At 39.9% G+C, this 57,671-nt stretch carries 52 protein-coding genes and 1 riboswitch (1 of these 53 running past the window's edge); of the genes, 31 read left to right on the top strand and 21 right to left on the bottom strand.

Going from position 1 to position 57,671, the window contains the following annotated elements:
• From DPV95_RS08645 to cysZ, 5 genes are all read right to left on the bottom strand, one after another.
• Positions 1-725, bottom strand: the 5' portion of a protein-coding gene (locus DPV95_RS08645) for an amino acid ABC transporter ATP-binding protein (protein WP_070592545.1). Its footprint begins 46 nt before the window's first position; 725 of the gene's 771 nt are visible here — the first part of the coding sequence; it begins with the start codon at positions 723-725; the stop codon falls past the left edge of the window.
• A gap of 9 nt (positions 726-734) precedes the next feature.
• Positions 735-1,451: an amino acid ABC transporter permease gene (locus tag DPV95_RS08640; RefSeq protein WP_005697396.1), complete on the bottom strand. Its 717-nt coding sequence runs from the start codon at positions 1,449-1,451 to the stop codon at positions 735-737.
• Positions 1,435-2,208, bottom strand: a complete 774-nt coding sequence (locus DPV95_RS08635) for an amino acid ABC transporter substrate-binding protein (RefSeq protein ID WP_005694744.1) — start codon at positions 2,206-2,208, stop codon at positions 1,435-1,437. The genes DPV95_RS08640 and DPV95_RS08635 overlap by 17 nt, the downstream gene beginning before the upstream one ends.
• 183 nt (positions 2,209-2,391) lie before the next feature.
• Positions 2,392-3,342, bottom strand: a complete 951-nt coding sequence (gene cysK, locus DPV95_RS08630) for a cysteine synthase A (protein WP_005694743.1) — start codon at positions 3,340-3,342, stop codon at positions 2,392-2,394.
• 99 nt (positions 3,343-3,441) lie between these two features.
• Positions 3,442-4,287 (bottom strand): sulfate transporter CysZ, encoded by an 846-nt coding sequence (cysZ, locus tag DPV95_RS08625; RefSeq protein WP_111406955.1) that lies wholly within the window; start codon positions 4,285-4,287, stop codon positions 3,442-3,444.
• Positions 4,288-4,456: 169 nt separating this feature from the next.
• Here cysZ and zipA point away from each other — a divergent pair, with 169 nt between their 5' ends.
• Positions 4,457-5,491, top strand: coding sequence for a cell division protein ZipA (gene zipA, locus DPV95_RS08620; protein ID WP_111406954.1), 1,035 nt, complete (start codon positions 4,457-4,459; stop codon positions 5,489-5,491).
• 82 nt (positions 5,492-5,573) lie between these two features.
• A complete protein-coding gene (gene ligA, locus DPV95_RS08615; RefSeq protein ID WP_207974268.1) occupies positions 5,574-7,583 on the top strand; it encodes an NAD-dependent DNA ligase LigA in 2,010 nt (669 codons plus the stop codon).
• Positions 7,584-7,666: 83 nt separating this feature from the next.
• On the opposite strand, the gene DPV95_RS08610 is transcribed toward ligA, so the two are convergent.
• Genes DPV95_RS08610 through tsaD form a run of 4 tightly spaced genes read right to left on the bottom strand, consistent with a single transcriptional unit; the run spans position 7,667 to position 10,779 of the window.
• Positions 7,667-8,887 (bottom strand): aromatic amino acid transport family protein, encoded by a 1,221-nt coding sequence (locus DPV95_RS08610; RefSeq protein ID WP_111406953.1) that lies wholly within the window; start codon positions 8,885-8,887, stop codon positions 7,667-7,669.
• A 36-nt stretch (positions 8,888-8,923) separates the two neighbouring features.
• Positions 8,924-9,505, bottom strand: a complete 582-nt coding sequence (locus DPV95_RS08605; RefSeq protein ID WP_111406952.1) for a thymidine kinase — start codon at positions 9,503-9,505, stop codon at positions 8,924-8,926.
• The gene (locus DPV95_RS08600) at positions 9,505-9,741 is read right to left on the bottom strand and encodes a hypothetical protein (RefSeq protein WP_111406951.1); all 237 of its coding nucleotides are present in this window, start codon (positions 9,739-9,741) and stop codon (positions 9,505-9,507) included. The genes DPV95_RS08605 and DPV95_RS08600 overlap by 1 nt, the downstream gene beginning before the upstream one ends.
• Before the next feature lie 9 nt (positions 9,742-9,750).
• Positions 9,751-10,779, bottom strand: a complete 1,029-nt coding sequence (gene tsaD, locus DPV95_RS08595; RefSeq protein WP_049367576.1) for a tRNA (adenosine(37)-N6)-threonylcarbamoyltransferase complex transferase subunit TsaD — start codon at positions 10,777-10,779, stop codon at positions 9,751-9,753.
• A gap of 218 nt (positions 10,780-10,997) precedes the next feature.
• On the opposite strand from tsaD, the gene rpsU reads away from it, so the two are divergent.
• The 4 genes from rpsU (at position 10,998) to psiE (ending at position 15,642) form a co-directional block, all read left to right on the top strand.
• Complete coding sequence (gene rpsU, locus DPV95_RS08590) at positions 10,998-11,213, top strand: 30S ribosomal protein S21 (protein WP_005694732.1); 216 nt, start codon at positions 10,998-11,000, stop codon at positions 11,211-11,213.
• 136 nt (positions 11,214-11,349) lie between these two features.
• A complete protein-coding gene (gene dnaG, locus DPV95_RS08585; protein ID WP_049367575.1) occupies positions 11,350-13,134 on the top strand; it encodes a DNA primase in 1,785 nt (594 codons plus the stop codon).
• A 69-nt stretch (positions 13,135-13,203) separates the two neighbouring features.
• A complete protein-coding gene (gene rpoD / locus DPV95_RS08580; RefSeq protein WP_049367574.1) occupies positions 13,204-15,093 on the top strand; it encodes an RNA polymerase sigma factor RpoD in 1,890 nt (629 codons plus the stop codon).
• Positions 15,094-15,225: 132 nt separating this feature from the next.
• On the top strand, positions 15,226-15,642 hold the full coding sequence (gene psiE, locus DPV95_RS08575) for a phosphate-starvation-inducible protein PsiE (protein WP_005694726.1): 417 nt from the start codon (positions 15,226-15,228) through the stop codon (positions 15,640-15,642).
• Between the two features lie 35 nt (positions 15,643-15,677).
• On the opposite strand, the gene DPV95_RS08570 is transcribed toward psiE, so the two are convergent.
• Positions 15,678-16,523, bottom strand: coding sequence for a 23S rRNA (adenine(2030)-N(6))-methyltransferase RlmJ (locus DPV95_RS08570; protein ID WP_049367573.1), 846 nt, complete (start codon positions 16,521-16,523; stop codon positions 15,678-15,680).
• A 417-nt stretch (positions 16,524-16,940) separates the two neighbouring features.
• Positions 16,941-17,032: riboswitch (TPP riboswitch) on the top strand.
• A gap of 74 nt (positions 17,033-17,106) precedes the next feature.
• Between DPV95_RS08570 and DPV95_RS08565 the strand changes: the two genes are divergently transcribed.
• The 8 genes from DPV95_RS08565 to DPV95_RS08530 are packed head-to-tail and all read left to right on the top strand — an operon-like array spanning position 17,107 to position 23,793.
• Entirely contained in the window at positions 17,107-17,832 is a 726-nt protein-coding gene (locus DPV95_RS08565) for an ABC transporter ATP-binding protein (RefSeq protein ID WP_049367572.1), read from the top strand.
• Entirely contained in the window at positions 17,829-18,566 is a 738-nt protein-coding gene (locus DPV95_RS08560) for an ABC transporter permease (protein ID WP_049367571.1), read from the top strand. Before DPV95_RS08565 ends, DPV95_RS08560 begins: the two co-directional genes overlap by 4 nt.
• A 25-nt stretch (positions 18,567-18,591) precedes the next feature.
• Positions 18,592-19,536 (top strand): ABC transporter substrate-binding protein, encoded by a 945-nt coding sequence (locus DPV95_RS08555; protein WP_049367570.1) that lies wholly within the window; start codon positions 18,592-18,594, stop codon positions 19,534-19,536.
• Between the two features lie 9 nt (positions 19,537-19,545).
• A complete protein-coding gene (gene tenA, locus DPV95_RS08550) occupies positions 19,546-20,193 on the top strand; it encodes a thiaminase II (protein WP_049367569.1) in 648 nt (215 codons plus the stop codon).
• Positions 20,194-20,208: 15 nt separating this feature from the next.
• Positions 20,209-21,003: a hydroxyethylthiazole kinase gene (gene thiM / locus DPV95_RS08545; protein ID WP_049367568.1), complete on the top strand. Its 795-nt coding sequence runs from the start codon at positions 20,209-20,211 to the stop codon at positions 21,001-21,003.
• Positions 20,996-21,805, top strand: a complete 810-nt coding sequence (thiD, locus tag DPV95_RS08540; protein ID WP_049367567.1) for a bifunctional hydroxymethylpyrimidine kinase/phosphomethylpyrimidine kinase — start codon at positions 20,996-20,998, stop codon at positions 21,803-21,805. Before thiM ends, thiD begins: the two co-directional genes overlap by 8 nt.
• A 10-nt stretch (positions 21,806-21,815) precedes the next feature.
• Positions 21,816-22,496 carry a thiamine phosphate synthase gene (thiE, locus tag DPV95_RS08535; protein ID WP_049367566.1) on the top strand — a complete coding sequence of 227 codons (681 nt, stop codon included), beginning with the start codon at positions 21,816-21,818 and terminating at the stop codon, positions 22,494-22,496.
• Positions 22,480-23,793, top strand: a complete 1,314-nt coding sequence (locus DPV95_RS08530) for an MFS transporter (protein ID WP_049367565.1) — start codon at positions 22,480-22,482, stop codon at positions 23,791-23,793. Before thiE ends, DPV95_RS08530 begins: the two co-directional genes overlap by 17 nt.
• Before the next feature lie 124 nt (positions 23,794-23,917).
• Here the strand turns inward: DPV95_RS08530 and DPV95_RS08525 are convergent, their stop codons facing one another.
• Positions 23,918-26,530, bottom strand: coding sequence for a penicillin-binding protein 1A (locus DPV95_RS08525; RefSeq protein WP_111406950.1), 2,613 nt, complete (start codon positions 26,528-26,530; stop codon positions 23,918-23,920).
• 99 nt (positions 26,531-26,629) lie between these two features.
• On the opposite strand from DPV95_RS08525, the gene DPV95_RS08520 reads away from it, so the two are divergent.
• The 7 genes from DPV95_RS08520 to nfuA all read left to right on the top strand — a co-directional run bounded on the left by DPV95_RS08520 (position 26,630) and on the right by nfuA (position 31,692).
• Complete coding sequence (locus tag DPV95_RS08520; RefSeq protein ID WP_111406949.1) at positions 26,630-27,478, top strand: type IV pilus biogenesis protein PilM; 849 nt, start codon at positions 26,630-26,632, stop codon at positions 27,476-27,478.
• Entirely contained in the window at positions 27,465-27,977 is a 513-nt protein-coding gene (locus tag DPV95_RS08515) for a PilN family protein (protein WP_111406948.1), read from the top strand. Before DPV95_RS08520 ends, DPV95_RS08515 begins: the two co-directional genes overlap by 14 nt.
• Positions 27,974-28,516, top strand: a complete 543-nt coding sequence (locus tag DPV95_RS08510) for a competence protein ComC (RefSeq protein WP_111406947.1) — start codon at positions 27,974-27,976, stop codon at positions 28,514-28,516. The genes DPV95_RS08515 and DPV95_RS08510 overlap by 4 nt, the downstream gene beginning before the upstream one ends.
• On the top strand, positions 28,516-28,899 hold the full coding sequence (locus DPV95_RS08505) for a pilus assembly protein PilP (RefSeq protein ID WP_111406946.1): 384 nt from the start codon (positions 28,516-28,518) through the stop codon (positions 28,897-28,899). The genes DPV95_RS08510 and DPV95_RS08505 overlap by 1 nt, the downstream gene beginning before the upstream one ends.
• A 1-nt stretch (position 28,900) precedes the next feature.
• Positions 28,901-30,283 carry a type IV pilus secretin PilQ gene (pilQ, locus tag DPV95_RS08500; RefSeq protein WP_111406945.1) on the top strand — a complete coding sequence of 461 codons (1,383 nt, stop codon included), beginning with the start codon at positions 28,901-28,903 and terminating at the stop codon, positions 30,281-30,283.
• Positions 30,284-30,302: 19 nt separating this feature from the next.
• Positions 30,303-30,992, top strand: a complete 690-nt coding sequence (locus tag DPV95_RS08495) for a ComF family protein (protein ID WP_049367616.1) — start codon at positions 30,303-30,305, stop codon at positions 30,990-30,992.
• Positions 30,993-31,107: 115 nt separating this feature from the next.
• A complete protein-coding gene (nfuA, locus tag DPV95_RS08490) occupies positions 31,108-31,692 on the top strand; it encodes a Fe-S biogenesis protein NfuA (protein ID WP_005694707.1) in 585 nt (194 codons plus the stop codon).
• A gap of 42 nt (positions 31,693-31,734) precedes the next feature.
• On the opposite strand, the gene DPV95_RS08485 is transcribed toward nfuA, so the two are convergent.
• Positions 31,735-33,264: a YifB family Mg chelatase-like AAA ATPase gene (locus DPV95_RS08485; RefSeq protein ID WP_049367561.1), complete on the bottom strand. Its 1,530-nt coding sequence runs from the start codon at positions 33,262-33,264 to the stop codon at positions 31,735-31,737.
• Between the two features lie 129 nt (positions 33,265-33,393).
• Complete coding sequence (gene yihA, locus DPV95_RS08480) at positions 33,394-34,008, bottom strand: ribosome biogenesis GTP-binding protein YihA/YsxC (RefSeq protein WP_049367560.1); 615 nt, start codon at positions 34,006-34,008, stop codon at positions 33,394-33,396.
• A 109-nt stretch (positions 34,009-34,117) separates the two neighbouring features.
• On the opposite strand from yihA, the gene DPV95_RS08475 reads away from it, so the two are divergent.
• Positions 34,118-34,987, top strand: coding sequence for a VirK/YbjX family protein (locus DPV95_RS08475; RefSeq protein WP_111406944.1), 870 nt, complete (start codon positions 34,118-34,120; stop codon positions 34,985-34,987).
• 39 nt (positions 34,988-35,026) lie between these two features.
• Here DPV95_RS08475 and oppF read toward each other — a convergent pair whose 3' ends face one another.
• The 5 genes from oppF to DPV95_RS08450 form a co-directional block, all read right to left on the bottom strand.
• Complete coding sequence (gene oppF / locus DPV95_RS08470) at positions 35,027-36,025, bottom strand: murein tripeptide/oligopeptide ABC transporter ATP binding protein OppF (protein WP_111406943.1); 999 nt, start codon at positions 36,023-36,025, stop codon at positions 35,027-35,029.
• A complete protein-coding gene (locus DPV95_RS08465; RefSeq protein ID WP_111406942.1) occupies positions 36,022-36,993 on the bottom strand; it encodes an ABC transporter ATP-binding protein in 972 nt (323 codons plus the stop codon). Before DPV95_RS08465 ends, oppF begins: the two co-directional genes overlap by 4 nt.
• Positions 36,994-37,002: 9 nt before the next feature.
• Positions 37,003-37,938, bottom strand: a complete 936-nt coding sequence (gene oppC, locus DPV95_RS08460; protein WP_049367557.1) for an oligopeptide ABC transporter permease OppC — start codon at positions 37,936-37,938, stop codon at positions 37,003-37,005.
• 9 nt (positions 37,939-37,947) lie between these two features.
• Positions 37,948-38,868 carry an oligopeptide ABC transporter permease OppB gene (oppB, locus tag DPV95_RS08455; RefSeq protein ID WP_005700169.1) on the bottom strand — a complete coding sequence of 307 codons (921 nt, stop codon included), beginning with the start codon at positions 38,866-38,868 and terminating at the stop codon, positions 37,948-37,950.
• Positions 38,869-38,948: 80 nt separating this feature from the next.
• Positions 38,949-40,574 carry an ABC transporter substrate-binding protein gene (locus DPV95_RS08450; RefSeq protein ID WP_005694698.1) on the bottom strand — a complete coding sequence of 542 codons (1,626 nt, stop codon included), beginning with the start codon at positions 40,572-40,574 and terminating at the stop codon, positions 38,949-38,951.
• A 292-nt stretch (positions 40,575-40,866) separates the two neighbouring features.
• Here DPV95_RS08450 and tal point away from each other — a divergent pair, with 292 nt between their 5' ends.
• From tal to rpoC, 8 genes are all read left to right on the top strand, one after another.
• Positions 40,867-41,820, top strand: coding sequence for a transaldolase (gene tal / locus DPV95_RS08445; RefSeq protein ID WP_005694697.1), 954 nt, complete (start codon positions 40,867-40,869; stop codon positions 41,818-41,820).
• A 198-nt stretch (positions 41,821-42,018) separates the two neighbouring features.
• Positions 42,019-42,642, top strand: a complete 624-nt coding sequence (locus DPV95_RS08440) for a YagU family protein (protein ID WP_005697423.1) — start codon at positions 42,019-42,021, stop codon at positions 42,640-42,642.
• 199 nt (positions 42,643-42,841) lie between these two features.
• Positions 42,842-43,588, top strand: a complete 747-nt coding sequence (locus DPV95_RS08435; RefSeq protein WP_049367556.1) for an MlaA family lipoprotein — start codon at positions 42,842-42,844, stop codon at positions 43,586-43,588.
• Between the two features lie 80 nt (positions 43,589-43,668).
• The gene (locus tag DPV95_RS08430) at positions 43,669-44,058 is read left to right on the top strand and encodes a RidA family protein (RefSeq protein ID WP_049367555.1); all 390 of its coding nucleotides are present in this window, start codon (positions 43,669-43,671) and stop codon (positions 44,056-44,058) included.
• A 312-nt stretch (positions 44,059-44,370) separates the two neighbouring features.
• The gene (gene rplJ, locus DPV95_RS08425) at positions 44,371-44,862 is read left to right on the top strand and encodes a 50S ribosomal protein L10 (protein ID WP_005694693.1); all 492 of its coding nucleotides are present in this window, start codon (positions 44,371-44,373) and stop codon (positions 44,860-44,862) included.
• Positions 44,863-44,916: 54 nt separating this feature from the next.
• A complete protein-coding gene (gene rplL, locus DPV95_RS08420) occupies positions 44,917-45,288 on the top strand; it encodes a 50S ribosomal protein L7/L12 (RefSeq protein ID WP_005697375.1) in 372 nt (123 codons plus the stop codon).
• A 297-nt stretch (positions 45,289-45,585) separates the two neighbouring features.
• On the top strand, positions 45,586-49,614 hold the full coding sequence (gene rpoB, locus DPV95_RS08415; protein WP_111406941.1) for a DNA-directed RNA polymerase subunit beta: 4,029 nt from the start codon (positions 45,586-45,588) through the stop codon (positions 49,612-49,614).
• Positions 49,615-49,738: 124 nt separating this feature from the next.
• Entirely contained in the window at positions 49,739-53,989 is a 4,251-nt protein-coding gene (gene rpoC, locus DPV95_RS08410; RefSeq protein WP_111406940.1) for a DNA-directed RNA polymerase subunit beta', read from the top strand.
• Between the two features lie 186 nt (positions 53,990-54,175).
• Here rpoC and DPV95_RS08405 read toward each other — a convergent pair whose 3' ends face one another.
• From DPV95_RS08405 to metN, 3 genes are read right to left on the bottom strand one after another with little or no spacing between them, the layout of a single operon-like run.
• On the bottom strand, positions 54,176-55,006 hold the full coding sequence (locus DPV95_RS08405) for a MetQ/NlpA family lipoprotein (protein ID WP_049375805.1): 831 nt from the start codon (positions 55,004-55,006) through the stop codon (positions 54,176-54,178).
• A gap of 39 nt (positions 55,007-55,045) precedes the next feature.
• Positions 55,046-55,738, bottom strand: a complete 693-nt coding sequence (locus tag DPV95_RS08400; RefSeq protein WP_111406939.1) for a methionine ABC transporter permease — start codon at positions 55,736-55,738, stop codon at positions 55,046-55,048.
• Complete coding sequence (gene metN / locus DPV95_RS08395; RefSeq protein WP_005694681.1) at positions 55,728-56,765, bottom strand: methionine ABC transporter ATP-binding protein MetN; 1,038 nt, start codon at positions 56,763-56,765, stop codon at positions 55,728-55,730. The genes DPV95_RS08400 and metN overlap by 11 nt, the downstream gene beginning before the upstream one ends.
• A 174-nt stretch (positions 56,766-56,939) precedes the next feature.
• On the opposite strand from metN, the gene gmhB reads away from it, so the two are divergent.
• Positions 56,940-57,494 (top strand): D-glycero-beta-D-manno-heptose 1,7-bisphosphate 7-phosphatase, encoded by a 555-nt coding sequence (gene gmhB / locus DPV95_RS08390; protein ID WP_111406938.1) that lies wholly within the window; start codon positions 56,940-56,942, stop codon positions 57,492-57,494.
• Positions 57,495-57,671: the final 177 nt, after the last annotated feature.

Below are 57,671 nucleotides of genomic sequence, written 5' to 3'. Positions count from 1 at the left end.
AGGAATTGTTTGGTGCGCTCTTGCTGTGGATGACTGAAGAATTCAGACGCGGTATTTTGTTCAACAACTTGACCATTTTCCATGAGAATCACGCGATCTGCCACATCTTTGGCAAAATTCAATTCATGGGTGACGATAATCATTGTCCAGCCTTCTTGCGCGAGCATTTTGAGCGCTTGTAACACTTCACCGACGAGTTCAGGGTCAAGAGCGGAAGTAGGCTCATCTAACAAGATAATATCGGGTTTAACTGCTAAAGCGCGGGCGATCCCGACACGTTGCTGTTGACCTCCAGAGAGTTGAGAGGGATATAAATCCGCTTTTGCTTTTAAACCAACTTTTTCCAATAATGCTAAGGCTTTTTCACGCGCAATCTCTTTCGCTTGTTTTTGTACAACTACCATGCCTTCCATCACATTTTCGAGTGCGGTGCGATGGGGAAATAGATTGTATTGTTGGAATACCATTGAAGAACGACGACGTAGTTTTAGTTCATCGGCTTTGCTGATTTTTTTACTGAAATCAATGGTTAAGCTTCCATCAGTAAATGCTAATACCCCTTTTTCTGGGCGTTCGAGCAAATTTAAACAGCGTAAAAAAGTGGTTTTGCCTGAACCTGATGGACCCAGAATAGCAACCACTTCACCTTTATTAATTTCAAAATCAATGCCTTTTAGTACATGGTGGCCATTAAAACTTTTCTGAATATTCGTGACTTTTAACATAACCAGTCCTTATAAATGGCGAGAAAGGCGTTTTTCTAAACGGGTTTGTCCCATCGATAGCACAAAACAGAATACCCAATAAATAAGGGCCGCTTCACTATAAATTAAAATAAATTCGTAGTTTTCAGCTGTGATGTTTTGCGCCACACGAAATAGTTCCGCAATCCAAACGAGTGAAGCAAGGGATGTATCTTTCACTGTGCTAATGAAGGTATTTGATAGCGAAGGGACGGAAATACGTAAAGCTTGCGGCATAATGGTACGCACGAAAGCTTGAGTGTAATTCATGCCTATCGCATAAGAGGCTTCCCATTGACCTTTAGGAATCGCAAGAATGGAGGCCCTCACTGTTTCTGCCGCATAAGCACCAATGTTAATGGAGAACGCAATAATTGCAGTTGGGAAAGGCTCAAGTTTGATACCAACTTCAGGTAAACCGTAGAAGATAATGAAGATCTGCACCAACATTGGCGTGCCGCGAATAATTGAAATATAGGTGCGACAAATGCCCTGCAGAATTTTGGTCATTAAATTGGGATGTGGCAATGTGCAAATCACAGCCACGATAACTGCAATGAATAAACCGCAAAAGAAGGAAATGACCGCAAGGGGGATCGTATATAAAATTGCCCCTTCCATCATAGGCCAAAACGAGCTGATTACATAATCAGCTCGTTCTGCGGTCATAAATGGAAGGCTGGCTAACCAATTATTGAGTAATGTCATCGCCAAACCATTTGATTGAAAGTTGTTTTAAAGTTCCGTCTTTGCGTAGTTCTTCAAGTGCTTGGTTCACTTTTGCAATAAGCGGTTCTTCACCTTTCAAGAAAGCAAAACCGGTTGGGATTTTCTTATCACTTTCTACAGCAATTTTTAAGCCTGCATTAGGTTGTTTTTTGAAGTAATCTAACACCGCAAGCTTATCGTTTACTGTTGCATCAACACGACCTTGTTTTACCGCTTCAAGGTTTTGCGCCAAGCTATCTACAGTCACGATAATTGCACCATTATCACGCGCATCTTTGCTCCAGTTACTGGTTGCAGATTGTGCAGATTTTTTACCTTTTAAATCTGGGAATGATTTAATGCTATCGTTATCGGCTTTCGTCACGATTACGCCGGCAGAGTAGTTATAAGGTGCGCTGTAATCATATTTTTTTAAACGTTCTGGGCTTGGATTGGTTTGGTTCGCAATAACATCAAAGCGTTTTGCATTTAAACCTGCATACATGCCGTCCCAAGCGGTTTCTTTAAATTCAACTTTCCAACCTAATTTTTGTGCAACTTTTTCGATAATTTCCACATCGAAACCTGTTAACTTGCCATCTTTGTCGTGGAAAGTAAATGGTGCGTAGGTTCCCTCAGTACCGACTAATAAGGTTTTAGTTTGTTCAACGCGATCAGCAATTTCACCGGCGTTAGCAAAAGTAGAAAGGGCTAATCCTGCCGCTAAAAGTGCGGTGCTAAAAAATGATTTTTTCATAAGTATTCCTTTTTTAGATAAATAACGAAAGTGAAATGAATTATAAGAAGCGAAAAAGAAAAGAAAAGTATTATTTATTTATGAATTATTTCCTTTAGTTATATTAAATAAAATTTGTTTAATTAATAAACAAAAAAAGGTCTGTAAAAACAGACCTTAGATAGAATGAATGAAATCAATAGATTAAGCTTCAATACCTTCGAATAACGCCGTACTTAAATAACGTTCTGATGCAGAAGGTAAGATTGCGACGATTAATTTATCTTGGAATTCTGGTAGTTTTGCTAAGCGGTCAGCTGCTGCCACAGCGGCTCCAGAGGAAATACCTGCAAGAATCCCTTCTTCAGCCATTAAGCGGCGAGCTGTAGCAATCGCAGTATCGCTATCTACAGTTTCCACGCGATCAATTAATGATAAATCTAAGTTTTTCGGAATGAAGCCCGCACCGATACCTTGAATTTTGTGTGGACCCGGTTTCACTTCTTGACCAGCAAGAGTTTGGCTAATAACGGGTGATTCTGTTGGTTCAACTGCCACAGAGGTAATTTTTTTACCGTGATCTAGTTTGATCGCACGAGAAATACCAGTAATTGTACCACCAGTACCCACACCGGCAACTACGACATCAACTTTACCTTCAGTGTCTTTCCAGATTTCTTCACCGGTAGTTTGACGGTGAATGTCTGGGTTAGCCGGGTTCTCAAATTGTTTTAGCATCACATAATGATTTGGGTTAGATGCCACGATTTCTTCAGCTTTGGCAATCGCACCTTTCATCCCTTTTGAGCCTTCAGTAAGCACAAGATTTACCCCTAAACCACGTAATAAACGTTTACGTTCAAGACTCATGGTTTCAGGCATAGTTAAGGTGATTTTGTAACCGCGCGCTGCTGCTACATAAGCTAAAGCAATACCGGTGTTACCGCTGGTTGCATCTACAATTTCTTTACCCGCTGTTAAAATGCCGTCTTTTTCTGCTTGCCAAATCATATTGGCACCAATACGGCATTTCACGCTGAAGCTTGGGTTACGACCTTCAATTTTTACAACAACGTTACCATTGTGTCCGAAGTGTTTTAAACGAACTAATGGCGTATTACCAATTGAGTATGAGTTATCTGCATAAATTGTCATTTTACTGTCCTTTTATATTTGGAATGAGTTGATGCAGTAGTTATAACACCGGTTTTTATATAAAAAAAATAGTTAATAGCTATATTTTATAACTAAATGCTATTTATTCACGATACCATTTCCTGAAGGCTTAATTTCAGTACTACTAGAACGTGTCACAATTTGTGTTGAACCTGAGGTGCGGTCAAAATTCATATCAAATTTTAATTGTGAGCGATAGTTTTCCACCCACATCACGGTTGCACCACAGACCGCCACAGGAATAATGACTAAGTTCACGATCGGTAATGTCGTACAAAGGGTAATTAAAGCCCCGAATGTCAGGCTTTGTGTGCGTCTTTCGCCTAATGCATTTTTCATGATGCCAAAGGAAATCTTGTGGTTATCAAACGGATAGTCACAATATTGAATTGCCATCATCCAACAGGTAAATAAGAATGTCAGCACAGGAATAATGGTTTGTCCGATAACAGGGATAAAACTCAATAAGAACAAGCCTACAAATTTCGGTAAGCTGTACCATAGTTTTTGCCATTCACGATTTAGCATACGTGGCACATCTTTCATAATTTCGGCAAAACCATCATCATTAACTGCTTCACCAGTTAGCATTTTTTCGACTTTTTCTGCTAATAATCCATTAAACGGCGCGGCAATAAAGCCTGAAAGTGTCGTAAAGGCAAAATAGAAAAATAAGAGAATTGAGCCAATAGACAGCACGAGTAAAATCACACTTAAAAAGTTTAACCAATCAGGAATAAAGCTCATTACCCAGTCGATCATTGTGGAGATTTGAGAAACAAATAACCAAAATAAGCCTGTAAGCAGGACGATATTCAGTAGAATTGGCATAATCACAAAACGTCGGAGACCTTTTTGCGTAATGAAATGCCAACCCATCACGAAATGATTGAAAGCAGATTTTATTTCATTTTGATCGATCATCATTGTTCCTTTAAATTGAAAAGTAAAAATACAAAACGTCACAGAAAGACAATATTTTTTGAGGAAAATTCCATCTCATCCCTTTTAATATCTTGTTTGCTTTTCTATTTTTTCACCTGTCGAAATGTGATAGGATCAGCAGAAATCATTGCGTTAAGGAGCAACAAGCATGGACTTAAATACCATTTTGATTATTTTAGGGGTAATGGCTTTAATTGCCTTAGTGGTACACGGATTATGGTCAAATCGTCGTGAGAAATCAAAATATTTTAAAAGCGCGAATACATTTAACCGCACTTCTAAAAACGGTGAGGTCAATCCTTTTTCGCAAGCCGCTGATCCTAATGCGGATATTCGTTTAACACATCGTGCTCAAGCGGCGCAGCCTGTACAACAACATGTTCAACCTAAAGTGGCATCACAGGCGACAAGCCAACAGCAATTTAATTTTGATGAGCAGCGCGTTCAAGTGGATGCGCGTCAAATAGAAAAAAGCGTGGACGATATTAAAATCTCCTTACCAAATCAGCCGGTTTATGAGATGAATACAACGCAACCTGCTCCTGCGCCACAGCCTGAACCTGTGGTTTATCCTGAAACGAATGTACAACCGAAACCACGTGTGGCAGAAATGACAATCGAAGAATTAGAAGCACAAAGCAGTGATTTTGATGGTGTGAATTCTTCTTCACCTGAATTGCGTGAGCAGTTAGCCGAGATGTCATTAAATCCAACTCAAGAGCCTACTCATGAGAACGTGCATTTTAACTATCACGAACCGGTAGAAGTTGAAAAAACAAAACAAACCACCGGTTTTGTTCAATTTTATGTGATTTCAAATCAAAATCGTGAATTCTATGGTCCACAATTATCTCAATCTTTAGAAAACTTGGGATTCATTTTTGGCGAGCGTCAAATGTATCACCGCCACTTTGATTTAAGTGTGGCAAGTCCTGTGCTATTTAGCGTGGCAAATATTGAACAACCCGGTACGTTTGATTATTACAATATGGCAGAGTTTTCAACCATGGGCGTGGTACTCTTTATGCAGTTGCCATCACCAGGTAATAATTTGGCTAACTTACGCATGATGATTCGCGCAGCGAAAACCATCGCAGAAGATTTAGGTGGCGTGGTGTTGACTGATCAGCAAGAGATTTTTGATGATGTAGCTGAGCAGGATTATTTATCTCGCATCGCATAAAACGCACGAAAAAATAACCGCACTTTGGGCGAGCCGATGGTTCGCCCATTTTAATTCAATGAGTAAACCGTTAGAGAACATTATGAGCCTTCAGCAACAAATTGATACATTACGTCAGGATCTTCGTCGTTATGAATATGAATATCACGTGTTGGATAATCCAACCATTCCGGATGCAGAATATGACCGTTTATTTCACCAACTTAAAGCCTTAGAAGCCGCTCATCCGGAGCTCATTACGGCAGATTCACCTACTCAACGTGTGGGCGCAAAACCGCTTTCAGGTTTTGCCCAGATTCGTCATGAAATTCCGATGCTCTCTTTGGATAATGCTTTCTCAGACGAGGAATTTTATGCATTCGTAAAGCGTATTGAAGATCGTCTTATTCGTTTGCCAGAACCACTCACTTTCTGCTGTGAACCTAAGTTAGATGGTTTAGCGGTGAGTATTTTGTATGTGAATGGCGTACTGACTCAAGCTGCAACCCGTGGTGATGGGACGACAGGGGAAGATATTACTGCCAATATTCGCACGATTCGAAATATTCCGTTGCAGCTTTTAATGGACAATCCACCCGCTCGTTTAGAGGTGCGCGGTGAAGTATTTATGCCACACGCAGGCTTTGAGCGTTTAAATCAACTGGCGTTAGAGAAAGGTGAGAAAACTTTTGCTAACCCGCGTAATGCTGCAGCGGGATCGTTGCGCCAGCTCGATCCGAAAATTACGAGTAAACGTCCATTGGTCTTGAATGCTTATAGTATTGGTATTGCTGAAGGGGTAGATTTACCGAATACACATTATGATCGTTTGCAATGGTTGAAGTCTATTGGGATTCCGGTGAATCCAGAAATCCGTTTATGTAACGGCACCGATGAAGTGTTGGATTTTTATTGTGATATTCAAAATAAACGCAGTTCTCTTGGCTACGATATTGATGGCACTGTATTGAAAATCAATGATATTGCGTTACAAGAAAAATTAGGTTTTATCTCCAAGGCGCCACGTTGGGCAATTGCTTATAAATTCCCTGCGCAAGAAGAATTAACTCGCTTAAATGATGTGGAATTCCAAGTGGGCAGAACAGGGGCGATTACCCCAGTGGCTAAATTGGAACCGGTATTTGTGGCAGGGGTAACGGTAAGTAACGCCACATTACATAACGGCGATGAAATTGAACGCTTAGATATTGCGATTGGCGATACGGTGGTTATTCGTCGTGCGGGGGATGTGATCCCACAAATTATTGGTGTATTGCACGACCGTCGCCCAGCAGATGCGAGACCGATCATTTTCCCTAAAACTTGTCCTGTATGTGATTCGGCTATTGTTCGCATTGAAGGTGAAGCCGTGGCACGCTGTACGGGTGGTTTGTTCTGTGCAGCACAGCGTAAAGAAGCGCTTAAACATTTTGTTTCTCGCAAAGCCATGGATATTGATGGCGTAGGGGGGAAATTAATCGAGCAGTTGGTGGATCGTGAATTAGTTCATACACCGGCCGATTTATTTAAGTTAGATTTAACTACGCTAACCCGTTTGGAAAGAATGGGCACAAAATCAGCCGAAAATGCCTTAGCGAGCCTTGAAAAAGCAAAAAATACGACGTTGGCTCGTTTTATTTTTGCTTTAGGAATCCGTGAAGTGGGTGAAGCAACGGCATTGAATTTAGCCAATCATTTTAAAACCCTGGAAGCCTTGCAAAATGCAGATTTAGAAGCCTTACAGCAAGTGCCTGACGTGGGTGAAGTGGTGGCAAATCGTATTTTGGCGTTTTGGCATGAACCACATAATGTCGCGGTGGTGAATGATTTAATCGCTCAAGGCGTACATTGGGAAACCGTGGAAACCAAAGAAGTGACAGAAAACCGCTTTAAAGGCAAAACGGTGGTGTTAACCGGAACCTTAACTCAAATGGGACGTAATGAAGCTAAAGCCTTATTACAAGACATGGGCGCGAAAGTGAGCGGCTCGGTTTCAGCAAAAACAGATTTTGTGATTGCCGGTGATGCAGCGGGTTCTAAGCTCACAAAGGCACAAGAATTAGGCGTTACTGTTCTCACGGAAGAAGAGTTCCTTGCTGAAATTCAGTCATAATTAAACGGTTAGAAAACAAAATGGGGCGTAGATGAATACGCCCCATTTTTTATCTTAAAAACACGCTCTAAATTGACCGCACTTTAACCTGCTACAGCCGGTAGGTAACCCGCTTGAATTAAGAATGGCACGATCATAATCGCTACACCAATAACGAATGCAATCACTAAAGTCACATTACCGCCGATTACACGATAAGGCAGATTTGGATTCGCTTGACGTGTTTTCCATGCGAGACCGATAGGTAAAATTAAGCAATAGAACGCACAGAGTAAGCCTGCATAGCTTAATGCGGCAATAAAGCCTTCAGGATAATACAAAGCAAATGCAAGTGGTGGAGTAAAGGCTGCAATGGTAAGTGTTAAACGGTTATGTGGCAATTTGTAACGTTTGAATAAATCGCCTAAACCTTCAAATACCCCTAGCATCACACCAAGGAAAGAGGTGATTAATGCAAGTGCAGAGAACACACGTACGATTTCACCCATGATGTGGGAGTTTGTGATTTGACGTGTTGCATTGACCAAGCCGTTAAGGGTTGGATCTGCTTGTAACACTTGCACAAATTCATTTTGGCTTAATACACCGTGAGTCGCTAATTGCCACACTAAATAAGCCACAAGTGGAATCGCTGTACCAATTAAAATCGCTTTACGGAATTGAGTAACACTACCATCTAAATAGCTGTTTACGCTGCCCATGATGATGTGGAAGCCAAAGGAGGTAAAGAAAATTGGTGCCGCAGAGATCACGAAAGCATAATTTAAAGGTAAGGCCATCAGGTTATCGACAGACACTTTTGGTAACATCATGAATAACACGAAAGCAAAGGCAATTAATTTACCGATGAACAGAATACGAGTGGCACCATCAACGCCTCTTGTACCTACAACCACAAAGGCACCGAGTACGACAGTAAATATAATAATTGAAAGTTCGGAGGAAAGACTTTCAAAACCAAAAGCGGTTGGTAAACCCGATAATAATGAACCGCCCCCGGTGATGTAGGCCGCAGAAAGAGCATAAAGTAAAATGAGCAAACTAAAGGTGGCTAAGACACGTCCAGTGATGCCGAAGTATTTTTCAGCGAGAGTCGCCACGCCATCATTTAATCGATCGGCCGTTTGATAGACTTCAACAAAAAGTAAACCGCTGTAAACCAAAAGCGCCCATAAGCCGACTAATAAGAAAACGGTGTAACCAAAACCAATACCGGCAGAGGTTAATGGCATCGCGAGCATTCCCGCCCCGATGGTCGTGCCGGCAATGATTAAGGCACTGCCGAATGTTTTGTTTTTTAGCATAAAATTGTTCTCCGAGTATAAAATTGAAAAACGAGGTTAAAGCTGACCGCACTTTTCTTTGTAATGATAGCGGCAAACCGAAAGATAAGAGTCATTTCCACCAATTTGGATTTGTTCCCCTTCCTTAATGACTTGACCTTGTTCATTTAAACGTAAAACGAAATTGGCTTTACGTCCACAATAACAGATTGTTTTTAATTCTTCTAGTTGATCTGCCCAAGCAAGTAGATACTTACTACCTTCAAATAGCTCTGCTTGGAAGTCGGTACGCAAGCCATAACAAAGCACAGGAATCTTCAGTTTATCCACGACATCGCTTAATTGATATACTTGTTGTTTCGTTAAAAACTGGGCTTCGTCAACTAAAACACAATGAATTTTTTCTTGTTGTAAACGTTGACTCACTTCGGCAAAAAGGTCACTCGTTGACGTAAATAAATTGGCGTCTTCATGAATACCAATACGCGACGTGACTTTGCCTAATCCAAAGCGGTCATCAATGGCTGCCGTATAAACCATGGTGTTCATATTGCGTTCACGATAGTTATAGGAAGACTGCAACAACGTGGTTGATTTACCCGCATTCATCGTAGAGTAGTAAAAATAGAGTTTTGCCATTATTTAATCACCCATTTCCAGAAATGATAGGCAATGAATCCTGCAACAGGTGGACAGGCTGCGAGCATAAAGGTCCCGTAAGTGGCACCACCACCCACCATTTTTCCTGCTTCAGCAAGAGCGTCAACAATATCACTGCTTGGCGTGGTAAAAATCCATGCACCAATAATCGCGAGCACTAAAAAACAAGCGACACCGGCTACACGCATAGCTCTTACTTTAATTATATTTTCCATATTTTTTCCTTAAATTGCAGGGAGTTCGTCCATCGCCCAACGAGGTTTTACATCAATAGCGAGATCGCTATGCTGACCTTGTTTTAAGCGTAAAAAGCCCGTATAGGCAATCATGGCACCGTTATCGGTACAAAATTGAGGCTGTGGATAAAATACTTCACCACCAAGATTTTTCATCATTGTGCCAAGGGTTTCACGTAATTTTTTGTTTGCACTTACGCCGCCAGCAATGACTAAACGCTTATAACCGGTTTCTTTTAAGGCACGTTTGCATTTAATTGCAAGTGTATCCACGACAGAATCTTGGAAGGCAAAGGCAATATCAGCTTTGGTTTGTTCGGTTAATTCACCTTCTTGTTTGAACGCCTGATTAATGGTGTTTGCTGCTGAGGTTTTTAAACCTGAAAAGCTAAAATCAAGACCAGGGCGATCCGTCATTGGCCGCGGGAACACAAAACGATCCGGCGATCCTTTTTCGGCTAAACGTGAAAGTGCGGCACCACCAGGATAATCTAGCCCTAATAATTTCGCGGTTTTATCAAAGGCTTCACCTGCTGCATCATCAATGGATTCGCCAATGACTTCATATTTCCCTACTCCATCAACGCGCACTAATTGTGTGTGTCCACCTGAAACTAAGAGGGCAATAAATGGAAAGTGCGGTCGATTTTCATCAAGCATTGGCGCAAGTAGATGACCTTCCATGTGATGTACGCCAATAGCGGGCACATTCCAAGCATAAGCCAGTGAACGTGCGATCGTTGCACCCACTAATAATGCGCCGACTAAACCAGGACCACTTGTATAGGCGATACCATCAATTTGATCTGCGGTTAAATTGGCTTCCTCTAATGCAGCTTTAATTAATGGCGCCGTTTTGCGAATGTGATCGCGGGAAGCCAGCTCTGGCACCACACCGCCGTAATCCGCATGCAAGGCAATTTGCGTGTAGAGCTGATTGGCAATTAAGCCCTTATCTTCATCATAAATCGCGACACCTGTTTCATCACAGGAGGTTTCGATTCCTAAAATACGCATTTTATTCTCATTTTATTAAAAAAATTGGCAAAGATTTTACCTTGTTTAGCCCGCTTAAACCAGTTCAAACGCCAAATTTTCAGCAAATAGGCGATCTTTCCTTTGCTTTTGCAGGGAAGATCGATTAGAATTGCGTCCTTTATTGAATTTGCCGTTCATTCGGCAGTAATAAAAATTTAAAATTGCAATTAAATTAAACTCATTGAGGTGATTGGCTTATGCCTGTAATTAAAGTACGTGAAAACGAATCATTTGACGTAGCTTTACGTCGTTTCAAACGCTCTTGCGAAAAAGCTGGTATTTTAGCAGAAGTTCGCGCTCGTGAATTCTATGAAAAACCAACTACAATCCGTAAACGTGAAAAAGCAACACTTGCTAAACGTCACGCGAAACGTAACGCTCGCGAAAACGCGCGCAATACCCGTTTATACTAATTTGTAGTATTTTCTAACTCGAGTTAAGACAAACCGTGAAACCTTTTGGGTATCACGGTTTTGTTGCTTTAAACTCATCGAAAAAAGTCACGCAAAATCAACCGCACTTTCGCATCGTATTCAAGGAGGCAAGGCAATGAAAGGCTCAATTCCACGCCAATTTATTGATGATCTGCTCACAAAATCGAATATTGTCGATGTGATTAATGCGCGCGTGAAACTCAAAAAAGCGGGACGGGATTATCAAGCTTGTTGTCCGTTTCATCACGAAAAAACACCATCCTTCACAGTAAGTGAAAAAAAACAATTCTATTATTGCTTCGGCTGTGGCGCGAAAGGCAATGCGATTTCATTTTTAATGGATTATGACAAATTAGAATTTGTTGAAGCCGTTGAAGAACTTGCCGCTTCGGTAGGGCTTGAAGTGCCTTATGAAAAACGCCCAAATCAATTCGGCAATAAACCGGATGTGAGCTATCAGATAAAACGTAATTTATACGATTTGATGCAAGAGATTGCGTCATTTTATCAATCGCAACTTCCGCTAAATATTCCTGCTCAAAGCTATCTTCAGCAACGTGGTTTATCGCCAGAAATTATCGAGCGTTTTCAAATCGGTTATGTACCCAATGCGATGGATACGGTGTTGCGTCAATTCGGCAAAAATCGAGAAGAACAGAAAAAGCTGTTTGATTTAGGTATGCTTTCTCGTAACGATCGTGGCAATGTGTACGATAAATTTCGTAATCGCATTATGTTTCCGATTCGAGATAAACGTGGTCGTACGGTCGCCTTTGGTGGACGTGTTTTAACGGATGAAAAACCCAAGTATTTGAACTCCCCAGAAACTATTACGTACCATAAAGGTAATGAACTTTATGGCTTGTATGAAGCCTCACAAATCAATGATGAGCCAGAAAAATTACTAGTAGTTGAAGGCTACATGGATGTGGTGGCATTGGCGCAATTTGGTGTCAATTATGCGGTGGCTTCTCTTGGGACATCGACAACCTCGGAACAAATTCAATTATTGTTCCGTTCAACAGAGCAAGTCATTTGCTGCTACGATGGCGATAGAGCAGGGCGTGATGCCGCTTGGCGCGCACTTGAAAACGCTTTACCTTATCTGGAAGACGGACGACAAATCAAGTTTATTTTCCTACCAGACGGAGAAGATCCGGATACTTATATTCGTCAATATGGTAAAGAAAAGTTTGAAGAGTATATTGATCAAGCTCAGTCTCTCACAGAATTCTTATTCGCGCATTTAAGTCCACAAGTAGATTTCTCGACGCAAGAAGGACGAGGCAAATTAGTGGCACTCGCGGCGCCTTTAATTCGTCAAATCCCTGGTGATATGCTACGTCTTTCATTGCGGAATATGTTGGCGCAAAAGCTTGGGATCTTTGATCAATCACAGCTTGAAAGCTTAATACCAAATCAAATAGATAAGGCTGAACCCAAACCTAAAACGCCACAAAAAACCATTAAGAAAACACCAATGCGCGTGGTGATTTCGCTGTTATTACAGAATTCACAATTAGTGAATCGTATTTCGGATATCGGTTTACAAGCCTTAAAGCATGAAGCGGGTTACGAATTGCTCGAAAAATTGACCGCACTTTGCCGTGAACGAGAAGGCATTACAACAGGGCAAATCTTAGAATATTTTCGTGATACAGAATTCAGCAAGCCCCTTGAAATATTAGCCTCTTGGGATCATCTATTAGATGACTTAGAAATCATTAATGCATTCTCTCAAAACTATCGTCGATTGAATATTCAAGCGATTGAGCGTGACATTGAAATGCTGATTGCAAAAGAAAGGACGGAAGGATTAACTGATCAAGAGCGCGCAATTTTAGTGAATTTGCTCAAGGGAAAAGAAGAGCAGAAAAAACAGTTAGTTAATCCGTCATAACAATGGTAAAATCTCCTGTTCAAAACAAGGGCTTTTATCTTCCAAAAATAACGCAAAACGGGAATAAAAATGGAACAAAATCAACAATCTACCGCAGAGCAATATTCAGAACAAATTGAACAGCTTATGGAATTGGGTCGTACGCAAGGTTATTTAACCTATGCGGAGATTAATGACTTACTTCCGGAAGATGTGATCGATCCGGAATATTACGATAAGTTGTTGCAGACTTTACAGCATGATGCGGGTATTCCGGTTCTTGATGAAGCGCCGGAAAGTGACGAAATGATGTTGAATGACACGATTCCGGATGAAGATGCAGTGGAAGAAGCAACACAGATTTTATCCAATGTGGAATCTGAAATCGGTCGTACAACCGATCCTGTGCGTATGTATATGCGTGAAATGGGAACGGTTGATCTTCTTACCCGTGAAGATGAAATCAGCATTGCAAAACGTATTGAAGAAGGGATTGATGAAGTTCAAACTGCTATTGCTGCATATCCAGAAGCGTTAACTGAATTATTAAATAATTATGATCAAGTAGAAGCGGGTAATTATCGTTTAGCTGATTTAATTACTGGTTTTGTAGATCCAAATGTTGTTGAAGAGGAAGCTGCGAATGTTGATGAGCATTTCACTGATGAAGATGAGAGTACTCAATCAGTTGCAGATGTTGATGATGAGAGTGATGAGGAAGATGAAAGCGATAGCAGCTCAAGTTCGGATGACAGCGACTCTGACAATAGCATAGATCCTGAAGTTGCTCGTGAAAGATTTGCGGCCTTAAGAGAGCAACACACCAAAACATTGGCGACTATAGTAAAACATGGACGTAGTGGTAAACGTGCAAAAGATCAAATTGCTCAACTCGCAGATATTTTTAAACAATTCCGTTTAGTGCCAAAACAATTTGATGTGCTTGTTTTATCAATGAAAAATATGATAAAACGAGTACGTGCAGAAGAGCGTCAACTGCAGAAAGTATTAGTTGATATTGCGGGTATGCCAAAAGATGAATTTGAGGCACTTATTATTGCTAATGGCAGCAATGATGCATGGGTAGCAAAAGCATTAAAATCCACTAAAGCTTGGGCAAAACGCTTACCAAAATATGAAGAGCGTATCCGTTTATCTTTAGATAATTTAGCGAATATTGAACAGCATACTAATCTGACCATCCAACAAATGCGTGAGATTTGCGATGCGGTATCTCGTGGTGAACAAAAAGCTCGTCGTGCGAAAAAAGAAATGGTTGAAGCTAACTTACGTTTGGTCATTTCTATTGCGAAAAAATATACCAACCGTGGTTTGCAATTCTTGGATTTAATTCAAGAAGGGAATATTGGTTTGATGAAAGCAGTAGATAAATTTGAATACCGTCGTGGTTATAAATTTTCAACTTATGCAACTTGGTGGATTCGTCAGGCTATTACTCGTTCCATTGCTGACCAAGCACGTACAATTCGTATTCCTGTTCATATGATTGAAACGATTAATAAATTAAATCGTATTTCTCGTCAAATGTTACAAGAAATGGGGCGTGAAGCGACACCAGAAGAGCTTGCTGACCGCATGGGTATGCCAGAAGATAAAATTCGTAAAGTGCTTAAGATTGCGAAAGAGCCAATTTCAATGGAAACTCCAATCGGTGATGACGATGATTCACATTTAGGTGATTTTATCGAGGATTCAACCCTTGAATTGCCATTAGATTCGGCAACCGCACAAAGCTTAAAAGTAGCGACTCATGAAGTGTTAGAAGGCTTAACACCTCGTGAAGCGAAAGTATTACGTATGCGTTTTGGTATTGATATGAATACCGACCATACACTCGAAGAAGTGGGTAAACAATTTGACGTAACTCGTGAGCGTATTCGTCAGATTGAAGCGAAAGCATTGCGTAAATTACGTCATCCTAGCCGTTCTGAGACATTAAGAAGTTTCTTGGATGAGTAATTATTTATATAAAAAAAAAGAAAAGGCAGAGATCTCTGCCTTTTTTATTTGATTAAATTTGGTTATTTACCGCGAAATCACATTCCTTTAAAATACGCGCCTTTCTTCATTTAAAAACAAAAAAGGAACTTTATGGAAGAATCTCAAGAACTCGAAAAACTGCCTCGCGTGGTTACAGGTGTATTAAAAGTGGTATTAAGTTTTTCACTTATTGCTTTAGCTGTAGTATTGATTATTGCATTAGCTAAAATTACATATACGTTAGCGATCATGGTATTTAATACATCAAGTGTAGTGCCTTATGATGTTGCGGAACAAGCTGTGATGTTTTTCTTATATTTCGGTTTTATTGGTCTTATTGTGCAATATTTTAAAAGTGGCTATCACTTTCCTTTGCGATATTTTATTTATGCGGGGATTACCGCCATGTTGCGCCTGATCATTGTGAATCATGAAAGCTCAGTTGATACCATCTTATTCGCAGGCGCGATTTTAATTATGGTTATTGCACTTTGTTTAGTGTTGTATTCCAATAAAATTAAAATTTAAAAGCGTGGTCGTTTTGACCGAGATTTTGGAATGGATTATTCCGGCACAATCCATTCCACTGTCCAACTTCCCGTACCTTCAGGGACAAGAGTTTGGGTCAAATAAGGCAAAATAGCTTTCATTTGCTGTTCTAATTGCCAAGGCGGGTTAATCACCACCATTCCACTTGCGGTCATACCACGTTGATCGCTATCAGGGCGAACTGCCAATTCAATTTTCAATATTTTACGAATTCCCGTCGCTTCTAATCCTTTAAATATGCGTTTTGTTTGTTGGCGTAGTACTACTGGATACCAAATTGTATAAGTGCCTGTCGCAAAGCGTTTATAACCTTCTTCTATCGCTTTCACCACCAAATCATAATCTTCTTTTAATTCATAAGGTGGATCAATAAGCACTAAACCACGGCGCTCTTTTGGTGGAAGCGTGGCTTTGAGTTGTTGGAAACCATTTTCTGATTTTGTGGTGATATTCTTAAATTCTTTGAAATTATTGCGCAATAATGGAAAATCGCTCGGATGTAATTCGGTGAGCAAAGCACGATCTTGTGAACGCAATAATTGGGCGGCAATCATTGGCGACCCAGCATAATAGCGTAATTCTTTGCCGCCATAATTGAGCTTCTTAATAATTTCCACATAGCGAGTAATTTCTTCGGGTAAATCTGTTCTTTCCCAAAGTCTGCCTATTCCTTCTTTATATTCGCCCGTCTTTTCTGATTCGTTAGAACTTAAACGATAACGACCGACTCCTGAATGGGTATCAAGATAGTAGAAGCCTTTTTCTTTTAGTGAAAGATTTTCTAGAATCAGCATTAATACAATGTGTTTAAGCACATCTGCGTGGTTGCCAGCATGAAAACTGTGACGATAACTTAACATAGTTTCTCCTTTATGATGAGAAAAGTACGCTCAAGATTGATGATGGTATAACTTTTCTGTAGAAAAAAATATTATCACTTGAAACACTAAAACCTTTGAAGGGCTTTGAATTCAAGGGGATATTCGTGATGACAGAGTTTTTTATAATCCGGCAACTTATGGGAAAGCAAATTGAAAGGTTAATAATATATTATATGCTTATAGAGAATCTAGTTTTTTATTATAAATACTTTTGTTGTCTTACTTTACAAGATAAGGTGTAATTTCTAGAACTTTGAATATAACACTTGAAAAGTGAGTATATGATTTAACTTATTATTTTTATTGCTTAAATTGACTCTCGAGGACTAAACAAAAAAACTAAAGTTAATGTCATTTCCTATTGTTTTATTTTTAATTGCGATATAAAATTCTTTCAAATTTTAGTCGGGGTGCCACAAGGTGGCTGAGATGATACCCGTGAACCTGAAACAGTTAGCACTGACGTAGGAAACTAATATGCCAAAATACTTTCTCATTCTTCATACCTATTTTCATTCCTTTTCTACCGTTACCTTTAGTAGTTAATCATTAGGTTAATGCTATGGTGCATATTCAGGATCTTAGTCTTGCTTTTGGAGAGCAGGTACTATTTAAACACCTTGACTTAACGCTTTTGCCTAATGAGTGGGTCAGTTTGCTTGGCTGTTCTGGTGTAGGTAAATCAACGCTTTTAAGATTAATTGCAGGGCTTGAAATACAAGGGAAAATCCAAGGCAATATCATCTTTCATCCTAATATTCGAGTGGCATGGCTACCACAAAAAGATACTCTTTATCCCTGGCTTTCAATTATTGACAACGTCCAATTAGAAAACGTACTATTCGGGAATAAATCTGCAAAAACAACTCTTCAAGCAAAAGCACTACTTGAACAAGTAGGCATGTCAGAACATCTTCATAAAAGCTGTGCTCAATTATCTGGAGGACAGAAACAAAGAGTGGCTCTCGCTCGAGTATTAATGCAAAACGCTGATTTAGTTTTACTTGATGAACCTTTCTCTGCCCTTGACACGATTAGTCGTTATCAATTACAAAACTTGGCTTATGAACTATTAAAAGATAAATCCGTGTTATTGGTTACACATGATCCTCAAGAAGCATTGCGCTTAAGCCAGCGTATTTTTGTATTACGCTCACCGCAGCCTAATCAACCAGCATTATCTGATGTCATAAAACCTGAAGGTAAAGCACCACGAGAACTTAACCAAGAAAATTTGTGGATGCTCCAACAGCAATTATTAAATGGGTTATTAGAGGGAAAAAGATGAAACTTAGCCTTCTTAAACCGCTCTTTATTGGAATTATATTGCTGTGTCTCTGGCAACTTATTAGCGTATTTGGTGATTTTCCCCATTACATATTTCCTTCTCCGCAAGCTGTATGGCTGCAATTGACTTCCCATATAGAACTACTTTGGCTGCATACACAAATTACCTTAATTGAAATTGGCTTAGGATTACTACTGGGTTTTATTTTCGGATTGTCATCAGCCCTGTTACTCTCTTTTTCACCTAAAACATCATCATTACTGTTACCCGTTTTAGTGATTTCTCAAGCAATTCCTGTTTTTGCTATCGCCCCAATACTCGTACTTTGGCTGGGTTATGGCATGCCATCAAAAATTCTGATGGCCATATTCATCATCTATTTTCCTGTAACAGCAGCTTGTTACGATGGATTACGCAATACACCTCAAGCTTGGCTCGACCTCGCCAAAACGTTAAAACCTTCCCCTTTGCGTTTATTACTCAAAGTGCGATTACCTGCTGCATTGCCTGCATTTGCATCGGGCTTTCGTATTGCCGTTTCAGTTGCCCCAATTGGCGCTGTAATCGGAGAATGGGTGGGGTCATCAGAAGGGCTTGGCTATTTAATGATCCACGCCAACGCCCGTATGCAGGTAGATTTAATGTTTGCCTCATTGCTGATATTAGTGGCAATTTCGCTTTGTTTATATTTCAGCATTGATTGGCTACTACGCCGTTTTATTTGGCACGTTTAACTCTTCATGACACAAGGAGACAAAAATGAAGAAAATCATCCGTTATTTCAGTCTTTTAATTGGACTCACCGCCAGTTTTACCAGCTTAGCAAAAGAGAAAATCAGCTTAATGCTTGATTGGTATGTGAATCCTGACCACGCAGCAATCATCGTTGCTCAACAAAAAGGCTTTTTTGAAAAAAATAACTTAGAGGTCGAAATTATCGAACCGGCTGATCCATCGTTACCGCCTAAATTGGTTGCTGCAGAAAAAGTGGATTTAGCCATTAATTATCAACCTCAACTTTATCAACAAGTTGCAGAAGGATTACCTTTAGTTCGAGTAGGTTCACTCATTTCTAGTCCATTAAATAGTGTTGTGGTGCTTAAAAATAGCAACATCAAAACACTTGCCGACCTGAAAGGAAAAAAAGTGGGCTATTCAGTTAGTGGTTTTGAAGACGTGTTACTTGACACGATGCTTCGCTCTATTGGACTCAGTAATCAAGACGTAAAATTAGTAAACGTGAATTGGTCGCTTTCCCCTTCTCTTTTAACAGGACAAGTCGATGCGGTCATCGGGGCTTTCCGCAATTTTGAACTCAATCAAATCTATTTAGAAAAACAAGAAGGTGTAGCATTTTTCCCTGAAGAATATGGTGTGCCGGCTTATGATGAATTGATTGTAGTGGCTAACAAAAACAGTCTTGCTTCTAAAAAACTTTCCGATTTTTTGACCGCACTTGAACAAGCTACAACCTACCTACAAAACAACCCAAATGACGCATGGCAAGCATTTGTGAGCTATAAGTCAAAAGAACTCAATACAGAATTAAATCAATTAGCGTGGAAAGATACCCTACCTTTATTAGCAACAAAACCCCGTCAATTGGATGTCAAACGTTATCAACAAATGGGGAAATTTATGCATCAAAAAGGCTTGATTCCAAAAGCACTTGAATTGAAAGATTATGCTGTTGAATTACAGTAAGGGAAAATGATGATCAACCAACTAATTCAGCAAGCGCAACCTTATTGGAAGCAATATGTTGAGCATGAATTTGTGCAACAACTTGCAAAAGGCACCTTGCCAAAAGCTTGTTTTCAACACTATTTAAAACAAGATTACATCTATCTTTTCCATTACAGCCGTGCTTTTGCTTTGGGCGTGTTCAAGGCAAGAAATTTTGCCGAAATGGACATGCCGCGTAAAACGCTCGACATTCTTTGCCAAGAAATCCAATTACATTTGGATTACTGCCGGCAATGGGAAGTTAGTGAACAGGAAATATTCCAAACACCCGAAAGTGCGGCATGCATTGCCTATACACGTTACTTACTTGATTGTGGAATGACTGGCGGCTTACCAGAACTATATGCCGCCGTGACGCCTTGTGCTTTAGGTTACGCACACGTTGCCCGCTACATTATAGAAAATTATCCAAAACAACCAAGCAATCCTTATCAAGGGTGGATTGACACATACTCTGCACCAGAATATCAACAAGCTGCACAAGAAACTGTTGATTTTCTTACCGCACTTTGTAAGCCACTTAATGATTCTCAACTCGTTAATATCCAACAGATTTTTACCACAGCCACTCGAATGGAAATTGGATTTTGGCAAATGGGATTGGATTTAGCATAAAAATGAAGGTGTAAAATGAAATCAGTTTATTTGTCAAAAATTCGTGAACAGAATCCGTTGATTCATAATATTACCAATATTGTTGCGGCAAATTTTAGCGCCAATGGTTTGCTCGCTTTAGGCGCATCGCCATTGATGTCTGCTAATATTGAAGAAATGATTGAAATACCGAAAATCAGCCAAGCATTAGTCATTAATATCGGTACTCTCATAGGTAAAGAACGAGATGCTATGTTACTAGCGGGAAAAATGGCTAATTCAATAGGCATTCCTGTCGTGCTTGACCCAGTTGGAGTGGGTGTCACTCGTTACCGACAAGAAACAGTCCGTCAGTTATTGGCGGAAGTAAAATTTGCTCTAATTCGAGGTAACGCCGGCGAACTTGCGGCGATTGCAGGTGCAGATTGGCAAGCAAAAGGCGTGGATGCGGGGCAAGGGAAAACGAATCTACAAGAAGCCGCTCAACGTGTTGCACTATGCTATGACTGTACGGTGTTAATTAGTGGTGAGGTCGATATTATCAGCGATGGACAACAAACTGCCACAATACATAACGGTACGCCGCTATTTCCCAAAGTCACCGCATCGGGTTGTTTATTAAGTGCAGTATGCGCAGCATTTTTAGCCGTCGATGAAGGCAAACACTTTTCAGCAATAATCGAAGCCTGTGCCGCTTACACCATTGCAGGAGAGATTGCGGCTAAAAAACTAACCACACAAGTCGGGCAGTTCCAAATTCGTCTACTTGATGAATTAGCTACCTTGACGCCTGATGTAATAGAACAAAATGCGGAGGTGAAATATGTCTAACATTGCACAAGTATTGACTATTGCAGGTTCTGACAGTGGCGGTGGTGCTGGAATTCAAGCCGATCTCAAAACCTTTCAAATGCAGGGTGTTTTTGGCACTTCAGTGATTACTGCGGTCACTGCACAAAACACATTTGGCGTATTTGATATCCACCCGATTCCCTTGAACTCGATTCAAGCGCAGCTGAAAGCGGTAAAAAATGACTTTCAGATTACAAGTGCCAAAATTGGTATGCTTGGTACAGCAGATATTATTGAATGTGTTGCTGATTTTTTAAGTTATCGCCCATTTGGCACATTAGTGGTTGATCCCGTGATGATTGCGAAAGGTGGGGCGCCTTTATTGCAACAACAAGCAGTTTCCGCATTAATCAAACATTTATTACCACTAGCCGACGTGATTACACCTAATATTCCTGAAACAGAAGCTTTAACAGGCATCAAAATTTCTAATACAGCCAGCATTCAACAAGCCGCGTTAGACTTGCAAAAACAGGGCGCAAAGAATGTGATTATTAAAGGCGGACATTCGCTCAATTCACAAAGTTTGCAATGCAAAGATTGGATCCTTTTACAAAATGGTGAACATTTTGTTTTAGAAAGCCCGCGTTTCGATACACCACATACTCACGGCACAGGCTGTACTTTTTCAGCCTGCTTAACAGCTGAATTAGCCAAAGGCGCACCATTAAAAAGTGCGGTGAAAACTGCTAAAGATTTTATCACCGCAGCCATATCTCACCCATTGAATATTGGTCATGGACATGGACCAACAAATCATTGGGCTTACAGTCATATTTAAGGATTGAAAGATGAAAAATATTCAAGAAATTTTACCGCTCTATTTTGTAGCAGGCACACAAGATTGCCGACATTTAGGTGATAATCCAGCAGATAACTTGCTTTCTGTTCTTAGACAAGCTTTAGAAGGAGGCATTACCTGTTTTCAATTTCGCGATAAAGGCAAATTCTCATTAGAAAATTCTCCAGCAGAACAACGAGCCTTATCCATTAAGTGCAGAGACTTGTGCCGTCAATATGATGTGCCATTTATTGTTGATGATAACGTTGATTTGGCATTAGAAATTGAAGCGGATGGAGTTCATGTTGGGCAAAGTGATACTCCTGTAACAATAGTTAGAGCAAGGGCTCATAAACCATTGATTATTGGTTGGTCTGTTAACCGTTTAGATGAAGCAAAAATTGGAGAAGAATTATCTGAAATTGATTATTTCGGTATTGGTCCAATTTTTCCGACTCAGTCAAAAGAGAATCCTAAACCAACACTTGGAATGGCATTCATTCAAACATTGAGAGAAGCAGGAATCACCAAACCACTTGTGGCTATCGGTGGCGTAAAACGAGAACATGTAAAAACCTTACGGAAATACGGCGCTGATGGTGTTGCAGTTATCACGGCTATAACTCAAGCGAATGATATAAAAGTAGCAACTCAAGCCCTAAAGGAAGAAAGTAATGCAAGCAACCAATAATCCAAATAGCTTAAAACGAGTAGCAATGGCAACAATGATTGGCACGGCGATTGAATATTTTGATAACTACATTTACGCAATGGCTGCCGTATTGATTTTCAATCATCAATTTTTCCACGCTTCAGATCCTCTTTCAGGACAAATTGCTGCCCTTTCTACACTAGCACTGACTTTTATTGCTCGTCCTCTGGGGGCGGTATTATTCGGACATTTTGGCGATCGCTTCGGAAGAAAAAATACCTTTGTTATGAGCCTCTTAGTAATGGGAATCTCAACTGTAGTGATCGGCTTATTACCGACTTACGAGAGTATCGGAATATGGGCTACGATCTTACTTTGCTTATGCCGCATCGGGCAAGGCATTGGTTTGGGAGGCGAATGGGGCGGCGCAGCATTAGTGGCAATCGAAAATGCGCCAGAAGGAAAACGTGGTTGGTATGGCACTTTTCCACAATTAGGCGCGCCTCTAGGATTACTACTCGCCAATGGTGGCTTTTTACTCATTATCGCGCTTTTTGGACAAGCTGCAATGACTGACTGGGCATGGCGAATTCCATTTCTTTTCTCTTTTGTATTAGTTGCCATTGGGTTGTATGTTCGATTAAAACTTACTGAAGCACCAATATTTATTGCAGCATTTAACAAGTCTAAACCTAAAGCTTTACCGATGATGGAAGTGATCGTTACTCATTTCAAACCATTCTTCTTAGGTATGTCGATCTGCATTGCAGGCTATGTGCTCTTTTATATTATGATCGCTTTCAGCCAAATTTATGCAAAATCTGCCCCTACCGTATCGGAAGCCGGTTATGCAATGGGATTAGGTTTTTCACCACAAATTTTTACTGCTTTATTAATGCCTAGCGCCGTTTCACTCGCCATTACCATTACAATTTCGGGCAAATATATAGATAAAGTTGGACGAAGAATTTGGTTAATTTGGACGACTGTTGGCGTTGCTCTTTTTGGTTTAGTCTTACCGTATTTTCTAGAAAATGGAACAACTTTGAGTTTGTTTTGGTTCTTAATCATTGGAATGGGATTAATTGGTATGGGTTATGGACCACTTGCAAGTTTCTTACCAGAATTATTTCCTACACACGCTCGTTATTCCGGAGCATCCTTAACCTACAATATTGCAGGATTATTTGGTGCCAGTGTAGCAGCAATTATTGCATTACCATTGAATGCTAATTATGGCTTAAAAGGTGTTGGAATTTACTTAACCTTAAATGCCGTATTGAGTTTAATTGGATTATGGTTTATTACGGAAACAAGAGATAGGCAACTGCTCTAGATGAATTTATCAAACTTAAGATTTCACTAACATGGAAAATATTTTGGATAAAAGAATGCCTTTCACAAATTTAGATCGGAAAGGCATTTAAAATTAACTATATTTTTTATTATTTAAACCAGCACTAGAATAATTCTTCTGGTTGCGTTGCAGGAATTGCATCTTTGGTTTTTCCAGTTCCGCCATTTAAACGTTGTTGTAACTCTGGTGGAACATAATATCCACGTTCTTGCATTTCCGCAATATAAGTACGTTTAGGTTCGGTACCAACGATGAAGTATTCTTTACGCCCACCACCTTCAGACAGTAAACCAGAGTTACTATCAATGGTTTTTTCCATAATGTTTGGTGGAAGTGCAAGTTGACGCTCAGGTATATCAGAAAGTGCGGCTTTCATATAAGCTACCCAAGCAGGCATTGCTGTTTTTGCACCTGCTTCCCCTTTACCTAATACGCGTTTGTTATCATCGAAGCCGACATAGGTAGTGGTGACTAAATTTGCACCAAAACCTGCATACCAAGCAACTTTCGCGCTATTGGTGGTACCGGTTTTACCACCAATATCGCTACGCTTAATACTTTGAGCAATACGCCAGCTGGTACCTTTCCAACCAAGACCTTGTTCACCATAAATTGCAGTATTTAATGCACTACGAATTAAGAAGGCTAATTCTCCACTAATAACGCGAGGCGCATATTCCTGCTTTGCGGTACTGTCTTTCGCATCAGCCATCAAATCAACAGATCCATCATTTAATGCTGATGTTTGAACTTCTGGTAAATCTGGTACATTTTCTGGTTGCTGATCACCTTCTTCTGTATCTGTGTTGTTATTACCTTGTGCTAATTTTAGATTATCTGGATTAGCTACTTCTGCGACATCTTTGAAACCATCGATTTTATCCTTTGTTTCACCATAAATTACAGGAATATCATTACAGGTGATACAAGCAATTTTCGGGTTCGCAATAAATAAATCTTTACCGGTACTATCTTGAATTTTTTCGATAAGATAAGGATCAATTAAGAAACCACCATTATCAAATACTGCATAAGCACGAGCCATTTCAAGCGGTGTAAAAGAGGCAGCACCTAATGCAAGCGCCTCACTGGCAAAATATTGATCGCGTTTGAATCCAAAACGTTGTAAGAAATCAGCAGTGAAATCAATGCCGGCAGTTTGTAATGCTCGGATAGCAATCATATTTTTAGATTGACCTAAACCTACACGTAAACGCATTGGACCATCATAACGATCAGGTGAGTTTTTCGGTTGCCACAGAGGTTGTCCTGGTTTTTGAATAGAGATAGGACTATCTTGCAATACGCTTGAAAGCGTTAAACCTTTTTCTAATGCAGCGGCATAGATAAATGGTTTAATCGAAGAACCTACTTGCACTAAAGATTGCGTTGCACGGTTAAATTTACTTTGTTCGTAACTGAACCCCCCCACCATGGCTTCAATGGCTCCATTATCAGAGTTTAATGAAACTAATGCAGAGTTAGCTGCCGGAATTTGACCTAAAATCCATTCACCGTTATCACGTTTGCGAATCCAAATTTGTTCGCCTACTTTAACCGGTGATTTACCAGCCCAACGCATTGCGTTAGAAGAAAGCGTCATCGTTTCATTATTCGCTAAGAGCAATTCTGCCCCATTTTTACCCAATGCGGTTACTGCTGCTGGAATGAATGGTTCTGAATCAGGTAATTTTTTCAAGAAAGCAACAATGAGTTCATTATCCCATGGGGCTTCACCTTTTTTCCAAAGTGGTGCACCGCCACGCCAGCCATGACGCATATCATAATCGATCAAGTTATTACGTACGGCTTTTTGTGCTTCCGCTTGATCTTTTGAAAGCACTGTCGTGAAGACTTTATAGCCTTTGGTATAAGCCTCTTCCTCACCAAAACGTTTCACCATTTCTTGACGAACCATTTCAGTCACATAGTCTGCACGGAATTCAAATTTGGCTCCATGATAACTTGCGACGATTGGCTCTTTAATGGCTGCATCATATTCCGCTTTGGTGATTTTGTTTTCATCAAGCATTCGGCTTAGTACAACGTTTCGACGTTCTTCAGCACGTTTCGGTGAATACAGTGGATTCATTGTAGAAGGTGCTTTTGGTAAGCCTGCGATGACGGCCATTTCAGAAAGCGTTAACTCATCTAAGTTTTTACCAAAGTAGGTTTGAGCGGCGGCTGCGACGCCGTAAGAACGATACCCTAGGAAAATTTTATTCAAATAAAGTTCTAAAATTTCTTGTTTGCTTAAGGCATTTTCAATTTCAATGGCTAATACCGCTTCGCGGGCTTTGCGAATAATGGTTTTTTCTGGGGTTAAAAAGAAGTTACGCGCAAGCTGTTGTGTAATGGTACTTGCCCCTTGAGAGGCACCACCATTGTTGACTGCAACAAAAATCGCACGAGCAATACCGACCGGGTCTAAACCGTGATGGTCATAAAAACGGCTATCTTCCGTTGCTAAGAAGGCATCTTGCAGACGCTGAGGGACGTTTTCTAATTTCACAGGAATACGGCGTTGTTCGCCGACTTCACCGATTAATTTGCCATCAGCCGTATAGATTTGCATCGGTTGTTGCAACTCAACGGTTTTTAGACTTTCTACCGATGGTAAGGAGGATTTTAAGTGAAAATACAGTACACCACCGGCAACTAATCCCAGTATACATATTGTAAATAGGGTACTTAATATTAATTTTGCGATCCGCATCGTAAAATTCTCTCTGGTTTAATGAATATTCAAAAAATCAAAATTATGATTTTGGCTGCTAAGTATAAAAGATTAATCCCTTAAAGAATAGGAAAGAATATGGGAATTGCCAATAGAAAGCAGCAAAAACAACAAATTGGTGTGAGTAAACAACAAGATAACCTCTGTTTTGTTTGGCTAGATGAATTCCACAAAGTTCAATCAATTTGCTTAAATACGCAACAAAAAGATATTTTCTCCCAGTTATTGCCTCATTTGCCACAAAAAAGCAGTCAATGCTGTTTTGTTGGCGCAATTTCTCCCCACTTAACTTGGTCTAAAACGCTCATTCTACCACAAACACTCAATGCCCAGGAATGTGAACAACAATGTCGTTTTATTTTGCAAAAAGAATTACCGATTCCTTTGGATGAATTATGGTTTGATTATCTTACCACGCCATTAAAACAAGGTTTTCGTTTGGATATCACGGTGATTCGACAAGAAAGCGCTAAAGCGGAATTAGCAAAATATTTGCCGCTAAAATTGACCGTACTTGATTTACTGAATCACAGTATTTTACGCGCATTTTATGTCATTTTAGGGCAAGAGCCGATTAACACTTTATTTTTATATCAAGATCAACAAGGTTGTCTCGCCGTTTGTGAACGCTTACAACAACGACAAGTTTTGCAATCTCAACATGATTTATCTGAACTTTATCAACAATTTATCCAGCGTTTTCCTGAAAAGATAGAACAGGTTTATGTGTATCAAACGCCAGATATATTGAATTCACGCACGATAGAATCACTGCCTCAGAATTGGCAACGCATCGAAACAGATTTACCTGTCATCGCTTTAGGTAATGCACTGTGGCAAACCGATTTAAAGCTAGTGGATTTATCCTCAAAAACACCTGCACTTTTGTCTTCAGTTAATCGGGAGAGTGGTGATGTTAAGCCTTAATTTATTGCCTTGGCGCTTAGAACAACATCAAAAGGCCGTTCGGCGCTTTATGTGGCAAGGTTTAATTTGGATAGCTTGCTCAGTTTTGATTTTTGTTGGCTTGAGTCATCTTAATGAACAACAAGTGTATGCGCTAAATCAGACAAAAGAAAAACTCGCACAAATCACCAATCAAGTCCATAAGAAACGCATTCAAGTTCAGCAACTACAAAGTAACCTGAAAGAAATGAATGAGCTGACAGAAATGGATACAGAATATGTGTATCGGATGCTTAACTTATTAAGTGAGTTACCATTACAACAAGGTGAGTTAGATGTATTTACGCTCAATGCGAAGCAAGTTGCCCTTTCTGGCATGACGGAAAATCAACAAGAATTTGAAGCGATACATCAATTTCTTAAACATCATTTTACAGAGGTTAATTTGACCAAGTTTCAACCAGTGCAACAACAGTTATTCTTTCAATTTGATATTCAGTTATTGGAGTCTGAGCAATGAAGAATCTTATCGATGAGATTGTTCAAAAAACTGCACAAGGTTGGTTGGGGAAATGGCTTCGATTATCTCAAATGGTGCATGCTATCTTTTGGTTGAGTGCACTAAGTGCGGTCATTTTTTTACCTGTTTTTCGTTACGTTGAAAATAGCAATGAACGACATCGACTTGACGCAGAATTGAGTTTGCAACAACAAGAGTGGGAGAAACAGGAAAAGATTTTACAAACTTTAAGGCAAAAGTCAGACAGCCGACAACTTTCTCCAGAATTGGCTAATTCTGTGTTGCCAATCAATCAGCATGTTCAGGCATTGTTAAATGGTCGACTTCAAGCGTTGGATTTACGTTGGGATTTTTCTCAACATACGTTGTTACATTTGTCATTACAAGGCTATTTTGCCGATTTACAGCAATTTTTGACCGCACTTTTAAGGGACATTCCTAAACTTTCGTTAACTCAATTAAACATTGAGAAATTAGATGAAGAGGAAAATGCTTCTATTACATGTGAGTTAATTTTCCAATTGAATAAGGACAAGTAATGAAAAAGCTCTTTTTAATCTTGATAGCGACTTTTTCTGTATCCGTATTTTCGCAAGATCCTTTTGATCGTAAACAAAGAGAACAAACCGAATATCCAAAAGAGGGGCTCACCCTACCGCCGGTGTCGACTTGCGTATATTCGGAGCCGAGACTGGCGGAGGAACGCCCATTGGCTCAGCTACATATTGTGGGTGTCGTGCAATACGGTAAACAGGCAGAAGTGTTCTTTAATGATGATGGGCATATTCTTTCTGCTCAAGTGGGGCAGCGGATTGGAAAGGAAGGCTATTTAATCGAAAAAGTGAGTAAAAACAGCGTAACGCTTCAAGGTTATAAAGCTGGACAATGTGAGCAAACGAACTCAATCATAATGAGATTTTAAAATGATAAAGCAGAAAATAAAAACAAAGTTTGGTCAGTTTTTAATGTGTTTTCTGATCCTATGGACAACTTACTCAGTGGCAGAAAATCGAGTATTTTCACTTCGCTTAAAACAAGCTCCCATAGTAGCGACACTCCAACAACTTGCCCTTGAGCAAAATGCCAATTTAATGATTGATGATGAGTTAGAAGGAACACTTTCATTACAATTAGATAACGTAGATTTTGATCGTTTATTGCGTTCCGTGGCTAAGAGCAAAGGGCTCTCTTTTTATCAAGAAAATGATATTTATTATTTGGGTAAGCCTTCTCAACATGAACAATATGCAGAGAAAATAACAGAACCTATGGCGATTAGCGGGGAAAGTTTATCTAGTGAAATGCCACTTGTGAGTACAACGGTTAAATTGCATTTTGCCAAAGCTTCTGATGTGATGAAATCGTTAACAACAGGGAGCGGTTCTTTGCTTTCACCTAGTGGCACAATTACATTTGATGATCGAAGCAATGTATTACTGATTCAGGATGATGCACGTTCTGTCAAAAATATCAAAAAATTAATTGCAGAACTGGATAAACCCATTGAACAAATTGTCATTGAAGCACGTATTGTGACGATTACTGATGAAAGCCTGAAAGAGTTAGGTGTACGTTGGGGCATTTTTAATCCTACTGAGGCTGCCCATCGAGTGAGTGGCAGTCTAGATGCGAATGGTTTTAGTAATATCAGTAATAATTTAAATGTGAATTTTGCGACAACGGTCACGCCAGCTGGCTCATTAGCACTTCAAGTCGCTAAAATTAATGGCCGATTATTAGACTTAGAATTAACCGCACTTGAACGTGAAAATAACGTAGAAATTATTGCAAGCCCTCGCTTACTTACGACCAACAAGAAAAGTGCAAGCATCAAACAAGGGACAGAAATTCCTTATGTGGTGACGAATGGGAAAAATGATACGCAATCAGTAGAGTTTCGCGAGGCTGTCTTAGGATTGGAAGTTACGCCGCATATTTCTAAGGATAATAATATTTTATTAGATTTATTAGTGAGTCAAAATTCCCCAGGGAATCGCGTGGCTTATGGGCAAAATGAAGTCGTATCCATTGATAAACAAGAAATTAATACGCAAGTGTTTGCCAAAGATGGCGAAACGATTGTATTGGGTGGTGTATTCCACGATACGATCACGAAAGGTGTCGATAAAGTACCGTTATTGGGTGATATTCCAGGTATTAAACGCTTATTTAGTAAGGAAAGTGAACGTCATCAAAAGCGAGAGCTCGTGATTTTTGTGACCCCTCATATTTTGAAACAAGGTGAAAGAATGGAAATGGCCAAAAAAGAAAAGCATTTTAAGCAAGTTGAAAAAGCGAAAAAATAAAGTGCGGTCAATTTCTCTTATGTTTTCCCATTTTTTTCAGTTTAGCTGTGTGCATTGCAAGCGATCTATTCATCTTGGTCGAAATGGATTGTGCAGTCGATGTCAGAAGCAAATTAAAACTTTCCCTTATTGTGGGCGATGTGGTTCACCCTTGCAGCATTATGCAATGGGCTGTGGTCATTGTTTGAGAAATGAACCCGCTTGGGATCGTATTGTGATAATTGGACATTACCTTGAACCGCTTTCTTCACTTATTCATCGTTTTAAATTCCAAAAACAGTTTTGGTTAGATCGGAGTTTATCGCGTTTGCTTTATCTTGCGGTGCGAGAGGCGAGACGAACACATGGACTCTCTCTGCCACAGGCGATTATCCCCGTACCGCTATATCATTTTCGACAGTGGCAACGGGGTTATAATCAGGCTGATTTATTGGCTAATTGGTTAAGTCGTTGGTGTGATGTGTCTAACTGTAATCATGTGGTGAAACGGATTAAATATACTCATACTCAGCGAGGTTTAACGGCGAAAGATCGACGACACAATCTTAAAAATGCTTTTGCAGTGAATACCAAAAAGCCCTTTCCTTATGAACGCGTTGCTTTGGTGGATGATGTGATTACAACCGGCTCAACGTTGGCAGAGATAGCCAAACAGCTTCGAAAATTAGGTGTAAAAGAAATTCAGGTATGGGGTTTAGCAAGAGCTTAAATTCTGTTAAAGATAGGATTCATCTATATCTATAAAAATAGGAATAAATGTAGAAAAAATTGCCGTATAGGAGTATCATTCTTGATATATTGCATCAAGTATTAGGACTTTATTTATGGAACAAATTTTTATTTCAGATGCTGCACAAGCACATTTTCGGAAACTTTTAGATACACAAGAAGAAGGTACAAATATTCGTATTTTTGTCGTGAATCCGGGTACGCCAGGAGCAGAATGTGGCGTGTCCTATTGCCCGCCAAATTCAGTTGAAGCGACTGATACCGAAATGAAATACGATACTTTTTCAGCATTTGTAGATGAAATCAGTTTACCGTTTTTAGAAGACGCGGAAATTGATTATGTAACAGAAGAGCTTGGTGCTCAACTGACTTTAAAAGCACCTAACGCAAAAATGCGTAAAGTTGCAGATGATGCACCTTTAATTGAGCGCGTAGAGTACGTGATCCAAACACAAATCAACCCACAATTAGCCAGCCATGGCGGTAAAATCACGTTAATTGAAATTACCGATGACGGTTATGCTGTTCTACAATTCGGTGGTGGCTGTAATGGTTGTTCAATGGTTGATGTCACCTTAAAAGACGGGGTGGAGAAACAGTTAGTTTCGCTCTTCCCGAATGAATTAAAAGGTGCAAGAGACGTAACAGAACACCAACGTGGTGAACATTCTTATTATTAAGAATAGAAGATAAAAAAGGGCGATTATTCACCCTTTTATTTTTTAAGCGGCAGATAATTTCTGTAACAATCGATCCATCGCCCGATATCCTAGCGCCTCAGATAAATGGGGTTGTTGTATTTCTTTTTCGTCATTTAAATCAGCAATTGTGCGTGAGACTTTTAAAATCCGATGATAGGCTCTTACTGAAAGCCCTAGCTTATTCAGTGCATTCTCAAGGAATAATGCATCTTTATCTTGTAATTTACAGTCCCGTTCAATTTCTTTGCTTGAAAGATACGCATTGATTTTACCGGCTCGAGCAAGTTGAATCTCCCTCACTTTTAACACTTTTTCTCGTACTTGTTGGCTTGTCTCACCTCTATCCCCTGTATTCTGTAAGCTACCTTGTGGTAGAAGGGGCACTTCAATGGATAAATCGAAACGATCTAAAAACGGCCCTGAAAGTCGGTTTAAATAGCGTATTACTTGCTGCGGCGAGGTACGGTTATGTGTTCCGGTATAATGCCCTGTTGGACTTGGATTCATCGCAGCAACTAATTGAAAACGAGCGGGGAATTGGATTTTAGCATTGGCTCGCGAAATAATAATTTCTCCACTTTCTAATGGCTGTCGAAGTGCATCAAGTACTTTACGCTCAAACTCAGGTAGTTCATCAAGAAAAAGTACGCCGTTATGTGCCAGCGATATTTCGCCTGGTTTTGGAATGGTTCCTCCACCTACTAAGGCTGGCAAAGATGCACTATGATGTGGTGCTCGAAATGGGCGTTGTTTCCAGTTCTGAAAATTTAATTCATTTTGCACTAAGCTTGTAACCGAAGCGGTTTCAATGGCTTCTAAATCAGTCATTTCAGGTAGTAACGCGGTGAGACGACTTGCTAACATGGTTTTACCTGTACCGGGAGGACCTAAAAAGAGTAGGTTGTGCTGGCCTGCGGCTGCAATTGTCAGAGCTCGTTTGGCATGTTGCTGACCAATAATATCCGTCAGATCTAAGTGATTTTTAGCTGAAAATCCGACTGCACTTTCTTGTACAAGTAATGAGGCCAAAGGTAATTTTTCTTGATTATTTAAGAATTGCACAACTTCTAAAAGATTTTTAGCAAAATAAGTCTCTTGTTCTGAGACAAGTGAAGCTTCATTGGCATTTTGATAAGCGATAATTGGGGATCGTTTTGCTTTTTGTGCCGCTAAAATGGCGGGGATCACGCCATGTACGCCACGTAATTCACCCGTTAATGCGAGCTCGCCAACAAATTCAAACTGTTTTAAACGGCTACCATCAAGTTGATCCGATGCGGCTAAAATACCGATTGCAATGGGTAAATCAAATCGCCCCCCTTCTTTGGGTAAATCAGCTGGTGCAAGGTTGACGGTGATGCGTTTAGCAGGATATTTGAACTGGGCATTCATTAATGCACTTCTGACACGATCTTGTGCTTCTTTTACGGTTTTTTCAGGTAGACCAACTAAGGTAAATCCAGGCTTTCCGTTACTTAAGTGTACCTCAATGGTAACAAGAGGGGCTTGTACACCCATTGAGGCACGGCTATAAACAATGGCAAGAGACATTCAGATTCCTTAAAGTGCGGTCAAAAATAATCAGATTTTCGCAATATAAAAAAAGCACAGAATGAAAGCATACATTCTGTGCTATTTTTGCGATCTTGATCGCAGAAATTACTTTTTCTTAATAAAAAACTACACGAAAAGTGGAGCAAACCAACTATCTAACTTGGCAGCCAATTTATCAATACCAATTTTATTTTGTGCAGAAAAAGCCTCGACTTGAATATCACCTTGGAAGGGTAAAATAGCTTCACGTACCATTTTGACTTGTTTACTACGCGCACTTTGACTGAGCTTATCCGCTTTAGTTAAAAGTAATATAACCGGTAAGTCAGCTGAAACAGCCCATTCGATCATTTGTTGGTCGAGATCTTTTAAAGGATGGCGAATATCCATTAAAACAACAAGCCCGCCTAAACATTCGCGTTTTTGCAAATATTCCCCGAGGGATTTTTGCCATTCAATTTTCATTTTCTCAGGAACGGCAGCATAACCATAGCCAGGTAAGTCTACCAGTTTACAATTCGGCTCTACTTCAAAAAGGTTGATCAACTGTGTACGACCTGGTGTTTTAGAGGTTCTAGCTAAGCTTTTTTGATTGGTTAATGCATTAAGTGCGGTTGATTTTCCTGCATTTGAGCGTCCAGCAAAAGCAATTTCAATTCCTGTATCTTCTGGAATGGAACGAATATTGGGAGCACTCGTGAGAAAATGCGTTTTATGATAATTCAGTTTAATTTCAGACATAATGGTTCCTTTCATCAATTGACCCTAGCATATCATAAATAGAAAAATTGCTGAAATTATGAGAGAATGCACACTTTGCATGATTTAAGCATCTTTAATTATTTTCACTATGGAATCTCAAGAAAATCAATATCGCTGGACAAAAGCGGAAGCTGTTTATCCAGATCGTCCAGGTCGCTCTTATGCGCTTAAGCGTTTGCGTTATCGTCTTCGCTTTTTTTTGCATCAAGGATCGATTGTTCATTTTGAGCAATTTATCAATCAGCATCCTTTTCTTGTCACATTATTAAATGAACGTGCGGATTATAGCTATCCGTTAGTTTATCGTTTTTTAGATAAACGTTTTAACAGTAAACAGCGTTTTCAAGCCATTTGTGAGAATCTACTTTTTTTGCCTGAAAAATTAACCGCACTTTCAACGCCCATTTGGAAAACGCCATTAAGTTTTGGTGAGGTAATTCCTGATTTTGAAATGACATTGTCGATGACCACGCACCAACCGATGGAAGGTTATTGGGTATTGGAGTTATGGCATAAACCACGTAATGAATTAGTGTATTTGCTTACTTTTGCCAAACTTGGCGAGGCATTGCTTATTTCTGTTGTGCAGGGGCCCAATTTTGAAGATTCCAAAGAGATGGTGAAGCAACTCACAAAAACGTGTCATGGCTTACGCCCTGCTTATTTGATGGTGGAAACGATGAAAGCATTGACGAAAGCGTTGGGTTTCAAAACGTTATTGGGCATTCCACAAAAATATCAAAATAAATCGCGTTTTATTCAAAGCTCTCATTATGTTGTAGATTATGATGCGATTTTTGCTGAATCAGATGGACAGTTGAAGGACTATTGGGAATTACCTTTAGAGATCGATAGAAATCTTGATGAGGTACCGAGTAAGAAACGTTCTATGTATCGCAAACGCTATGCAATGCTAGATGATTTGGCTAAAGTAATTGAAGAAAAATTAGAATTGTAAAAGTAAAAAGTGCGGTGAATGTTGACCGCACTTTTTGTTTTATAAGACTTTCAAACAAGCCACAAAATGACTGTTGTTTTGGCTGGTGAAAGGTGGTTTTTGTTTCGCACAATTTTCATCAGCTTTCAGACAGCGGGTACGGAACACACAACCAGACGGCGGATTAATTGGCGAAGGCAAATCACCTTCAAGTAATTCGATGGACTTATTGCGTTCCAATTTTGGATCGGGAATTGGAACTGCAGACATTAAGGCTTTAGTATAAGGATGTTTGGTATTATTATACACTTCCTCATCGCTGCCTAATTCCATGGCATTACCTAAATACATCACCAACACGCGGTCAGAAATGTGTTTTACCACCGCTAAGTCATGGGCGATGAAAATTAAGGAAAGCCCCATTTCTTTTTGTAGCGACTTTAATAAATTCACTACTTGTGCTTGAATGGACACATCCAATGCAGAAACGGGCTCATCGCAAATGATCATTTTCGGTTCAATTATTAAGGCGCGAGCAATACCGATACGCTGACATTGACCACCAGAAAACTCATGCGGATAGCGGTTAATCAAGTTCGGTAAAAGCCCGACTTTCAACATCATCGCTTGTACTTTTTCTTTCACTTCAGCAGCGCTTAAGTGCGGTTGGTAAATTTTTAATGGCTCAGCAATAATTTCACCAATATTCATTCGCGGATTGAGAGAGGCGAGAGGGTCTTGGAAAACCATTTGAATGTCTTTACGCGTTTCTTTCCATTGTTTCGGTGATTGTTTTCGTAAATTTTTACCAAGCCACAAGATTTCCCCTTCACTCGCTTCGACTAAACCGATAATAGCGCGTGCAAGTGTGGATTTACCGCAACCGGATTCACCTACTACACCGAGGGTTTCACCTTCATAAAGCTTAAAGGAAACATCCTTTACTGCTTTTAAGGTTTGAGGTTTGGAGAAGAAAAGGGATTTATCATTTTTAATTTTAAAACTAACGCCTAAGTGATTGACTTCAAGGAGTAATTCTTTGTTATTTGAAACTGTCATAGGGTAAATTTCTCCACGGGTAACCAACAATTGCGTAATTGACCTTCATTAAATGCGGTCAGTTTTGGTGCAGTTTGGCATTGTTCTGTTGCAAATTGGCAACGGGGTGAGAATGGGCAACCTTTTGGCAAATGCAATAAATTCGGTGGATTGCCTGGAATGGTCACCAAGTGTTCTTCATTGCCATCTAAGCGAGGAATCGCATCCATTAAGCCAATAGAATAAGGATGGGTTGGATGATAGAAAATTTGCTCTGCTGTGCCGTATTCCATGGTTCGTCCGGCATACATCACCATCACTTGATCGCAAATACCCGCTACCACACCTAAATCGTGAGTGATCATAATAATCGCGGTATTAAATTCACGTTTTAACTCATTTAACAAGGTCATGATTTGCGCTTGAACGGTCACATCCAAAGCGGTGGTGGGCTCATCGGCAATCAGTAGTTTTGGACGACATAATAAGGCCATCGCAATCATCACCCGTTGACGCATACCACCTGAAAACTCGTGTGGATACATGCCCATGCGTTTTTTAGCTTCTGGCATTTTGACCGCATCCAGCATTTTCACCGATTCAGCAAAGGCTGTTTGTTTATCATAACCTTTGTGCAACTGTAGCACTTCCATGAGCTGTTCACCGATTTTCATGTAAGGATTAAGTGATGTCATTGGGTCTTGGAAAATCATGGAAATTTGTTCGGCACGAATTTTATTTAATTCAGCCTTTGGTAAATTAACCAATTCTTTTCCTTCAAAAATGGCCGAGCCTTCCACTGTACCATTGGCCGCCAATAAGCCCATTAAAGCAAAGGCAGTTTGTGACTTGCCTGAGCCACTTTCACCTACGATTCCCAGCGTGCTTCCTGCATTGAGCGTGAAGTTTAGGTCATTCACTGCGGTGACGACGCCATCCAGTGTTTTGAAGCGAACGTAGAGATTTTTTACATCTAATAAAGGATTCATAATTCGCTCCTATCTATCTTTCGGATCAAGTGCGTCACGCAACCCGTCACCGATAAAGTTAAAACAAAACAGTGTAAGACAAAGGAAAAATGCCGGGAAAATTAATAACCAAAGCGACACCTCCATTTGCGCAGCACCATCACTTAAGAGTGCACCCCAACTACTCATTGGCTCCTGAGTTCCTAAGCCTAAGAAACTTAAGAATGATTCAAATAGAATGAGTCCCGGTACTTCAAGCGAGGCGTAAACTGCCACTAAGCCCAATACATTTGGAATGATGTGCTTAAAAATGATTTGGCGACGAGGCACGCCACAAACGATGGCGGCTTCGACGAATTCTTTATTTTTTAGGCTGAGCGTTTGTCCGCGTACGATACGTGCGAGACCAAGCCAAGCAATGGCCCCGATTGCGATAAAAATTAAGAAAATGTTTTGGCCAAAAAGAGTCACCAACAAAATCACGAAAAACATAAATGGAAATGAGCTGAGAATCTCTAAAAAGCGCATCATTAACATATCTGTTTTACCGCCTACATAACCGGAAATCGCCCCATAAATTGTGCCGATAGTTACGGAAATGAAAGCACCAGCAATACCGACCAATAAGGAAATACGTCCACCGATAGCGGTACGTACCAATAAGTCTCGACCTGAAGCATCGGTACCAAAGAAGTGATAGCCTTCCATTGTTGGTAGGGAGCTCATCATATTCCAATCGGTATCTTCATAGGTAAAGGGGAAGAACCAAGGTGCTACGGTAATAAAAACAATAATAAACGCCAAAATAATCAGACTGGCAACGGCCGCTTTATTGCGGAAAAAACGGCGTTTCGCATCTTGCCATAGGCTGCGGCCTTCCAGTTGCATTTCTTCAATACGGTCAGCTACTTGTTCCACAAAATCCGCATTTTTCTGATTAATCGGCTGAGTACGATAATCTGTCATAATTTATCCTTAATAACGAATTTTTGGATCGATGATGGCGTATAAAATATCCACAATTGCATTAAATAAAATGGTTAATGTACCCACTAAAATGGTGAGGCTTAAAACTAAAGAATAATCGCGGTTTAATGCACCGTTTACAAATAATAAGCCCATACCAGGTAGGCCAAATACGCTTTCGATCACCATTGAGCCGGTAATAATCCCCACAAAAGCAGGTCCTAAATAGGTAATCACAGGTAAAAGTGCTGGACGCAAAGCATGTTTTAAAATGATTCTTGAGGTTGAAAGTCCTTTCGCTTTAGCGGTACGAATAAAGTTAGAATGCAGTACTTCAATCATGGAGCCACGCATGATACGCGCAATCCCTGCAACATAAGCAATAGTTAAAGAGGCTACAGGTAAAATAATGTACATCGCTGAACCGCCATTCCAACCGCCAGCAGGTAACCAACCCAAATAAATGGCGAAAATCAGCACTAAGACTGGTGCGAAGACGAAGCTTGGCATAATGACGCCAAGCATTGAGAAACTCATCAAAATATAATCCCAACGGCTATTTTGATTGAGTGCGGCAAGCGTACCCGCTGTGACACCTAATACCACTGCAAAGGCGAAAGCGACCATCCCTAATTTTAAGGAAACTGGGAAGGCTGATGCGATTAAATCATTGACCGATTGATCTTTATATTTAAAAGAGGGACCAAAATCGCCTTTGGAAAGATTTTCCAAATAAAGAAAGTATTGTTTATGTAAAGGTTCATTTAAATGATACTTCGCTTCGATATTTGCCATGACTTCTGGTGGATAAGCACGTTCTGAGGTGAACGGGCTACCAGGGGCGAGACGCATCAGAAAGAAGGAAAAAGTAATCAAAATAAACAGCGTTGGTAAGGCTTCCAACAGCCGTTTAAAAATAAATTTGAGCATAATAACTCCAACCAAAATGAGCGAAAAGTGCGGTCAAAAAACACGATAATTTTTAACCGCACTTAAATACGAGCAACGAATTAATGTTTAATAATATAAAGGTTGCGTAAGTAAATGTGATCTTGTGGATCTTTGCCAGAATAGCCTTTTACGTAAGGTTTCACTAAGCGTGGATTCACATAGTTAAAAATTGGCACGATACCGAAATCTTTTGCAAGAATTTCTTCGGCTTTTGCGTAGGCTTTTGCACGACCTTCCGCATCCGTTGCGACATAAGATTCAGCAATGGCTTTATCATATTCAGGGTTCGCATATTTTGCGGTATTGTTACTCGAATTAGATAAGAAATAGTTGCCGAATGTTGTGGCTTGGTTGTAATCCGCATTCCAGCCTGCACGTGCTGCATCGTAACGGCCTGCACGACGGCTATCAATGTAAGTTTTCCACTCTTGGTTTTCTAATTTCACATCAATTAAACCTTTGGTGTTTGCTTTCCACATAGATGCCGCAGCAATGGCCACTTTTTTGTGGTTTTCATTGGTGTTGTAAAGAATGCTGAATTTCAACGGATTTGCTTTGCTGTAGCCAGCTTCTTCTAAGAGTTTAATGGCTTCTTCATTACGTTGTGCCATCGGTTCTTTTGAATAAGCAGGTTGTTGAATGAGCTGGCCTTCTTCGATGTAAGTCGGCGTAAACACATAGGTTGGTGTTTGACCTTGGCCTAAAACTTTATCGGTAATCACATTACGGTCAAGGGATAAGTTCAAGGCTTTACGAACATTCACGTTATCAAAAGGCGCTTTCTTATTGTTTAACTCGTAAGAATAGGTCGCAAGCGTACGTGTCGTGAATACTTCACCAGGCAATTCTTTTTGTAATTTCGCAAATTGTTCTGGTGGTAGGGCGTAGTTCGTCATATCTAAATCACCTGCTCGATAACGCGCTACATCAGTACTTGGGTTTTCAATCGCAAGGAATGTTGCACTGTTAATGACAGTCTCTTTATCGTTCCAATAGAGTGGGTTACGTTCAAATTCGATTTTTTCATTAATAATGTGGTTAGCCAGTTTATAGGCACCATTACCCACGTAGTTTTCTTTTTTCACCCATGCATCACCCAATTTTTCGACCACTTTTTGTGGTAATGGCAATAAGGATTGGTGAGTCGTTAAACTGACTGCATAAGGCACTGGATTGGTTGCATGAACCACAAAGGTGTAATCATCTTTTGCTTCAACACCTAATTCAGCCGGTTTTTTCTTACCGTCAATGATGTCTTGTGCATTTTCTACTTGTAAATAACTTAAGTAACTTGCATAAGGCGCTGCAGTTGCAGGATCCACTAAACGACGCCAAGCAAACACGAAATCGTGCGCGGTAACGGGATCACCATTTGACCATTTTGCATCTTTACGTAAATGGAATGTCCAAGTTTTAAAGTCTGGTGTGTTTTCCCAGCTTTCAGCTACACCCGGTTGAAGTTTACCTTCAGAGTCTGAGGTGACGAGGCCTTCAAGTAATTGATAAGCAACGCTAGATTCAGGTACACCTTCAGTTTTTTGTGGGTCAAAACTTTGTGGTTCAGCCCCGTTATTGATCACGATATGTTGTTTTTCATCTAATTGCGTTCCTTCAGGCACTATAACTGCTTGAGCAGAATAGGAAAGAGCAAGCGCAATGGCAGAGAAAAGTAGTTTGTGTTGCATTTGAGCCTCCTTGTCATTAGGCGATATTTTTATAAAGAGTCCTTCTCTTATTAGCTCAAAATTTCATTTTTGTAAAGATTTGTAAGGTGATTATTTAAAGAAAAATAACGTTTTGTGATTTGTATCTAATAAATTACGAAAAAATTGTTAAAAGTGATGGTATGAGGGGGTAAATCTAGAATGTATTGGTTTTCCCTATCGTAAATATTTTCATGGACGAATTACCCTTTTAAAGCTAATTATGCTATCGTAAGGCAGTTGAATTCAAACAAATCCATTCAAGGAGAATATAATGACAACTCAGTTAGATTCACTTCGTAGTATGACCGTCGTCGTGGCTGATACGGGTGATATTGATGCAATTAAAAAATACCAACCACAAGATGCAACAACAAACCCATCTTTAATTTTAAGTGCTTCAGCATTACCACAATATGCACCATTAATTGATGAAGCGATTACTTACGCCAAAGCACAAAGTGCAGATAAAGCGCAACAATTAATTGATGCAGAAGATAAATTAGCGGTAAACATCGGTTTAGAAATTTTAAAAATTGTCCCAGGACGTATTTCAACGGAAGTGGATGCGCGTCTTTCTTACGATACCCAAGCAACCGTTGAAAAAGCACGTAAACTTATCGCACTTTATAATGCGGCAGGTATTTCAAATGATCGTATCTTGATCAAAATTGCGTCAACATGGCAAGGTATTCGTGCAGCAGAGATTCTTGAAAAAGAAGGCATTAACTGTAACTTAACTTTATTATTCTCTGAAGCCCAAGCACGTGCGTGTGCTGAAGCAGGGGTTTACTTAATTTCGCCATTCGTCGGTCGTATCTTAGACTGGTACAAAGCAAATACTGATAAAAAAGAATATGCTCCAGCAGAAGACCCAGGTGTCATTTCTGTAACCAAAATTTATAACTACTACAAAGAATACGGTTATAAAACCGTGGTAATGGGTGCAAGTTTCCGTAATGTAGGTGAAATTATTGAATTAGCAGGTTGTGACCGTTTAACTATCGCACCCGCTTTACTTAAAGAATTACAGGAAAATTCAACCGCACTTGTACGTAAACTAGACTACAAAGGTGAAGTAAAAGCGAAACCTCAACCATTAACAGAAGCAGAATTCTACTGGCAACATAACAGCGATGCGATGGCTGTTGAGAAATTAGCAGAGGGAATTCGCAAATTTGCAGTTGACCAAGAGAAATTAGAAGCAATGCTTTCAGCAAAACTTTAATTTTAAGAACATGAAAGTGCGGTTAGAAATAACCGCATTTTTTTATTCTTATCATAAAATGTTCTAACTCTTAATAATTAGTTCTTGACTAACAAGTCAAAGTCATTGAGAATCAAAGACAAGTTTTGCTAAAGCAAAATGGGAACCGCGACTTTTGATACAAAGTGCGGTCATTTTTTCTTTTTTCGGAGCAAATATATGTCAGGTATTTTTGAACAAACTCCTGCTAATCGTCGTCGTTATGGCGTAGCGATTTTTGTTGGTATTATTGCGGGTTTAATTTCTGCATTCGTAAAATGGGGTGCTGAGCATCCATTCCCACCGCGTAGCCCAATCGATTTCTTCGCAGCAGCATGTAAAGTAGACATCACAGGTTTAAGCCAAGATCAAATTCTTCAAGTCTGTTCACGTGCGTTTTTAAACCCACCACACGTATTCTTACGTGATTATTTAGGTATTGATCCAACTCAAGCAGCATTCACTTTTGCAGATCATGGTTTTGACTGGATTGGTGTGACTCACATTACTTTCTCATTAGTATTTGCTATTGCTTACTGTTTAGTGGCAGAACGTTTCCCTAAAATCAAATTCTGGCAAGGTATTGGTGCTGGTTTAATCGCAGATATTTGTGTGCACTACATCACTTTCCCTGCATTGGGTTTAACACCACCTGTTGCAGAATGGCCATTATATGAACATATTTCTGAATTAGTGGGACATATTTTCTGGTTCTGGACAATTGAGATTATTCGTCGTGATTTACGTAACCGTATTACTCACGAGCCAGATGCAGAAATTCCATTAAAAAATGCAACTGAATAATTAATCTATATTGCAAAGAATGTCACCGAAAGGTGGCATTTTTGTTTATATCGGGAACAAAAGTCATTTTTGGAAAACTAAAAAGCATTATGATTAAACATAGCGAACAGAAAAGTTATCTCTAGGTTTTAATAAATTTTTTGTAGTTATCTTTCAAGTTGGTTAAAATAAAGACAATTTTTTGTGATAGGAGAGTGGAATGAAAAAAACACCTTTACTTGCGGTCGGCTTAATGACAACAGTTTTATTAACGGGTTGTGCAACCAAAGCAGATGGTGAACGCAATGATAAATTAGAAAGTTTTAACCGCACGATGTTTGATTTTAACTATAAAGTCATGGACCGTTATGTGTTAGAACCTGCAGCGAAAGGCTGGCGTGATTACGTGCCGACACCGGTCACAAAAGGTTTAGCTAATGTGGCAAATAACTTAGATGAGCCAGTGAGCTTTGTGAACCGTTTATTAGAAGGTGAACCGAAAAAAGCCTTTGTTCACTTCAACCGTTTCTGGATTAACTCCACCTTTGGTATCGGTGGATTATTTGACTTTGCCAGTGCAAGCAAAGACTTGCAGGTTTATGATCAACGTAGCTTTGGTGAAACGTTGGGCACCTATGGTGTAGATGCAGGCACTTATATTGTATTGCCAATTTATAATGCAACAACACCTCGTCAATTAACCGGTGCAGTAGTCGATGCGGCTTATACCTATCCTTTCTGGAATTGGGTAGGCGGTCCGTGGTCACTAGTGAAATATGGTGTGCAAGCCGTAGATAAACGCTCGAAGACATTGGACCAAACAGAATTGCTCAATCAAGCACAAGATCCTTATGTTACTTTCCGCGAAGCTTATTATCAGAATTTAGAATTTAAAGTAAATGATGGCAAAGTAAAAGAAAGCTCACAGAAAGAATTGTCTGATGATGTATTAAAAGAGATTGATTAAGAATACTCGTATAAGCGATAAAGTCACTTATATGTTAGGATAGCAAGCGTATTTATACGTCAATATTAAAGGAGAATATCATGACTAAAATCATTCATACAGAAAAAGCCCCAGCAGCAATTGGTCCTTATGTTCAAGCTGTAGATCTTGGTAATTTAGTTTTGACATCTGGTCAAATACCAGTTAATCCAGCAACGGGTGAAGTGCCAAAAGATATTGTCGCTCAGGCGCGTCAATCGTTAGAAAACGTGAAAGCCATTATTGAACAGGCTGGTTTGAAAGTGGGTGATATTGTGAAAACTACTGTGTTTGTGAAAGATCTTAATGATTTTGCAGCAGTAAATGCAGAGTATGAGAAATTCTTTAAAGAAAATCATCACCCTAATTTCCCTGCTCGTTCTTGCGTAGAAGTTGCTCGCTTGCCAAAAGATGTTGGCTTAGAAATCGAAGCGATTGCGGTAAGAAAATAATAGGAAAGTGCGGTTAAAATCTGCAGATTTTTTCTACAATAGACTTTACAAGAGCGAGATTAATCACTATAATCTCGCTCCTAAATTACGTTTAGCGTAAAATTTCTGGTTGGTGCTTGACCTATTCAGGCCCCGTCCAAGACCGTAGGGAATGGTTAGCAATAATCGTCTTAATAATCCTACGTAGATGGTGAACAGAATAAGAATATTTCTTGCTTCTGGGCACCGAAGTCGTCCTAGTCTGAAAGATAACTCTTTCGATGAGGTAAATTAATTCCGAGAAATCGGAGTGTATTCAGGAGCTAAAAGCCAATGGCATTAAATCTTCAAGACAAACAAGCAATTGTTGCCGAAGTAAATGAAGCAGCCAAAGGTGCACTTTCAGCAGTAATCGCGGACTCTCGTGGTGTAACTGTTGATAAAATGACTGAATTACGTAAAGCAGCTCGTGAAGCTGGTGTAACAATGCGCGTTGTTCGTAATACTTTATTACGTCGTGCGGTTGAAGGCACTGATTTCGAATGCTTACAAGATACGTTTGTAGGTCCAACACTTATCGCATTCTCTAATGAACACCCAGGTGCAGCAGCACGTTTGTTCAAAGATTTTGCTAAAGCCAACGATAAGTTTGAAATTAAAGGTGCAGCCTTTGAAGGTAAGATCCAAGATGTTGAATTCTTAGCAACATTACCAACTTACGAAGAAGCAATTGCACGTTTAATGGGCACAATGAAAGAAGCTGCGGCAGGCAAACTTGTTCGCACTTTTGCGGCATTACGCGACAAATTACAAGAAGCAGCTTAATCATTAAGCGTTTCTTACTTCATTTAACTTTATTAATTTTAGGAATTGATTGTTATGTCATTAACTAACGAACAAATCATTGAAGCGATCGCTTCTAAATCTGTAACTGAAATCGTTGAATTAATCGCAGCGATGGAAGAAAAATTCGGCGTTTCTGCAGCAGCAGTAGCAGCAGCTCCAGCAGCTGGCGGTGCAGCAGCAGCGGCTGAAGAAAAAACTGAATTCGACGTAGTTCTTGCTGAAGCTGGTGCTAACAAAGTAGCAGTTATCAAAGCAGTACGTGGTGCAACTGGTTTAGGCTTAAAAGAAGCTAAAGACTTAGTTGAATCTGCTCCAGCTAACTTAAAAGAAGGCGTTTCTAAAGAAGAAGCTGAAGCACTTAAGAAAGAATTAGAAGAAGCTGGTGCAAAAGTAGAAATCAAATAATTTTTGATTCACTTATGTCCTGTTTCTCAGGCTTAATGGCTGGTGGTTTACCATCAGCCATTTTGTGCTATCAAAAACAGCACAAAAAACAGATAGGCATTTTCCGTTTAATGGTATCTGTTTCCACTTAAATTAATCAGACGTTTTAATTTAAGTAGCCCACTACAGAAGTAAGGTTCAGAGTGCGGTATCCGAAACGGCGTCAATCTCCGATATAAATAAAAAACGTCAATTAATTTGACCGCACTTTTTTTATATCAACTCGGTCTCACTAAAATTTACAGAGGAAAACCAATAATGGGTTACTCCTATACTGAGAAAAAACGAATTCGTAAAGACTTCGGCAAACGTCCGCAAGTTTTAAATGTACCTTATTTATTAACTATCCAATTAGATTCTTTTGATAAATTCATTCAAAAAGATCCTGAAGGTCAACAAGGCTTAGAAGCTGCATTCCGTTCTGTTTTCCCAATCGTAAGCAATAACGGTTATACAGAATTACAATATGTTGATTACCGTTTAGAAGAACCAGAATTTGATGTCCGTGAATGTCAAATCCGTGGTTCAACTTATGCAGCAGGTTTACGCGTAAAATTACGTTTAGTTAGTTACGATAAAGAATCTTCATCACGCGCAGTCAAAGACATTAAAGAAAGCGAAGTATATATGGGGGAAATCCCATTAATGACTGACAACGGTACCTTTGTCATCAATGGTACTGAGCGTGTTATCGTTTCACAATTACACCGTAGCCCAGGCGTATTTTTTGATTCTGACAAAGGTAAAACACACTCTTCAGGTAAAGTGCTTTATAACGCACGTATTATTCCTTACCGTGGTTCTTGGTTAGATTTCGAATTTGATCCAAAAGATAACTTATATGCGCGTATTGACCGCCGTCGTAAATTACCGGCAACCATTATTTTACGTGCGTTAGGTTATACCGTTGAAGAAATCTTAAACTTATTCTTCGACAAAGTAACTTTCGAGATCGCTGGCAATAAATTACTCATGACATTAGTGCCAGAACGTCTACGTGGTGAAACGGCAACATTTGATATTGAAGCAAATGGCAAAGTCTATGTAGAGCGCGGTCGTCGTATCACTGCTCGTCACATTAAAGCATTAGAAAAAGATAATGTGACACAAGTTGAAGTGCCAACTGAATATATCGCAGGTAAAGTCGCAGCGAAAGATTACGTAGATCTTGAATCTGGTGAAATCATTTGCCCAGCAAATGGCGAGATTTCTTTAGAAGTGTTAGCGAAATTATCGCAAGCAGGCTATAAAGTTATCGAAACATTATTCACCAATGACTTAGACTACGGTCCATATATTTCTGAAACATTACGTGTTGATCCAACTTACGATCGTGTAAGTGCATTATATGAAATCTATCGTATGATGCGTCCAGGTGAACCACCTACACCAGAATCTTCAGAAGCGTTATTCAATAACTTATTCTTCTCTGCAGAACGTTATGATTTATCTGCAGTAGGTCGTATGAAGTTTAATCGCTCATTAGGTATTCCTGAAGGCGAGGGTACGGGTATTTTAAGTAACGACGATATCATTCGTGTAATGAAAAAACTCATCGATATCCGTAATGGTCGTGGTGAAGTGGATGATATCGACCACTTGGGTAACCGTCGTATTCGTTCTGTGGGTGAAATGGCAGAAAACCAATTCCGTATTGGTTTAGTTCGTGTAGAAAGAGCAGTTAAAGAGCGTTTATCTTTAGGCGATTTAGATGCGATCACGCCACAAGACTTAATTAATCCAAAACCAATTTCTGCGGCAGTAAAAGAATTCTTTGGTTCTTCACAACTTTCGCAATTCATGGACCAAAACAACCCATTATCAGAAGTAACACACAAACGTCGTATTTCTGCATTAGGTCCAGGCGGTTTAACGCGTGAACGTGCTGGCTTTGAGGTGCGTGACGTACATAACACTCACTATGGTCGTTTATGTCCAATCGAAACCCCTGAAGGTCCAAACATCGGTTTGATCAACTCACTTTCTGCGTTTGCTCGTACTAACGATTATGGTTTCTTAGAAACGCCATATCGTAAAGTGGTTGATGGTCAAGTAACCGAAGAAATCGAATATTTATCTGCAATTGATGAAGCAAACTACATCATTGCACAGGCGAACTCAAACCTTGATGAGAACAACCGCTTTACAGATGCATTCGTTACTGCACGTGGTGAACGTGGTGAATCTGGTCTTTATAAACCAGAAGAAATTCACTATATGGACGTTTCAACTCAACAAGTCGTATCTGTGGCTGCAGCGTTAATTCCATTCTTAGAGCATGACGATGCGAACCGTGCCTTAATGGGTGCGAACATGCAACGTCAAGCAGTTCCTACTTTACGTGCTGATAAGCCGTTAGTGGGTACAGGTATGGAAAAACCAATCGCACTAGACTCAGGTGTGGCGGTTGTCGCGAAGCGTGGTGGTACAGTTCAATATGTTGATGCGTCTCGTATCGTTATCAAAGTAAATGAAGACGAAACCGTAGCAGGCGAAGCGGGTATCGATATTTATAACTTAATTAAATACACCCGTTCTAACCAAAATACGTGTATCAACCAAATTCCTTGTGTGAATTTAGGCGATCCAATTAACCGTGGTGAAGTATTAGCAGATGGTCCTTCAACAGACTTAGGTGAATTAGCATTAGGTCAAAATATCCGAGTGGCGTTCATGCCTTGGAACGGTTATAACTTCGAAGACTCAATGTTAGTTTCTGAGCGTGTTGTACAACAAGACCGTTTCACCACAATTCACATTCAAGAATTATCTTGTGTGGCGCGTGATACTAAATTAGGTTCTGAAGAAATTACTGCGGATATTCCAAACGTAGGTGAATCTGCATTAAGCAAATTAGATGAATCAGGTATCGTGTATGTGGGTGCTGAAGTGAAAGGTGGCGACATCTTAGTCGGTAAAGTAACCCCTAAAGGCGAAACGCAATTAACACCAGAAGAAAAATTGTTACGTGCAATCTTCGGTGAAAAAGCATCTGACGTGAAGGACTCTTCATTACGTGTACCAAACAGCGTAAGCGGTACTGTAATTGACGTTCAAGTCTTCACTCGTGATGGCGTAGAAAAAGACAAACGTGCATTAGAAATTGAAGAAATGCAGTTAAAACAAGCTAAGAAAGACCTTTCTGATGAATTAGAAATCTTAGAAGCTGGCTTGTTTGCTCGTGTACATAATGTACTTATCGCTGGCGGTATTGATGCGGCTCAATTAGATAAAATGGATCGCACCAAATGGTTAGAACAAACCATTTCAGATGAAGAAAAACAAAACCAATTAGAACAGCTTGCTGAGCAATATGAAGAATTACGTAAAGAGTTTGAACACAAACTTGAAGTAAAACGTAAGAAAATCATTAAAGGCGATGACCTCGCACCAGGCGTGTTAAAAGTGGTTAAAGTTTACCTAGCGGTGAAACGTCATATCCAACCGGGTGATAAAATGGCGGGGCGTCATGGTAACAAAGGTGTTATCTCAAAAATCAACCCTGTGGAAGATATGCCATACGATGAAAACGGTCAACCGGTTGAAATCGTATTGAACCCACTGGGTGTACCATCTCGTATGAACATTGGTCAGATCTTAGAAACCCACTTAGGCTTAGCTGCTAAAGGTATCGGTGATCAAATCAATGCGATGATCAAACAAAAACAAGATGTTGAGAAACTTCGTGGCTATATGCAAAAAGCATACGATTTAGGTCATGGCGCACAAAAAGTGGATTTAAGCACCTTTAGTGATGACGAAATCATGCGTTTAGCAGAAAACCTACGTAAAGGTTTACCGGTAGCAACACCAGTATTTGATGGTGCGGATGAGCAAGAAATCAAAGAAATGTTGAAACTTGGTGGCTTACCAACTTCAGGTCAGATCACGTTATACGATGGTCGTACTGGTGAGAAATTCGAGCGTCCAGTAACCGTAGGTTATATGTACATGCTCAAATTGAACCACTTAGTTGATGACAAAATGCATGCTCGTTCAACTGGTTCTTATAGTCTTGTTACTCAACAACCACTTGGTGGTAAAGCACAATTCGGTGGTCAACGTTTCGGTGAGATGGAGGTATGGGCACTTGAAGCATACGGTGCAGCTTACACCTTACAAGAAATGTTAACCGTGAAATCCGATGATGTGAATGGTCGTACGAAGATGTATAAAAACATCGTCGGTGGCAACCAACAAATGGATCCGGGTACACCGGAATCTTTCAACGTGATTATGAAAGAAATCCGTTCACTTGGTTTGAATATCGAGTTAGACGAAGAGTAATCGACAAACCGGTCTTCCCCTGTACAGCGGGGGAAGCAAAAGGAAGAAATCGCCGAAGTGCGGTTAAAAAACAAAATATTTTTGACCGCACTTTGAAACCCTTAACTCCGACAGGAGACTATTTGTGAAAGACTTAGTTAAGTTTTTAAAAGCACAATCAAAAACCAGTGAAGATTTTGATGTGATTAAAATTGGGTTAGCTTCTCCAGACATGATCCGTTCTTGGTCATTTGGTGAAGTTAAAAAACCTGAAACAATCAACTATCGTACGTTCAAACCTGAGCGTGATGGTCTTTTCTGTGCACGTATTTTCGGGCCAGTAAAAGATTACGAATGTTTATGCGGTAAATATAAACGCTTAAAACACCGTGGTGTGATTTGTGAAAAATGTGGTGTTGAAGTAACACAAACTAAAGTGCGTCGTGAACGTATGGGTCATATCGAATTGGCTTGCCCAGTTGCACACATTTGGTTCTTAAAATCACTTCCGTCCCGTATCGGTTTATTACTTGATATGCCGTTACGTGATATTGAACGTGTGCTTTACTTTGAAATGTACATCGTGACCGAACCAGGTATGACCGATTTGGAACGTGGACAGTTATTAACTGAAGAACAATTCCTTGATGCAGAAGACCGTTGGCAAGATGAATTCGAAGCTAAAATGGGTGCTGAAGCAATTCAAGATTTACTTAAAGGTATTGATCTTGAAGTGGAATGTGAAAAATTACGTGAAGAGTTACAAGAAACTAACTCTGAAACAAAACGTAAGAAAATCACTAAACGCTTAAAATTATTAGAAGCTTTCCAACAGTCTGGTAATAAACCAGAGTGGATGGTGATGACTGTATTACCAGTACTTCCACCAGATTTACGTCCGTTAGTACCATTAGATGGTGGTCGTTTTGCAACATCTGACTTAAACGATTTATATCGTCGCGTGATCAATCGTAACAACCGTTTAAAACGTTTATTAGATTTAATTGCACCAGATATTATCGTGCGAAACGAAAAACGTATGTTACAAGAATCTGTTGATGCGTTATTAGATAATGGTCGTCGTGGTCGTGCGATTACGGGTTCTAACCGTCGTCCATTAAAATCACTTGCGGATATGATCAAAGGTAAACAAGGTCGTTTCCGTCAAAACTTATTAGGTAAACGTGTTGACTATTCAGGCCGTTCTGTAATCACTGTAGGTCCATACTTGCACTTACACCAATGTGGTTTACCGAAGAAAATGGCATTGGAATTATTCCGTCCGTTTATCTATGCAAAATTAGAAAGCCGTGGTTATGCAACTACAATTAAAGCGGCTAAGAAAATGGTTGAGCGTGAAGATGCGATCGTTTGGGATATTTTGGCAGAAGTTATTCGTGAGCACCCAATTCTATTGAACCGTGCACCGACACTTCACCGTTTAGGTATCCAAGCGTTTGAACCACTTCTAATCGAAGGTAAAGCAATCCAGTTACACCCACTCGTTTGTGCGGCGTTCAACGCGGACTTCGATGGTGACCAAATGGCGGTTCACGTACCATTAACGCTTGAAGCGCAGTTAGAAGCGCGCGCGTTAATGATGTCAACCAATAACGTACTTTCACCAGCAAACGGTGATCCAATTATCGTTCCATCACAAGACGTGGTGTTGGGTCTTTACTATATGACCCGTGAAAAAGTAAACGGTAAAGGCGAAGGCATGTTATTGCAAGATCCGCGCGAAGCTGAAAAAGCGTATCGCACAGGTGAAGCAGAGTTACATTCTCGCGTTAAAGTACGTATTACTGAATATGTGAAAAATGAAGCTGGCGAATTAGAAGAGAAAACCACATTAACCGATACCACTATCGGTCGTGCAATCTTATGGATGATCACGCCAAAAGGCATGCCTTATTCATTGTTCAACCAAACATTAGGTAAAAAAGCAATTTCTAAACTCATCAACGAAGCGTATCGTCGTTTAGGTTTGAAAGAAGCGGTAATGTTTGCTGACCATATTATGTATACCGGTTTTGCTTATGCTGCACGTTCAGGTTCTTCTGTGGGTATCGACGATATGGTTATCCCAGAGAAAAAATACGAAATTATTTCTGCAGCGGAAGAAGAGGTGGCAGAAATTCAAGAGCAGTTCCAATCTGGTCTTGTAACAGCAGGAGAACGTTATAACAAAGTCATCGATATTTGGGCTGCGGCGAATGAGCGCGTAGCGAAAGCGATGATGGAAAACTTATCTCAGGAAGAAGTCATCAACCGTGAAGGTAACCCTGAGAAACAAGCTTCTTTCAACAGTATCTTTATGATGGCTGACTCTGGTGCGCGTGGTTCTGCAGCTCAGATTCGTCAGTTAGCAGGTATGCGTGGTTTGATGGCGCGTCCAGATGGTTCGATCATCGAAACCCCAATTACAGCGAACTTCCGTGAAGGTTTGAACGTACTTCAGTACTTTATTTCAACCCACGGTGCGCGTAAAGGTTTGGCGGATACCGCATTAAAAACAGCAAACTCTGGTTACTTAACTCGTCGTTTAGTTGACGTGGCACAAGACTTAGTGATCGTTGAAGATGACTGTGGTACGCACGAAGGCTTAGTCATGACTCCATTAATCGAAGGTGGCGATGAGAAAGTTCCACTTCGCGAATTAGTGTTAGGTCGTGTTGTGGCTGAAGATGTGTATAAACCAGGTACAGAAGAAGTCTTAATTGCACGTAACACTTTATTAGATGAAAAACTTTGTGATGTGTTAGATGCAAACTCAGTGGACAGCGTAAAAGTACGTTCTGTTGTAACTTGTGATACTGACTTCGGCGTATGTGCGAAATGTTACGGTCGTGACTTAGCGCGTGGTCACCTCATTAACCAAGGTGAAGCAGTTGGTGTTATCGCTGCTCAATCTATCGGTGAGCCAGGTACACAGTTAACCATGCGTACGTTCCACATCGGTGGTGCAGCTTCTGCAGCAGCGAAAGAATCTAGCGTACAAATCAAAAACAACGGTACTTTACACCTTGCTAACGCGAAATTCGTTGTTAATGATGAAGGTAAATTAGTTTTAACTTCTCGTAATACTGAATTAACCGTTACAGATGAATTTGGTCGTACGAAAGAACACTATAAAGTGCCTTACGGTACTGTGTTGAATAAAGCAGATGGTCAAGAAGTATCAGCGGGTGAAACAGTAGCAAACTGGGACCCACATACCATGCCAGTTGTCTCTGAGGTATCAGGTTTTGTGAAATTTGTTGATATCGTGGATGGTTTAACCGTAACTCGTCAAACGGATGAATTAACTGGTCTTTCTTCTATCGTCGTACAAGACGTGGGTGAGCGTGCAACAGCAGGTAAAGATTTACGTCCAACCATCAAATTAGTTGATGCAAAAGGTAACGATATCTTCTTACCTGAAACTGACGTTATTGCACAATACTTCTTACCAGGTAAAGCAATCGTAAGTTTAGATGACGGTGCGGAAGTGAAAGTGGGTGAACCACTTGCACGTATTCCACAAGAATCTGTAGGTACTAAAGATATTACTGGTGGTCTTCCACGCGTTGCTGATTTATTCGAAGCTCGTAAACCGAAAGAGCCTGCTATCTTGGCAGAAATTTCAGGTATCGTGTCCTTCGGTAAAGAAACCAAAGGTAAACGTCGCTTGTTAATCACCCCAACTGAAGGTGAAATCTACGAAGAAATGATTCCAAAATGGCGTCAGCTCAACGTATTTGAAGGTGAGATGGTAGAACGTGGTGACGTGATTTCTGATGGTGCAGAGACACCACACGATATCTTACGTTTACGTGGTGTTCGTGCTGTAACTGAATATATCGTGAACGAAGTGCAAGAAGTTTACCGCTTACAAGGGGTAAAAATTAACGATAAGCACATCGAAGTTATCGTACGTCAAATGTTACGTAAAGCAGTCATCACGAAAGCTTATGACAGCGAATTCCTTGAAGGGGAACAAGTTGAAGTGGCTCGCGTGAAAATTGTGAACCGTAAACGTGAAGCGGAAGGTAAACCACCAGTTGAATTCGAACGTGAATTACTTGGTATTACCAAAGCGTCATTGGCGACAGAATCCTTCATTTCTGCGGCATCGTTCCAAGAAACCACTCGCGTGCTTACTGAAGCAGCAGTGGCGGGTAAACGTGATGAATTACGCGGCTTGAAAGAGAACGTAATCGTAGGTCGTTTAATCCCTGCAGGTACTGGTTTTGCGTATCACCAAGGTCGTCATAAAAAACGTATTGTAGACGATGTTGTGATTAAATTGTCTGAAGACGATGAAGCAGCAATTGCTGATGAATTCGTGATGACCGCAGATGATGCAACAACTAACTTAGCAGAAATGCTTAATATGGCAGATGATGCAGAATAATCGCTAATCGATAAAAAGAAAACCCGAGTTTAGGCTCGGGTTTTTTATTATCTTAATACAAAAAGTGCGGTCAGTTTTTGATGCGTTTTTCGTTTGGAAAAGTATCGTAAAAATGACCGCACTTTCTTTTCATCAATAAAAAAGCCACCTTATCGGTGGCTTTGAAATATTTTGCTTAAGCTAAGATTACCAACCTTTTACAACACCATCTTTAAAGTGTTTTTTCGCTTCTTGGTAAACTTCTTCAGTTTGGTATGCTTTCACGAAATCTTGGATCGCTTTGCTGTCTTTGTTATCAGTACGCGCAACGATGATGTTTACGTATGGAGAATCTTTATCTTCCACGAATACACCGTTATCTTGTGCATTTAAGCCAACTTGACCCGCATAAGTGTTATTTACAACCGCAAGATCAACATCATCTAATGCACGAGCTGCAACAGAGGTATCCACTTCAGAAATTTTTAAGTTTTTCGGATTTTCAACGATATCTGCGACAGTTGAAAGAAGATCGTTAGAATTTTTAAGTTTGATTAAACCTTGTTTCTCAAGAAGGATTAATGCACGACCACGGTTTGAAGGATCGTTTGGAACAACGATTTTAGCGCCTTCTTTTAAGTCATTTACATTTTTGATGGTTTTAGAATAACCAGCAAGCGGGTAAACAAAGGTGTTACCAACGATCACTAAGTTATTTAAGTTTTTCGCTTTTACATCTTCATCTAAGTAAGGTTTATGTTGCATTGCGTTAGCATCTAAATCACCTTTAGATACAGCGGTATTTGGCAATGCGTAGTCATTGAATAAAACAAATTCAACATTTAAGTTGTATTTATCTTTTGCGACTTTTGCAGCGGTTTCAGCTACTTGGTGCTCAGGACCCGCCATTACCCCAACTTTGATTGATGTTGGAGCAGGCGCAGTTGACGCTGCATCTGCTTTTTTCTCTTCTTTACAACCTGTTAATACTAATGCAGACGCAATAGCGGTGATAGCAAATAAGTTTTTTAATTTCATGTTTTTTCCTTGTTGTGAATAAAATGGTATAGAAAATAATTAACGGTGATCTACTCGTTTTGCGAGCGTATCGCCTAATTTTTGACTGAGCATCACGATAATCACGATAACAATCGTTGCCGCCCAAGTTACTGATGGCATATTACGATAGACACCATAGTTAATGGCGAGGCTTCCTAAGCCGCCACCGCCTTGTGTTCCCGCCATTGCGGTATAGCCAATTAATGTCACGAAAGTGAGCGTAATGGCATTAATAAGCGTTGGTAAAGATTCAGGCAAATAGAATTTACGAATAATTTGCCAATTGGTTGCACCCATTGCTTTTGCGGTTTCAGTCAAACCGGTTGGAATCTCAAAGAGTGCATTACTTGTTAGGCGAGCAAAAAATGGTGTTGCCGCTGCACTTAATGACACAATTGCCGCATTAGAACCAATACTACCGCCAGGAAGTAACCAACTGGTAAGTGGAATTAAAGCAAGTAACAAAATAATATAAGGGATTGAACGTCCGATATTAATAATGACGTTTAAGAACGCATTGAGTTTTTTGTTTTCTAAAATCGCGCCTTTATTGGTTAAGAAGGTTAAAAAACCAAGTGGTAAACCCAATAAAGCGGCGATTAATGTCGATAATACTGACATATAAATTGTTTCAACGGTTGATACCGTTAGTAAACTCGCGAAGTTATCAGGGAATTGTTGGCTAAATGTTGCCCATAACTCATTGAACATAGCCTAGCACCTCTACTCGAACATTATTTTCCATTAAATAAACTTTGGCTTGCGTAATAGCATCTTCATCACCTTCAACTTCCGCAATCGTAAAGCCAAATTTAACGCCACCGGCATAATCAATTTGTGATGTTAAGATACTGAGTTCTACACCAAATTTTTTTGATGCTTGAGAAAGTAATGGCGCATCGACGGAACGACCAGTAAATTCAAATTTGATGATCGGATACGATTTGGCATGTTTTGGTGTATCAGATAGATTTTCTAAATATTCTTCTGGCAACGTAATGTGGAAGGTCGAACTGATAAACTCTTGAGCCAATTCTGTTTTCGGATTAGAGAAAATCTCACTAACCGTGCCTTGTTCAATCAGGCGGCCTTTATCAATCACGGCAACTTGGTCGCAGATACGTTTAACCACTTCCATTTCATGGGTGATAAGAAGAATGGTGATACCTAAAGTGCGGTTGATTTCTTTTAATAATTTTAGAATGGATTGAGTTGTGGCCGGATCTAATGCGCTAGTGGCCTCATCACAAAGTAAGACTTTAGGATCGCTTGCAAGTGCACGCGCAATAGCTACTCGTTGTTTTTGACCACCAGAGAGATTTGCAGGATACACATTATGTTTATCACTTAATCCTACAAGCGCTAAAAGTGCGGTCGTTTTTTCTTGAATTTCTGCTTTCGATTTATTTTCTAATTCAAGTGGCAATGCTACGTTTTCAAAAACGGTTCGAGAGGTTAACAAATTAAAATGTTGGAAAATCATGCCGATTTGGCGGCGTGTTTTCACTAATTCAGCGTCAGAAAGTTGAGTCAGATCCACATCATCGATGATTACAGCACCGTGAGTTGGTCTTTCTAATAGGTTTACACAACGGATAAGTGTACTTTTACCTGCGCCAGAAGCACCAATGACACCACAAATCTGCCCCTTCGGCACATGTAATGAAACATTATCAAGTGCGGTCAGTTTTTTATCCGGAAGTGTAAAAATCTTCGTAATGTTATTTAGCTTAATCATATAAGCCCTTGTTCTCAGTTAATATTTGAATTTCATTTGTATTCTAGACGTCTAGATTGCTGTGTCAATATCTTAAGGGATCTTTTTTAGACGGATCGGTTATGACTTATTATTGCTTATATTAAGGATAAAAGGGATAATTTTGTCTTAAGAAAAAGATAAATGAGAAAATATATGAAGAAAGCTGTTTTTTTAGATCGTGATGGCACTTTAAATATCGACCATGGTTATGTCCATAAAATTGATGATTTCCAATTTATTGAAGGCAGTATTGATGCATTAAAAGAATTGAAGGAAATGGGATACCTTTTAGTTTTAGTGACCAATCAATCGGGCATTGCTCGTGGATATTTTTCAGAAGATCAGTTTTTACAACTTACAGAATGGATGGATTGGTCATTAGCTGATCGTGGTGTGGATTTAGATGGTATTTATTATTGCCCTCATCACCCAGAAGGGAAGGGCGAATATAAAGAAGAGTGTGAATGTAGAAAACCAAAATCAGGTATGTTACTAGAGGCAATTAAAGCGCTGAAAATCGATCCGGCACAATCTATTATGGTTGGCGATAAGATTGAAGATCTTAAAGCAGGCATTGGCGCAAAAGTGAAAACGAATATTTTAGTGCGAACAGGCAAACCTATCACTGAAGAGGGAGAGAATCTCGCTGATTATGTTTTGGATTCCATTGCAGATTTGCCAAGAATAGCAAAACGATTAATTAAGTAACAAAAATGATCTATTTTTTGTGCGAATAGGTGAAAAGATCTTCAACTAATAAAAAATTTACATTTTTTTACAAAAAGAGCTTGCAAAGGCATCTGAAATGCCTATAATACGCCCCACACAACGACGCGCTGTTGTGAATCTTAAGAAAAACCGGTGCGTCGTTCTTTTTTGCTCTTT

This window comes from Haemophilus parainfluenzae (assembly GCF_003252755.1).
Classification (GTDB): Bacteria; Pseudomonadota; Gammaproteobacteria; order Enterobacterales; family Pasteurellaceae; genus Haemophilus_D; species Haemophilus_D parainfluenzae_N.
Note: the sequence above shows the minus strand (reverse complement) of the source record. Positions and strands in the feature narration are given on the sequence as shown.

Coding starts and splice junctions, on each gene's coding strand:
- DPV95_RS08560 (WP_049367571.1), top strand. CDS start 17,829: ATGAAACTTAGCCTTCTTAAACCGCTCTTTATTGGAATTATATTGCTG.
- DPV95_RS08635 (WP_005694744.1), bottom strand. CDS start 2,208: ATGAAAAAATCATTTTTTAGCACCGCACTTTTAGCGGCAGGATTAGCC.
- DPV95_RS08555 (WP_049367570.1), top strand. CDS start 18,592: ATGAAGAAAATCATCCGTTATTTCAGTCTTTTAATTGGACTCACCGCC.
- DPV95_RS08435 (WP_049367556.1), top strand. CDS start 42,842: ATGAAAAAAACACCTTTACTTGCGGTCGGCTTAATGACAACAGTTTTA.
- rpoB (WP_111406941.1), top strand. CDS start 45,586: ATGGGTTACTCCTATACTGAGAAAAAACGAATTCGTAAAGACTTCGGC.
- oppF (WP_111406943.1), bottom strand. CDS start 36,025: ATGACAGTTTCAAATAACAAAGAATTACTCCTTGAAGTCAATCACTTA.
- DPV95_RS08495 (WP_049367616.1), top strand. CDS start 30,303: ATGTTTTCCCATTTTTTTCAGTTTAGCTGTGTGCATTGCAAGCGATCT.
- zipA (WP_111406954.1), top strand. CDS start 4,457: ATGGACTTAAATACCATTTTGATTATTTTAGGGGTAATGGCTTTAATT.
- rpsU (WP_005694732.1), top strand. CDS start 10,998: ATGCCTGTAATTAAAGTACGTGAAAACGAATCATTTGACGTAGCTTTA.
- thiE (WP_049367566.1), top strand. CDS start 21,816: ATGAAAAATATTCAAGAAATTTTACCGCTCTATTTTGTAGCAGGCACA.
- DPV95_RS08475 (WP_111406944.1), top strand. CDS start 34,118: ATGGAATCTCAAGAAAATCAATATCGCTGGACAAAAGCGGAAGCTGTT.
- pilQ (WP_111406945.1), top strand. CDS start 28,901: ATGATAAAGCAGAAAATAAAAACAAAGTTTGGTCAGTTTTTAATGTGT.
- DPV95_RS08465 (WP_111406942.1), bottom strand. CDS start 36,993: ATGAATCCTTTATTAGATGTAAAAAATCTCTACGTTCGCTTCAAAACA.
- yihA (WP_049367560.1), bottom strand. CDS start 34,008: ATGTCTGAAATTAAACTGAATTATCATAAAACGCATTTTCTCACGAGT.
- DPV95_RS08600 (WP_111406951.1), bottom strand. CDS start 9,741: ATGGAAAATATAATTAAAGTAAGAGCTATGCGTGTAGCCGGTGTCGCT.
- cysZ (WP_111406955.1), bottom strand. CDS start 4,287: ATGATCGATCAAAATGAAATAAAATCTGCTTTCAATCATTTCGTGATG.
- DPV95_RS08405 (WP_049375805.1), bottom strand. CDS start 55,006: ATGAAATTAAAAAACTTATTTGCTATCACCGCTATTGCGTCTGCATTA.
- DPV95_RS08450 (WP_005694698.1), bottom strand. CDS start 40,574: ATGCAACACAAACTACTTTTCTCTGCCATTGCGCTTGCTCTTTCCTAT.
- rpoD (WP_049367574.1), top strand. CDS start 13,204: ATGGAACAAAATCAACAATCTACCGCAGAGCAATATTCAGAACAAATT.
- DPV95_RS08400 (WP_111406939.1), bottom strand. CDS start 55,738: ATGTTCAATGAGTTATGGGCAACATTTAGCCAACAATTCCCTGATAAC.
- DPV95_RS08640 (WP_005697396.1), bottom strand. CDS start 1,451: ATGACATTACTCAATAATTGGTTAGCCAGCCTTCCATTTATGACCGCA.
- dnaG (WP_049367575.1), top strand. CDS start 11,350: ATGAAAGGCTCAATTCCACGCCAATTTATTGATGATCTGCTCACAAAA.
- DPV95_RS08525 (WP_111406950.1), bottom strand. CDS start 26,530: ATGCGGATCGCAAAATTAATATTAAGTACCCTATTTACAATATGTATA.
- oppC (WP_049367557.1), bottom strand. CDS start 37,938: ATGACAGATTATCGTACTCAGCCGATTAATCAGAAAAATGCGGATTTT.
- tal (WP_005694697.1), top strand. CDS start 40,867: ATGACAACTCAGTTAGATTCACTTCGTAGTATGACCGTCGTCGTGGCT.
- DPV95_RS08430 (WP_049367555.1), top strand. CDS start 43,669: ATGACTAAAATCATTCATACAGAAAAAGCCCCAGCAGCAATTGGTCCT.
- DPV95_RS08520 (WP_111406949.1), top strand. CDS start 26,630: ATGGGAATTGCCAATAGAAAGCAGCAAAAACAACAAATTGGTGTGAGT.
- oppB (WP_005700169.1), bottom strand. CDS start 38,868: ATGCTCAAATTTATTTTTAAACGGCTGTTGGAAGCCTTACCAACGCTG.
- DPV95_RS08565 (WP_049367572.1), top strand. CDS start 17,107: ATGGTGCATATTCAGGATCTTAGTCTTGCTTTTGGAGAGCAGGTACTA.
- DPV95_RS08530 (WP_049367565.1), top strand. CDS start 22,480: ATGCAAGCAACCAATAATCCAAATAGCTTAAAACGAGTAGCAATGGCA.
- DPV95_RS08515 (WP_111406948.1), top strand. CDS start 27,465: ATGTTAAGCCTTAATTTATTGCCTTGGCGCTTAGAACAACATCAAAAG.
- DPV95_RS08610 (WP_111406953.1), bottom strand. CDS start 8,887: ATGCTAAAAAACAAAACATTCGGCAGTGCCTTAATCATTGCCGGCACG.
- rplJ (WP_005694693.1), top strand. CDS start 44,371: ATGGCATTAAATCTTCAAGACAAACAAGCAATTGTTGCCGAAGTAAAT.
- DPV95_RS08440 (WP_005697423.1), top strand. CDS start 42,019: ATGTCAGGTATTTTTGAACAAACTCCTGCTAATCGTCGTCGTTATGGC.
- DPV95_RS08570 (WP_049367573.1), bottom strand. CDS start 16,523: ATGTTAAGTTATCGTCACAGTTTTCATGCTGGCAACCACGCAGATGTG.
- rplL (WP_005697375.1), top strand. CDS start 44,917: ATGTCATTAACTAACGAACAAATCATTGAAGCGATCGCTTCTAAATCT.
- DPV95_RS08605 (WP_111406952.1), bottom strand. CDS start 9,505: ATGGCAAAACTCTATTTTTACTACTCTACGATGAATGCGGGTAAATCA.
- thiD (WP_049367567.1), top strand. CDS start 20,996: ATGTCTAACATTGCACAAGTATTGACTATTGCAGGTTCTGACAGTGGC.
- psiE (WP_005694726.1), top strand. CDS start 15,226: ATGGAAGAATCTCAAGAACTCGAAAAACTGCCTCGCGTGGTTACAGGT.
- cysK (WP_005694743.1), bottom strand. CDS start 3,342: ATGACAATTTATGCAGATAACTCATACTCAATTGGTAATACGCCATTA.
- gmhB (WP_111406938.1), top strand. CDS start 56,940: ATGAAGAAAGCTGTTTTTTTAGATCGTGATGGCACTTTAAATATCGAC.
- DPV95_RS08505 (WP_111406946.1), top strand. CDS start 28,516: ATGAAAAAGCTCTTTTTAATCTTGATAGCGACTTTTTCTGTATCCGTA.
- ligA (WP_207974268.1), top strand. CDS start 5,574: ATGAGCCTTCAGCAACAAATTGATACATTACGTCAGGATCTTCGTCGT.
- DPV95_RS08485 (WP_049367561.1), bottom strand. CDS start 33,264: ATGTCTCTTGCCATTGTTTATAGCCGTGCCTCAATGGGTGTACAAGCC.
- nfuA (WP_005694707.1), top strand. CDS start 31,108: ATGGAACAAATTTTTATTTCAGATGCTGCACAAGCACATTTTCGGAAA.
- tsaD (WP_049367576.1), bottom strand. CDS start 10,779: ATGCGTATTTTAGGAATCGAAACCTCCTGTGATGAAACAGGTGTCGCG.
- thiM (WP_049367568.1), top strand. CDS start 20,209: ATGAAATCAGTTTATTTGTCAAAAATTCGTGAACAGAATCCGTTGATT.
- DPV95_RS08510 (WP_111406947.1), top strand. CDS start 27,974: ATGAAGAATCTTATCGATGAGATTGTTCAAAAAACTGCACAAGGTTGG.
- tenA (WP_049367569.1), top strand. CDS start 19,546: ATGATCAACCAACTAATTCAGCAAGCGCAACCTTATTGGAAGCAATAT.
- metN (WP_005694681.1), bottom strand. CDS start 56,765: ATGATTAAGCTAAATAACATTACGAAGATTTTTACACTTCCGGATAAA.